The sequence below is a fragment of the Maritimibacter fusiformis genome (genome assembly GCF_008086115.1).
Taxonomy (GTDB): Bacteria; Pseudomonadota; Alphaproteobacteria; order Rhodobacterales; family Rhodobacteraceae; genus Muriiphilus; species Muriiphilus fusiformis.
The window spans coordinates 57,672-98,457 of sequence record NZ_VSIY01000017.1; the positions used below are offsets into that span (position 1 = coordinate 57,672).

The 40,786-nt window shown below is 60.2% G+C and carries 35 protein-coding genes and 3 pseudogenes (1 of these 38 running past the window's edge); 20 read left to right on the forward strand and 18 right to left on the reverse strand.

Features of this window, described 5'->3' with window-relative positions; genetic code table 11:
* From FVF75_RS17265 to FVF75_RS17280, 4 genes are all read left to right on the forward strand, one after another.
* Window positions 1-646: the 3' end of a type IV secretory system conjugative DNA transfer family protein gene (locus tag FVF75_RS17265; RefSeq protein ID WP_148380035.1), read on the forward strand. The gene continues 1,301 nt to the left of window position 1, outside the view; only the last 646 of its 1,947 coding nucleotides appear in the window; the start codon falls outside the window, past its left edge; the stop codon is at window positions 644-646.
* A 211-nt stretch (window positions 647-857) separates the two neighbouring features.
* On the forward strand, window positions 858-1,337 hold the full coding sequence (locus FVF75_RS17270) for a DUF6932 family protein (RefSeq protein WP_148380036.1): 480 nt from the start codon (window positions 858-860) through the stop codon (window positions 1,335-1,337).
* Window positions 1,334-2,611: an XRE family transcriptional regulator gene (locus tag FVF75_RS17275; protein WP_148380037.1), complete on the forward strand. Its 1,278-nt coding sequence runs from the start codon at window positions 1,334-1,336 to the stop codon at window positions 2,609-2,611. The genes FVF75_RS17270 and FVF75_RS17275 overlap by 4 nt, the downstream gene beginning before the upstream one ends.
* Window positions 2,598-3,683 (forward strand): beta family protein, encoded by a 1,086-nt coding sequence (locus tag FVF75_RS17280; RefSeq protein ID WP_148380038.1) that lies wholly within the window; start codon window positions 2,598-2,600, stop codon window positions 3,681-3,683. Before FVF75_RS17275 ends, FVF75_RS17280 begins: the two co-directional genes overlap by 14 nt.
* Here the strand turns inward: FVF75_RS17280 and FVF75_RS17285 are convergent.
* The 15 genes from FVF75_RS17285 to FVF75_RS17355 all read right to left on the reverse strand — a co-directional run bounded on the left by FVF75_RS17285 (window position 3,637) and on the right by FVF75_RS17355 (window position 15,785).
* Window positions 3,637-4,281, reverse strand: a complete 645-nt coding sequence (locus tag FVF75_RS17285) for a sce7726 family protein (RefSeq protein ID WP_222861240.1) — start codon at window positions 4,279-4,281, stop codon at window positions 3,637-3,639. The genes FVF75_RS17280 and FVF75_RS17285 overlap by 47 nt on opposite strands.
* A 244-nt stretch (window positions 4,282-4,525) precedes the next feature.
* Window positions 4,526-5,539, reverse strand: a complete 1,014-nt coding sequence (locus FVF75_RS17290; RefSeq protein ID WP_148380039.1) for a TrbL/VirB6 family protein — start codon at window positions 5,537-5,539, stop codon at window positions 4,526-4,528.
* Complete coding sequence (locus tag FVF75_RS17295; protein ID WP_148380040.1) at window positions 5,539-5,958, reverse strand: hypothetical protein; 420 nt, start codon at window positions 5,956-5,958, stop codon at window positions 5,539-5,541. Before FVF75_RS17295 ends, FVF75_RS17290 begins: the two co-directional genes overlap by 1 nt.
* A 16-nt stretch (window positions 5,959-5,974) precedes the next feature.
* Window positions 5,975-7,009, reverse strand: a complete 1,035-nt coding sequence (locus tag FVF75_RS17300) for an ATPase, T2SS/T4P/T4SS family (RefSeq protein ID WP_148380041.1) — start codon at window positions 7,007-7,009, stop codon at window positions 5,975-5,977.
* 1 nt (window position 7,010) lies between these two features.
* A complete protein-coding gene (locus FVF75_RS17305; RefSeq protein WP_148380042.1) occupies window positions 7,011-8,336 on the reverse strand; it encodes a TraB/TrbI/VirB10 family type IV secretion system protein in 1,326 nt (441 codons plus the stop codon).
* Window positions 8,333-9,034 carry a TrbG/VirB9 family P-type conjugative transfer protein gene (locus tag FVF75_RS17310; RefSeq protein ID WP_187393110.1) on the reverse strand — a complete coding sequence of 234 codons (702 nt, stop codon included), beginning with the start codon at window positions 9,032-9,034 and terminating at the stop codon, window positions 8,333-8,335. The genes FVF75_RS17305 and FVF75_RS17310 overlap by 4 nt, the downstream gene beginning before the upstream one ends.
* Complete coding sequence (locus FVF75_RS17315; RefSeq protein WP_148380044.1) at window positions 9,031-9,678, reverse strand: VirB8 family type IV secretion system protein; 648 nt, start codon at window positions 9,676-9,678, stop codon at window positions 9,031-9,033. The genes FVF75_RS17310 and FVF75_RS17315 overlap by 4 nt, the downstream gene beginning before the upstream one ends.
* Before the next feature lie 14 nt (window positions 9,679-9,692).
* On the reverse strand, window positions 9,693-10,490 hold the full coding sequence (locus FVF75_RS17320; protein WP_148380045.1) for a type IV secretion system protein: 798 nt from the start codon (window positions 10,488-10,490) through the stop codon (window positions 9,693-9,695).
* Entirely contained in the window at window positions 10,487-11,653 is a 1,167-nt protein-coding gene (locus FVF75_RS17325) for a lytic transglycosylase domain-containing protein (RefSeq protein ID WP_148380046.1), read from the reverse strand. Before FVF75_RS17325 ends, FVF75_RS17320 begins: the two co-directional genes overlap by 4 nt.
* Window positions 11,654-11,657: 4 nt before the next feature.
* A complete protein-coding gene (locus FVF75_RS17330) occupies window positions 11,658-11,873 on the reverse strand; it encodes a hypothetical protein (protein ID WP_058249012.1) in 216 nt (71 codons plus the stop codon).
* The gene (locus tag FVF75_RS17335; RefSeq protein ID WP_148380047.1) at window positions 11,870-14,254 is read right to left on the reverse strand and encodes a VirB4 family type IV secretion/conjugal transfer ATPase; all 2,385 of its coding nucleotides are present in this window, start codon (window positions 14,252-14,254) and stop codon (window positions 11,870-11,872) included. The genes FVF75_RS17330 and FVF75_RS17335 overlap by 4 nt, the downstream gene beginning before the upstream one ends.
* A complete protein-coding gene (locus FVF75_RS17340) occupies window positions 14,244-14,522 on the reverse strand; it encodes a VirB3 family type IV secretion system protein (protein WP_009574151.1) in 279 nt (92 codons plus the stop codon). Before FVF75_RS17340 ends, FVF75_RS17335 begins: the two co-directional genes overlap by 11 nt.
* Window positions 14,523-14,531: 9 nt before the next feature.
* Complete coding sequence (locus FVF75_RS17345) at window positions 14,532-14,822, reverse strand: TrbC/VirB2 family protein (RefSeq protein ID WP_148380048.1); 291 nt, start codon at window positions 14,820-14,822, stop codon at window positions 14,532-14,534.
* Entirely contained in the window at window positions 14,819-15,502 is a 684-nt protein-coding gene (locus FVF75_RS17350; protein WP_148380063.1) for a lytic transglycosylase domain-containing protein, read from the reverse strand. Before FVF75_RS17350 ends, FVF75_RS17345 begins: the two co-directional genes overlap by 4 nt.
* Entirely contained in the window at window positions 15,459-15,785 is a 327-nt protein-coding gene (locus FVF75_RS17355; RefSeq protein WP_010138156.1) for a hypothetical protein, read from the reverse strand. Before FVF75_RS17355 ends, FVF75_RS17350 begins: the two co-directional genes overlap by 44 nt.
* A gap of 218 nt (window positions 15,786-16,003) precedes the next feature.
* Here FVF75_RS17355 and FVF75_RS17360 point away from each other — a divergent pair, with 218 nt between their 5' ends.
* Window positions 16,004-16,258, forward strand: a complete 255-nt coding sequence (locus FVF75_RS17360; RefSeq protein ID WP_425463239.1) for a hypothetical protein — start codon at window positions 16,004-16,006, stop codon at window positions 16,256-16,258.
* Window positions 16,259-16,312: 54 nt separating this feature from the next.
* Here the strand turns inward: FVF75_RS17360 and FVF75_RS17365 are convergent, their stop codons facing one another.
* Complete coding sequence (locus FVF75_RS17365; RefSeq protein WP_246138133.1) at window positions 16,313-17,566, reverse strand: Fic family protein; 1,254 nt, start codon at window positions 17,564-17,566, stop codon at window positions 16,313-16,315.
* 209 nt (window positions 17,567-17,775) lie between these two features.
* Here FVF75_RS17365 and FVF75_RS17370 point away from each other — a divergent pair, with 209 nt between their 5' ends.
* The 13 genes and pseudogenes from FVF75_RS17370 to tnpC all read left to right on the forward strand — a co-directional run.
* Window positions 17,776-18,429: a hypothetical protein gene (locus FVF75_RS17370; RefSeq protein WP_072704105.1), complete on the forward strand. Its 654-nt coding sequence runs from the start codon at window positions 17,776-17,778 to the stop codon at window positions 18,427-18,429.
* 237 nt (window positions 18,430-18,666) lie between these two features.
* Window positions 18,667-19,509, forward strand: a complete 843-nt coding sequence (locus FVF75_RS17375) for a hypothetical protein (RefSeq protein ID WP_148380049.1) — start codon at window positions 18,667-18,669, stop codon at window positions 19,507-19,509.
* Between the two features lie 339 nt (window positions 19,510-19,848).
* Window positions 19,849-21,852, forward strand: coding sequence for an AAA family ATPase (locus FVF75_RS17380; RefSeq protein ID WP_148380050.1), 2,004 nt, complete (start codon window positions 19,849-19,851; stop codon window positions 21,850-21,852).
* Between the two features lie 49 nt (window positions 21,853-21,901).
* Window positions 21,902-22,888, forward strand: coding sequence for a helix-turn-helix transcriptional regulator (locus tag FVF75_RS17385; RefSeq protein WP_148380051.1), 987 nt, complete (start codon window positions 21,902-21,904; stop codon window positions 22,886-22,888).
* A gap of 33 nt (window positions 22,889-22,921) precedes the next feature.
* Window positions 22,922-24,490, forward strand: a complete 1,569-nt coding sequence (locus tag FVF75_RS17390; protein WP_148380052.1) for an ADP-ribosylglycohydrolase family protein — start codon at window positions 22,922-22,924, stop codon at window positions 24,488-24,490.
* A gap of 126 nt (window positions 24,491-24,616) precedes the next feature.
* On the forward strand, window positions 24,617-27,163 hold the full coding sequence (locus tag FVF75_RS17395) for a PD-(D/E)XK nuclease family protein (RefSeq protein ID WP_148380053.1): 2,547 nt from the start codon (window positions 24,617-24,619) through the stop codon (window positions 27,161-27,163).
* Window positions 27,164-27,165: 2 nt separating this feature from the next.
* Window positions 27,166-30,366, forward strand: a complete 3,201-nt coding sequence (locus tag FVF75_RS17400) for a UvrD-helicase domain-containing protein (protein WP_246138134.1) — start codon at window positions 27,166-27,168, stop codon at window positions 30,364-30,366.
* A complete protein-coding gene (locus FVF75_RS17405; protein WP_245890307.1) occupies window positions 30,366-31,577 on the forward strand; it encodes a hypothetical protein in 1,212 nt (403 codons plus the stop codon). Before FVF75_RS17400 ends, FVF75_RS17405 begins: the two co-directional genes overlap by 1 nt.
* On the forward strand, window positions 31,574-33,373 hold the full coding sequence (locus FVF75_RS17410) for a phospholipase D-like domain-containing protein (RefSeq protein ID WP_187393111.1): 1,800 nt from the start codon (window positions 31,574-31,576) through the stop codon (window positions 33,371-33,373). The genes FVF75_RS17405 and FVF75_RS17410 overlap by 4 nt, the downstream gene beginning before the upstream one ends.
* Window position 33,374: 1 nt before the next feature.
* Window positions 33,375-35,921 carry a DEAD/DEAH box helicase family protein gene (locus tag FVF75_RS17415; RefSeq protein ID WP_148380056.1) on the forward strand — a complete coding sequence of 849 codons (2,547 nt, stop codon included), beginning with the start codon at window positions 33,375-33,377 and terminating at the stop codon, window positions 35,919-35,921.
* A gap of 126 nt (window positions 35,922-36,047) precedes the next feature.
* Window positions 36,048-36,461: an IS66-like element accessory protein TnpA gene (tnpA, locus tag FVF75_RS17950; RefSeq protein WP_425463240.1), complete on the forward strand. Its 414-nt coding sequence runs from the start codon at window positions 36,048-36,050 to the stop codon at window positions 36,459-36,461.
* Window positions 36,461-36,811: an IS66 family insertion sequence element accessory protein TnpB gene (gene tnpB / locus FVF75_RS17425; protein ID WP_217353192.1), complete on the forward strand. Its 351-nt coding sequence runs from the start codon at window positions 36,461-36,463 to the stop codon at window positions 36,809-36,811. The genes tnpA and tnpB overlap by 1 nt, the downstream gene beginning before the upstream one ends.
* 54 nt (window positions 36,812-36,865) lie before the next feature.
* Window positions 36,866-37,999, forward strand: a pseudogene (gene tnpC, locus FVF75_RS17430) (IS66 family transposase); the annotation flags it as partial.
* 36 nt (window positions 38,000-38,035) lie between these two features.
* On the opposite strand, the gene FVF75_RS17435 reads toward tnpC, so the two are convergent.
* Window positions 38,036-39,259 (reverse strand): IS256 family transposase, encoded by a 1,224-nt coding sequence (locus tag FVF75_RS17435; RefSeq protein WP_148380058.1) that lies wholly within the window; start codon window positions 39,257-39,259, stop codon window positions 38,036-38,038.
* A gap of 57 nt (window positions 39,260-39,316) precedes the next feature.
* Between FVF75_RS17435 and FVF75_RS17440 the strand changes: the two are divergent.
* Window positions 39,317-39,742 (forward strand): annotated as a pseudogene (locus FVF75_RS17440) (IS66 family transposase); the annotation flags it as partial.
* Between the two features lie 56 nt (window positions 39,743-39,798).
* On the forward strand, window positions 39,799-40,245 hold the full coding sequence (locus FVF75_RS17445) for an HD domain-containing protein (RefSeq protein WP_148380059.1): 447 nt from the start codon (window positions 39,799-39,801) through the stop codon (window positions 40,243-40,245).
* Between the two features lie 116 nt (window positions 40,246-40,361).
* Here FVF75_RS17445 and FVF75_RS17450 read toward each other — a convergent pair.
* A pseudogene (locus FVF75_RS17450) lies at window positions 40,362-40,786 on the reverse strand (ISKra4 family transposase); the annotation flags it as partial.

Below are 40,786 nucleotides of genomic sequence, written 5' to 3' on the forward strand. Positions count from 1 at the left end.
CCGCCGGTCGCTGCAGGGTGGCGCCGGGGTGAAGCTCTACCTCACTCCGTCCGAGCAGAAGACCATCGAAGAGTTGAGCCAGGCCGTGGGCAAGACAACCAAGCGCGTGGTGACCCGCTCCCGCGCTGTTGGACGCAATCCGTTTGAGGGGCGCAGCGTTTCGGAGAGGACAGAAGATACCCCGCTTCTGACAGAGGATGAGGCCCGGCGCATGGACCTCGACGAGGTCATCCTTGTGATCGACGCGCAGATGCCCATCCGCGCAAGAAGGGTGAAGTATTTCGAGGATCCGGTGTTAAAGGTTCTGCACGCCGGTCAATCGGGAAGCTTCCCATATCCGGACGAGGACGGCCTTCGGCGGGACCGACAGATGTCCGAGACTCGCGAGACAGTGGAGAAGCTGAAGCAGGAGCTGCAGGAGGTGCGTGCGGCAAATGTCGCGCGGGACGAAGGCTCGAATGCGCCGAAGACTAATCCTGTCAGTTTAGCGAAGGCTCGCGGTCGCGCAGCCCGCGCAGCTGCGAGTGGCGGTGGCCAAGGTCAGTTGTCGCTTGATATCGAGGGATTGGGGATCAGGGATGCAAACCGGACGGCACTGGAAACCGCCGTTCAGACGACTAGAGCGATTCTTGCGGAGCATGTGTGATTACTGCGTAATGGGTACTCGGTTGAATTCTAGGGTCGTCCAGGAGCGAGCTTTCGTCGATGTCTGCTTCGGGTGAGGCACTGAGTGATCCGCAGATGGCGGTATTTAGGGTGTTTGTTTCGTTACCTGAGCAAGGCCCGCGTTTCCGCTTCTCTCAGATCAATGCAGAACAAGCTTGCAAATTTTATATTACAACAATATTGTTGTAAGTATGATCCCAAAACTTATACCATTGCCCGGTTCGCCTTGGCCTGTGCTGCCTCCGGGAATTCATATGGCCGATCTTAGCGATGTGTCGGCGGCGTTCGCGACGAATCCTTGGCGGCGCGAACTGCACGATGGACTTGTCGATGCGTGCGGCAGGTTGCGGCGGGCAGGGTGTCCGACCGTCTATCTCGATGGTAGTTTTATTTCAGGAAAGCCAAAGCCGGGTGATTTCGACGCCTGCTGGGATCCTAATGGCGTCGATCCAGCGAAGCTTGATGGCGTATTTCTGAGATTTGAGAACGGTCGTGCCGCTCAGAAAGCCGCATTCAAAGGTGAGTTCTTTCCGTCTTCGATGTTGTGTTCTGATGTCGGAGCCACGTTTGTCGAATTTTTTCAGCAGGACCGTTTTACGGGGAAACAAAAGGGGATCATCGCAATTTCGCTTACGGCCGATCCACTTCTTTCTGGAAAGGTGCAGCCATGATCTACAGTGATAAACAGTACAACGTAGCGAGCGCACAACTGGATAAATTGAAAGGCGCTTTGGCTGCCGCGAAGGCGCGCGAGACCGACCAAGCATGGCTTAAGCAGGCGGAGATCGCCGCTATAAACAGTCAGATCGCCGAAATCGGGGCAGAGCTTGCCGAATACGACCTTCTTAAATCCGGTCAAGTCTCGTTCTCGAAAACATACGCACTTGAAGAATTGCCGCGCGTACTTGTGCAGGCGCGCATCGCTTCCGGCATGAACCAGACTGACCTTGCCGAGAAGCTTGGCATGAAGCCTCAACAGGTTCAGCGTTACGAAGCAACCGACTACATGGGGGCTAGCCTTGGGCGGCTGATCGAGATTTCGAAGGCGCTCGGCGTTAAGGCGTCAGGTAGTTTCGAGGGGCCGAAGCAGGCTGGCGGTTCGGTGTTCGTATGGGCCGATGCCGACGATATCGTTTGGGGCCAGCTTCCTTACAAGGAGATGATCAAGCGCAAGTGGTTTGACCTGCCGCGCGGTGCAAACCCCGTCGAGCGGGTAAAAGAGTATTTTCTGCAGTCGGCTGGCCCACAATTTGCCACAGCTCTTCACCGCAAGAAGATGCACAGTGGCAATGCGCCCAACGAGTACGCTCTACTTGCTTGGCAGGCGCGCGTTCTGGAGAGAGCACGCAGAAAGATCGAAGCGCAAGAGATCGGCCACTTCGAAGTCGATGATCGGTGGATGCCGCAACTGGTGGACCTCACCAAGCGCAAGGACGGACCGAAGCGCGCTCGTGATTTGTTGGCCAGCAAGGGAATCGTTTTGATTGTTGAGCGGCACCTTCCGGGGTCATATCTCGACGGCGCTGCCATGCTAGCAGACGGTGACACGCCGGTCGTTGCACTCACCCTTCGGCATGATCGCCTCGACAACTTCTGGTTCGTACTACTGCACGAACTCGGTCACGTCTTCTTGCATCTTTTCGACGGCCTGCGCTTTGACTTCTTCGACGAAGAGGGTGGTAGCGACGGCGATGCGATCGAGGCGGAGGCCGACAAATTTGCACTCGATACTCTGATACCTGGTGATCTGTGGGATCAGTGTCTTTCGCGTTTCGCTTTGTCCGACGAGGCCGTGGAAATTGATGCGGAGACCATCGGTATAGATCCGAGCATCATCGCGGGGCGGATCAGGAAGGAGCGCGGCAACTACACGATTCTGAACGATCTGATTGGTCTAGGTCAGGTACGCTCGCAGCTTGAGGAGGCTGGCGATGATCTTGACTGAAGATATGTATGTACCGGCGCTGCGTTGGCGGCAAGGCGAGTATCAGGCGCTTACTCGTCTTGCCACCGCAGCCAAGGATCGTGTCGTGCCTTACATCACCATTCCCGAAGTAGAGTACGATTTTGAAGCAAGGCAGCCGAAGAAGTCGGTCCACCAGCATGTGCATCCTTTCGCCGCCCGCTTCAATGCCAAGTGGGGCCGGAGGCCTGCTTGGGTGAGCCTCCATCCCGGCATCGCAAATGAGCGGATGGATGATGGGCGAGATATTCCCGCCTACGTGTTTGAGGCTCTTCGTACGACCCAAGCGAATGCGATACCGTCCGTTCCACTTGATGCGACGGCAGCCATCATCACGTCTGTTCGGACAATAGCTGCGACAGACGGCCTTGGGTCTGCGATCTCTGTCCGACTGGAGGACTTGATGAAGCCTAATGTGCGCGCACGCACTGAGGCGTTGGCAGCGTCTCTCTGTCAATCTCTCGACGAAATTGACCTCGTCATTGACCTGGGATCGCCGAACTACGAGCCCTATGCTGCTTTCGCAGGTGCGTTGATTGCGGCCATGCGCAGACTGGGCGACCTAGACGCCTTCCGGAACTTCATGATGATCGGCACGGCAATTCCTGAGACTTTCAAGGACGTTGCCAAGGGGGCAGACCAATTGCCCCGCCATGATTGGCTCTTCTATCAGGCACTGCTTGGGAAGATCCCTGCGGGAATGCGTCGGCCCAACTACGGTGACTACACGATTGTTCATCCTGATTTCAAAGCCTTGGATATGCGAATGATCAAGGCGGCGGGCAAACTCGTTTACACGACAGCGGGAGATTGGGAAGTTCGCAAGGGAGGAGCATTTAATGATAATCGCTCCCAGATGCATGATCATTGTGCGTCGATCGTGGCGTGTGGCAAGTTCGCCGGTGCCGGCTACTCAATTGGCGACGACTACATTGCGAAGTGTGCGGCACATCTGGAGGGCCCAAGCAATCAGACTCGCTGGAAGGAGGTGGCGATCAATCACCACATCACGCGTGTTCTGGACGACCTCTCCAGCTTTCTCGCCGCGCCATGAATGAGCGAATTGAAGCAGTGATCTCTCGAACGGTCATCGCTTCGCACAGCATCTCGTAGAGTTGCTTTCTCGGCCGCCGGAGTTCCTTAGGGACGTATCCGGCCTTGTTTAGCAGTTCTATGACCTCATCTCGCCAGAGGAGATGCGCCATCATGACGGGATCGATCTCGGGGTTGGTGGCCGCATTTCGGAACACCTGAAAATTGATACCGCCTCTTGGTCCCTGCTCTGCGGCGATAACACCGCACCAATCGGGTGCGTCGGCGACGATGTTTTCAATATGCTTGGGTGCGGCAACAATCGTGAGCTTTTGTAGCGTTTGGCGGTAGATTTCGATCTGTGAACCGAGCCGGTCGAGATTATCCTTGGCGCTCTTGATCTCGTAGCCATGAATGCAGCCGTTGATGACTGCCACGTCCACTCGGCTTTTCGCATGTGCGAGGCCCAGTTCATCTATCACCAATGTATCTGGGTGTGCTTTGTACTTCCGCAGCCGTTTCGCGTGCAGCGCCTGCCGAATATCTGAATCTTTGGTCAAGGCTGCTGGCATCTCTCGCTTCGTCCTCCCTTCCGCTCTTCTGCCGAAATTCGTGTCCATGGCCAAGCAAAATTCGCGCCTTCTGCGGATTCCACGACGCATTTGTTCGTTAGAATGTGATTTTCATCAAAAATATCAATGCAGTAATCGTTGAGACTTAACTGGTCGTTCAGTGGCCCCATGGTCGGCCATGGGGCGATAGACGATCCTCCTAGATCGTCTTGGAGCCCTTGGTTAAGCACTCGAAGAGCCATAGAAATTTTGACAGATTGGCTGAAAGGTTACGAGTTCTTGTCCCCACACGCTAGCCGACTAAGCGTTTCGCGCGTTCCGCCATTCTGACGACCTGTGTAGCGGCTGCCCGCACGGCCGCTGGACTCTGCACAACACCTCGCCCAATCACTTCTCCAGTATTTAGTGCCCCGATCCGTGACCTCCCTTTGACGCCAGCTGTGTTGAAGAGCCCGCGCATGACCCCGGTTGTTCCAGCGACAACGGCGGGCGCCGCCGCCACCATGAGGTTCCCCGAGATACCACGCACGATCAGGGGCGTTGCTGCCACAAATCCCTTCGCCAGGAAAATCATGACGAAGAACGGCACCAGTGATCCGATGTTGGTTGCCGAGTTCGGATCACCGAGTTGGGCGAGCAGAGAATTCGCCATGCCGACGACGGTCGAGAACATAGCTGCGATGACGATGGGGTAGAAGGCATAGCTGACCGTCGTCGAGACCCACCTATGGAAGAAGTCCTTGGTCGCGTCGAAGAGCGACAGTGCGATCATGATCGGAGCAAGACCAAGCATGAGTGTCAGCATCATCTTGGCGAATATGAGGACGATGCCGGTCATGAAGCCAAGGAGGCTCAAAAGAATAAGCCCGATGCCGCCTAGGATCGCGCCCGTCATCCAGTTCAGGTTGCTGCCGATGGCATTCAGGTACTGGCTGAATTTTTCGATCAGGATGTCGAATTCGCCGGCAAAGTGTGTGGCTCCGGCTCCGCCGCCGCCAACCGAAGACACCAGTGCGCCAGCGACGTAGTCCAAGCCTCCAATGACTGCGTTTGCTACTGCATTGAAGTTTGCCCAATTGAAGGCGAACAGACCGATAAGGGTCAGCTTGATCAGGTACCAGAAGAAGTTGGCCCCATCCATGCTGCGGAACTGGAATGCCATGTTGATGCAGACGCCGATTAGCGAAAGCGTGACCATCAGCAGGACGATCGTGCCGGTATTGCTTGCCACGGCCCCGAACTGGGACTCAGCGGCATCGACAAGGAACGCGTCTGCCGTTCCGACCATCCAGCTGACGACGCCCATTACCAGTTGCCTTGAGCTTCGCAGATTGTACGCACGCTCGGCTCGAGTTGCTTCCTTACTTCAATCCAGTCGCGGCGAAACGCTGAATGCTCGGCTTGGCTAAGGCCTGCATACCTTTCATGATATTCGCCATCGGAGCTATCCCAAGCGGGAAAGCGGGTTTCACAGCTGCAGTCGCCAGATTCAGCGATCTCCTCCCAGGCTCGAATTTCGTACAACTCCATCAAAGCTGCTGCCTTGTAAGCTTCCCGCGGATTGATTTCGTCCATCCAGGTCGGGCGCGCCGGACGATCGTTGCAGATCCGGTATTGTTGAGGCGACATATCGACCGTGAGATCGTTTGAGATCGGAGGCGAAGTCTGCGCCGCAAGGGGGCCCGCCAAGGCGGCAAGCATGAGTGCGAGAATTGGTTTTCGCATCTGGGGGGTTCCTTTCTTACTCAGCGGCAACGGAGGGGCTCTTGTTGCCTCTGCCGTCGACCGTGTCGAGGTTCAAATCTGTGGTTTGGCCCGGGAGAAAGAACTCGGTGATCCCGCGCGTGCCTTCATGGCGGCCTGCCTGAATGATCACGTCGATCGAGCCCTCAATATAATCGATCATGTCGGCGTAGGTCATTGGCACATCGGTTTTCAGGGCGGCGATGGCGAGGCGGCGAACAGCAAGTTGTGGAGTCTCGGCATGGAGCGTAGTCAGCGATCCACCGTGGCCGGTATTGATTGCCTCGAGAAACGTCATCGCCTCGCGCCCGCGGACTTCGCCCAGGACGATCCGGTCGGGTCGCATGCGAAGCGTTGAGGCCAAGAGCACATCTGCACTGCGGGCATCCGTGTCCCGGTCCACGATCAACGTCACGGCATTGGGCTGCTCGGGGCGCAGCTCGGCCGCCTCCTCGATGGTGATGATCCGCTCTTCGGGCGGGATGAGCGAAAGGATCTTGCGCGCCGCGACCGTCTTGCCGGTCGATGTACCGCCCGAAACGATCATGTTGAGCTTGTTCTCGACGCAGAAGCGCAGCGCGGCGTCGATGTCGCCGGAGGCAACCACATCGCGCAGCGCGGCGTTTCGTTCGCGCCGCAGACCTTCGAGGCTGCGCTCCTTTCCATAGAGGAAGCCGAGCCGGATTGCCTCCAGCGGCAGGGAGGAGAAGAAGCGCAACGATATTGAAAACCCGCCCTCGACTGCCGGTGGCTGGATCACCTGCGCGCGGATCGGGCGATCTCGATATAGGATCGAGACCGAGACAATGGGCTTCTTCGTGCTGAGCGTCGTCGAGGCGGCCGAGGCGATCTGGTTGCCGAGGTCCTTGATCTCGGTCTGGCTCAGCGGGCTGCCGAGACCTCGCATGAAGTGATCGCCCTGGAATTCGCCCCAGACTTGTCCGTCGGGATTGATGCAGATCTCGATCGTGTCGTCGCGCAGGACCTCGGGGCCGAAACGGTCGAGCGACGCTTCCAGATAACTTGCAGCCATGTCAGAAAATCTCGAGGTCACGATCAACCATGACCGTGATCCGTGTACCCTGATCGACATGTATCACTGGCCGGATCGCCAGATAGTCCTGCATCACGCTTTGCGTGCTATCGCGCAGGTCGGTGCCGACATCACTCGCAACATCGGCCGCCGCCTCGCTGTCGATTTGACCCGCTGCAGCCGCAGGCAAGGCGCCGATCAAGGAGATCAGCGCGGCGGAGCCGAAGCGTTGCGCGAAACGGGTGTCGACAAACCCGGTGGTGCCAGTACGGCCGAGTTCGTCTCCACCGAAGGCGCTGATCTGCACGGTCTGATTATCGGGCAAGATGATCCGATCCCATGCCACCATGACGCGCGATTGGGCAAGTGCGACATCAGAGCGGTAGCGCCCGATCAGCCGCGCGCCGCGCGGGATCAGGATACGCGTTCCATCGAAAGAATGGACGTCTTCCGAGACGATGGCGCGGATCGCGCCGGGCAGTGTGCTGTCGAGGGCCGTCTCTGTCACAGCCTGAATCATGGTGCCCTGAACAACCGTGTTCGATGGGTTCGCGATCACTTCGGCACGTGTCACCTGTGCTGGTTGCGCGCCCGAACGAACAAAGGCTTCATCTGCATTCAGACGCGCGGCTTCCAGCGTATTCTCCCTATCCGCACCCGCGCCCATCCCGGAGAACGCGATCATAGGAGACGCGATGCGCTCTGCGCGGGCCTCAGCTTCGGCTGCGCGCCGCCTTTCGAGTTCGGCCAGCCGCAATTCTTCTTCACTTGGTCCCAATGAGGTCGGCTCTGGTGGTGCAAGCCGTGCAAGTTCCAAGTCCATGCGGAGCTGATCCAATTCGCGATCCCGCTCGGTCAGTTGCCGCTCGAGGGCACGCTGAGCCTCGGCGGATGCTTCCTGTAAGGTGGCAATTTGCGCCGTCAGGTCGGCAATAGCCTGCTCCGCCCCGCTATCCGCGGCCTCGGCCGGTCTTGCGCGTAGTTCCTCGAGTTCCGCTCTCAATGTCGCAAGACTTTCCATCAGCGCGAGTTCCGACTCGCTCGGACCTGTGTCCGTAGGCGGGGCTTGGCTGGGCTCTGGGGCAGAAATCGGCGCCAGATCTCCGAATCCGGGGCCGCTGCTCTGGAACTCTTCCGGCGCGGCGGTCGCCATTGGTGTTTCTGCCGACGGCTGCAGGGCGGCCCACGCCAGACCACCTGCTGCGGCGATGCCGACGACTCCAAGGATCGCGGCAAGCGGCGCAGGCCGCTTGTTGGCCTTCGCTTTGCCCGTCGAACCTTCGAGAGCCGCGAGGCGCGCGGCGAGGTCTTCCGTACCTTCGGTCATGATGTGGCCTGTCCTGCGTCCTGGACGCAAATCACCTCTTCGCCAAGGCGAAGGACCCATTGTCGGTTGACGCCGGACACGCGGATGACGCCGTCACTCAAGGCCTGGCTGTTCACCGCGCGTTCCCTGCCGTTCGAATATCGGAAGATGGCGGGCACCGGCGCATTCCGTGCGAACCGGAAATACGTGAAGGTACCATCATCCCAGATGGCCGTCGGCGTGAACTCTTCTCGGGCGCTGACCGCATAGTTCGCGTTCGGCGCATCGGCCGCAACCGCCCTGGTGGGTTGCACGCGGCTTTCAGGATAGCGGAACTGCACGACATAATGCGGCGTCTCCCGGGCTTCGACGACATGGAAGTAGTAGGAGCGGCGGTTGGTGTAGACGGTGATGTTGGTGGCGACGCCAGATGCTGTCGGCTTGATGGCGAAGGCACGGCCACCCGGGACACCGTCGAATTGAAACCCGACCGTATCGCCGGCGATGATCGAGCGGATGGTTTCACCCTCACCGAATTCGACTGTGGTGACGCGGGTCAGAGTCGTGACGACACGGTAAACTTGGCCTTCAGTCCAGGTCGCGACGCGCACGCGATTGTCATGAGAGCCTGGGCGGGGCGTAGTTTCGGCCAAAGCAGTCGTTCCCGCGAACGCGAGAATACTGGCGGCCAGCAGCGCAGAGATTGGAGTGCGAGTCATTCGGAACGGTCCGATCGGATGGCATATTGGGTGACGGTGAAACCGAAAGGGTTTTGCCAGACATCGTCGATCGCGCGGGTCCGCTCGGGCCGGAATTCGAACATCAACGTGGCAGTGAACGATCCATCCTGTACCCCCTGCGGGCTTGTCAGGCGCTTTCTGAGCCGCACCTGGGCGCGGTTATCGCCAATAAGGGTGATCGATGCGATCTCAACGGCCATCTCGGCTGCCGCCCCATATCGCGTCGGCGGATAGCTCTCCTGCCCCGATGTCCACATCGCGCGCATGTTGGCCTCGGCCGATCCGGAAGACTGTGCGAGGACACGGCGGACACGAAGATCGTTGTCGAGCTGGTTGTAGGTCTCGCGGTCGAGAATGTAGCGGTAGATTTGCGCTTCGATCACGGCAGGACGTTCGGCAAGCGACACGGTTTCAACCGTGGCATTGGGGAGCGCCATCCCGGTCGCGGGATCGTAGGGGACAACCACGGGAGGCGGCGTCTCGACCATCAGCGCGACAGCCGCAGCTGTCAAACAGCCGAATACACCAAAGCCTGCTCCAGAAAGGCCGATCATCCGCCAAAGCTGTTCCCGGCGCAGGGCACCGTAGACAAGTTCCTCTTCCACGAGTTCGCGCGCAGTCATCACTCCTGCCCTACTCATGGCTCAAGGTCCGGCAAGGTGAAGTCCATGTAGCGGCGTTCTTCGGCAACGGTGGCGGCGTCAACCACGCCTGCATTGCCAGCGCCTAGGGTTTGGATCGCTTCCAGCTCCCACATCCGGGTCATGGCGATGGCGAGTTCCGCCGTGACGCGTGTGTTATGATCCATCGAGGCTTTGAGATCTTCCATGTCCGGGATCATCTCGACCAGACGTTCCACCCGTTCGAGCGACTGTTCCGCCTCTGCGTGGCTGTTCTGCGCCGCCGCCGACATCACAGCACCTGTGGTTGCCCGCGTAGCCACGCCTTCGGCGCCCGGATTGCCGCTGGTGGCGATCTCACGGAGTGAATCCTCGTCGAACCCGGCGCTTGCCAGCGCCTGTTCCATCTGCGTGCGCATGGGCCCGGCATTAGGCCCGATGAGAGCGCTCCAATCACCCGCCTGGATGCCTCGGATCAGGCCGGGGATGTCTTCGAAGTTGGCCTCAAGCAAGGTGTCGAGGTTCCCGCCCATGGCAAGCCCGAGGATGCTGCGCGGCCCGGTGAGCGAGGCATACATCTCGTTCAGCTGATCGAGCTGGCTTTGCAGCATGTCCAGTTGCTCCAACGCATTGTCCAGAAGATCGGTCTGGATCCCGAAATCCTGCAGCATCTGCTGAAGCTGGCGGATTTCCTGGGCGATGTTCTGGGTATCGACCGTGGGCACGCCCTGTGCGGTGACAGGCCCCGCGAGGGCGGTGGTCAGCGCGAGGGTCGCGGCGGTGGTGGTGAGGGAACGGTACAAGCGCCGGATCATCGCAATGTCTCCTGGGTGAAATCCATGAACTGCCGCTCGGCGGCCTGGGCCGCCGCCATGGCGAGTTGTTCCTCGCTCAGCGGCTGTGTGTGGGCGGCCTTGATCCGGGTCCGGATCGCGACCAGTCGCGCAAGCTCGGCGCGCGCATAGGTGTTGAGCGCGATGGCCTCGTGCAGGTCTTCGGTCTCATTGATGCGGGTGATGATGTCTTGCACGCGCAAAGCGGCCGCACGGACCGAGACCAGCGAATAATCCCCGTAGACCCCCGCCCCATGGGCCGAGAGGCTGAAGCTCGCATTCGCCAGAAGGACCGGATCGATTGTGCCGAGCGCATCGATGCCGCCGACGGCGGCGAGGTAGCTGTTGTACCGCTGCGGGATCACGACGACGTAATGCTGGGTCTCCGCGAAGGGCGGGACACCACCGTAGTTCTGCACGTTGCCCGGACCTGCGTTGTAAGCGGCAAGCGCGTGGATGATGTTGCCATCGAACATGTTCAGCATCTGCGCGAGGTACCGCGCGCCGCCGGTGACCTGCAGCCAGGGGTCATCGTAATAGGCCGGGTAGATCCCGAGATCGCCCGCCGTGCCGGGCATGATCTGTGTAAGGCCAAAGGCCCCTACGGGAGAGCGCGCCCCGATCTGGAAGCGGCTTTCCTGCCAGATCAGCGCCTGCAGAAGGCAGCGCCATTGCACGAGCGAGAGGCCCGCACGGCCGACCCCTGACAGACTATGGGTGTCGCGTGCTGCGCGGATGATCAGCTCTTCGATCCCCTCCCGGGCGTCGCCGAACATCCGCGCTGCCGCTGGATTGCTGTCCTCGGGCGCATAAAGACTGGCGGCTGCGCTTTCGACATCGTCTACCGCCCCCTGCCCCGCCTCGAGCCCCGCCACGGTGCTGGCCACATCTCCAGCGCCAAGCGACATGGCATCCATCAGCCCTTCGAGGGAGGCGAGTTGCTGGCGCTCGATTTCGGCCAGTTCCTCCTCGCGGCTTAGCCGGTCCTGCTGCAATGCCAGGTCCCGATCGGTCTGCTCAAGGATGGCCTGCCGCTCTGCGAAGAGGCGCAGGTCGAAGGTCGGCACGCCCTGGGCGACCGCTGGCCCCGCCGTGGGACCTGCCAGCGCAAAACCGATCATCGAGAGAGGAAGCCAGGTCCGCATTGGTTCAGCCGCCCGCCCCCAAGAGGACGAAATCGCAGGCCGTGTCGCGGCGCGTGACCTCCGCCCCCATGGTCGAGATCGTGGCGGTGGCGGTTCCTGCCTGCGCAGGAGCCTCGCGAAAATTGAAGCAGTTGGCTTGCGGGGGGTTATGCTGCGCACAGGCTGTCAGGGTCAGGCCGAGCCCGAGCAGCACGACGCTGCGAATGATGATACGGGTCATGTCACTCTCCAGAAATCAGGACGTTCGCGATAATCAGCGCCGACAAGCGCTTCGCCCTTCTCCATTCCGCCAAGGATGGTCACGAGCGGGCCGAGCGCGCTGAGATCGGTATCGATCACGACGGAACCACGGTCGTCGCGTACAAGCGCGAGCCGCGAGGCCGAGCCGACGCCCAGAAGCACGTCGAGCTCTTTCTCGGTCAGGCCGAGCATCGCGTAGTCAGCGGCGGAAGCACGAATGTTGGGCAAGAGCACCTGCGTCGGCACCGCTTCCACGATGGTCTTGCCGGTGCGCGTGCGCTCGAGCTGGCTGGCATATTGCGTCATCATCACGACGACGGCGTTCTGCTTGCGGGCGGTCACCAGCCAGTTGCTGAGGCGCTCCGCAAAGTAGGCGTTGTCGAGGGCTTTCCATGCCTCGTCGATGACGATGATGGTGGGCTTGCGGTCCTCGATCACCCGCTCGACCCGGCGGAAGAGGTAGGACAGGACCGCCATGCGTTCCCGCTCGCTCTCGGAATCGAGGATGCCGGTGAGGTCAAAGCCCGCGACGTCACCGTCGATGCTGAAACTGTCCTCGGCATTGGCCCCGAAGATCCAGCCGTAGCGACCCTCGGCCGTCCATTCCTGCATACGCTCGAAGAGATCGCCCTCGTCATCGGTCGAGACCAGCAGCGAGGCGAAATCCGACCAGTTCCGCAGGCCCGCATGTCCTGCGCTCGCGTTCTGGCGCACGACTTCCTGCAATCGGTTGGTCTGAACCGGGGTTAGCGGTCGATCGCGCCGCTCCAAAAGGCTCGCGAGCCAATCAGCAAGCCATGCCTGGCCCCGCATGTCGATCTCGGTCTGGAGCGGATTGAGGCCCGTGGGGCGCCCCGCCCGCACGGTCGAATAGCTGCCGCCGAGCGCGCGGACGGCCATCTCCATGCCCGCGCGATAGTCGAATACGAAGACCCGCGCACCTGCCCGCCGTGCCATGGTCATCAGGAAAGCCGCCAGGACGGATTTGCCGGAGCCGGGACGGCCGAGGATCAGCGTGTGGCCACCCGTGGGTTCGCGATCCGGCGCGCCCTGTTCGTGGAAGTTGAAGCGAAAACCGCTGCGCTCTGGCGTCGGAAAGAGCGTGATCGGCACGCCCCAAGGGACTTCCCGCCCGGTCTTTCCGAGCGGTGTGCGGTGGAAGGTCGCGAGATCGGCGAAGTTGTGGTTCGTGATCGCGGCCTTGCGGCTGCGCGCGCCGGTGTTCCCGGGATGCTGCGCCATGAAATGCGCCCGTGCCCCGAAGGCTTCCGAGATCAGGTTGATGCCGGAGGTGGCGGAGATGTTGCGGATTTCGGCCGCGATATCGTCAAGCGCCGTCTGGGTGCGGGCATAGACGGCCACGGTCATGTGGTGCTCGCCGAAGATCAGGCGTTTGGATTCCAGATCGTCCTGCGCGAGTTCCAGTTCCTGGGCGAGACTGACGGCTCCGTCATTGGCGGCCTGCATTAGCCGCAGCTGCCGCTTGATCCGGCCCGCCATGATGTTGGCGTTGATCGGCACAAAAGAGTGCGTGACCACCATGTCGACGGGCAAGTTCAACTCGTCGAGCATCAGGCTATCGGTCTTGGCAGGGTAGTTCTTCACCGCAAAGATCGCCCCGAGCTTTTCGCCGACGGCACCGTCCGAGAGTGCGATGGTCGTGCCGCGGAAGGTGACGCGGGTATTTGCTACGTCCTCGGCGATCACACCGAGGCGCGACCGGGGGAAGAGCGGGTGCTCCTCGCCCGTGTTGAGTGAACCGAGGAAGCCCAGAAGCTCGCCGGTGCTTGCGGCCAGCAGGCGGGGCTTCAGCTCATCGAAGGAGGACAGCAGAAAGCCCACAACCTCGTCGAGCTTGCGCAAGCGGCGGGTGGTGTCGGCCGCATGTCGCGAGCGAGACGCCCCAAGTCCGAACGGCAAGCGGCTGCCGGTCTCAGGTCGCTTCAGCACGGTCAGGGTCAGCGTCTTGTCGCGCAAGCCCGCGCGGCCGAGATGCGCGTGCCATCGTTTGTCGACGGCGGCAGCAAACCCCTCGCCCGGAATGGGCGGCAGGGTCACATCGACCGCTTTCGAGACCTTGTGCAGGTAGAAGGAGAACTCCGTCCCCACCTGCGCGACGATGCCAGCCAGCAACCCTCCGATCCGGTCGAGATGCCCGTCCTCGCTCGTGCTGCTGTTCACCCCTTCGAGGCGGATGCACTGCATCAGTTCGTTGCCGCGTGTCCGGATCGTTCGGTCGTTCACGAGGCTCACATAAGGCAGCATCATTGAGAGCCGCTTCTCGCCCTTGACCCATGCGGGTAGCGCGGTCAGCGGATCGATGGCGTTCTCAACCTCATCGGCAATTCCATCACGGGGCATAGCTGTCGCCTCCGTGCAGCTTGCGGTTCGTCGTGGGCGGGGTTTCCTGCAGGGTGATCACCAGGACATCAAGGAAGTTCGGATCCCAGTCTGCGGCCTTCCAGAGCGCCGGCCAGGCCAGCCCCGCGAACACAGCCACCACCCAGCTCTGCACCCAGAGGAACAGAAGCGTCGAGCCGAAGAGCCAGACCATGGCGTACATGATCGGCAAGCCCATCAGCTTGGGTGGCCTGAGAAGACCGATGAACACGCGGGACTGGTCAGCCATGGATGGAGCTCAGGTGGTCCAGATGGCGGCGACGATGGTGGGTGCTGCGGCGATGCCCGCGATTGCAACCACGACCCAAAGCGCTTGACGAAAGTCGAGGATGCCAAAGAGCCAAGAAAGGAACACCCCGATCAGTGCGAGCGTGCCAATCACGATCCCCAAGGGCCCGGTGATCGCATCGACAATGCCTTGAAGCAGGGTCTGTACCGGCGAGAGGTCGATGCTCTGTGCAAGCGCTGGACCCGCCAGCACGATAAGGGCCATCGCGCCGAGCGCGATGATCGAAGGTCTCGATGTCATGAAAGATCTCCTCTGAGCCGCTCAAACACGGCAGTCACACGGGCCACATGCCCTTGGGTTTCTCGAAAAGGGGGGATGCCGCCGTGGCGTGTGACCGCCTCAGGGCCAGCGTTGTACGCCGCAAGGGCCAGAGAGCCCTCGCCGAACTGCTCGAGCATCATCAGCAAGTAGCGGGCTGATCCGTCGAGGTTCTGCGCAATGTCATGTGGGTCCACGCCGAGATCGCGGGCGGTATCCGGCATAAGCTGGCCAAGGCCTATGGCACCGACAGGGCTACGTGCAGCCGGATTGTATGCGCTCTCGACTTCGATATTGGCCCGGTAAAGGAGCGCCCAATCAGTGACTGAAAGCCCTGCGCGACGCAGCGCACCATGCCCGGCATACCGCAGAGCCGTGGTCTCGATCGCATGGAGGATTTCTGGGGTGGCGCGGGCGGCGGATCGAGCCGGGATCGCTGTCTCGCTCGTTGCGTCAGGAACGCGAGGTTCTGCGAAGAGAAAAAGGCGCCCGTTTGCCTCTTGAGAAGAGGAAATCAATTGGCCGTCTGGGCCAACCGAAAAGATGAAACCGTCGGCCAGGGCCGGGGGCGCGGAACAAACGCCTGTACCCAAAGCAACGACGAGCGCAGTCGCGCGGTCAGCTGCCTTTGACCGGAGGCGCGGCGTGGCGCTCGCGGCCACCTTCTTCAAGTGGGATGCTAGCGGTCGTACAGCCCATGTCGGCCAGGAAACTGACAAGGCCAACGATGGTTTTGAAGTCGCGGAGCTTGAGGACGCTTCGGCTGGTGACGAGCATCTTATCGTCACGCCCATCAGTGGCGACGGCGCGGATGACCCACGAGCCGTACCAGCTGTTATGGCGCTTCTCTGCTCTCTCCTTGCAGACCACCTCAATGAGGTAGCCCTCGGCGAGCAAGCCGCGCAGTCCGTCTTCTGTAACCACATTCGGGGCTTCTTCTATCATGGCCTTCCCTTGGGTCCTTGTTCTGCCTGGGTGCAGTATCAGGCCCACGGGGTCGCAACACCGTGAGCGATACAAAACAACATTAATGATAGCAAGACAATAATAACGTGTTGACGAAGTTCGCCTTGCTCCGATAACGGTGATAGCCGACAGAATGATAATCTTAAAGGCGGCAAAGGAGTTTTGCCCTGCGGTTGTTTATTGCGCGCAACGCACCGTTGCTGTTCGCGTTCCTGCTTGGAAGCATGCCGATAGCCGCGGCGGCAGATTGCGTGCCTCCCGAACGACCGTTCTTGCCTCAGTCGCAAGAAGACATGCGTGCCTACGCCGATCTGATCAGAAGCGATTTCGAGACTTACATTGCCGATGTGCAGGACTACTTCCGTTGTCTCGACACCGAGCGAGCCCGCGCCTTTGTTGAGGCGAGGGAGGTCAGTGAGGACTACGCCAGGTTCCTGAATGCTGTCGAATAGAGGAGCTCGGCCATTTCCTTGAGACCATCAAGCATCACCGCTTTGTGCCAAACTTCATGTGTCTTTTTCAGGAAACAGCCCGGGCATCCACCGACCTGCATACTTGGCAGGAAACGCCAGCTTGAGCGGCGCGCGGGTCGAGGTCGATGACAAAGCCCCCGCTTCAAGTAGCGCAGACGTCACCCGTCGTGCGGTGCGATCGCTCGTGCCAAGTATGGACTCGACCTCTCCACGTTCGATCTGCCCCTGATAGAGGACGGCTTTCAACACGGTATCGGATTTTGGAGGCAACGCTCCGGCGCGGATTTCTTCTTCGGCCCAGATCAGGATGCGGTCACGCAGACGATCAGGTCGCATCAGACTTTCCATGAATTCCACCTGGTCGATACATGTGCGCAAGAAGAAGTCTGCGAAGGAGGCAAGCGCGGCTTCGCTCAACGTGCCGCGGCCGTCACGATCTCCGCGACGAGGACCGTCGCAGGAGGCCAGGTGCTCCTTGTAGGCCGCCTCTTGTCGTGCAAGCCCGCGCGCCACAGACCAGAGCCCGTGTGTATCGAGCGTTTTGCGCAGCATGGCGTAAGACATCAGGCGGGCAACACGCCCGTTCCCGTCGAGGAAAGGGTGTACCCACAGAAGCCGGTGATGCGCGCAAGCCGCAGCAAGGATTGGTTCGATCCTGCCGGGGAGGCTGTAAGCCTTGTGCATACGTTCGAGAAATCGCGGCACCGCGCCAGGGCTGATGGCAACGTGCCGCCCGACTTCAACGTAGCGCGTCCGCAACTCGCCGGGCACAACAGGTATTTTTTCGCCCGTCTTCGGGTTTTCGACGAAGAGAAGCTCAGGCGGCAGCAGCTCGCAGAAGCGGCGATGCAGCTCGATAATGGACGTGGGCGCGGTTGGCTGTTCCGCCATGCCGTCCTCGTCGATCCATTTCTGGACCGCGACATGCGCTTTGGCTTCGAGCTGAAGGTTCCGCTTCTTGGGGTCGGCGCTATAGTCGCCCTGCATCGCGCGTTCGATGTCGATGGGATGGGTGTCGTGCCCTTCGATGAGGTTACTGTAGTAGCAGTTCATCGCCCGCACGAGATCTGCCAACGCCTCCGAGACGGAGGAAGGCAACCCGCTCCGGAACGCGGCAGATTTTTCTGCCAGCTCGAGCGCGAGATCGTTTAGACCCGCGCGCGCTGGTGCACCTTCAGAAACCATGAGTGGCTCGAACAGTCCTACCGTTTCTCCATCATCCGGGATTGTCACTTGTCCTGCTTTCTGGCCGCTTTGATGGCCATAAATCACCTCTTCTAAAACCACAGACTATCATGAGGTTGCCGACTCATAAAGTGGCATCCCGTCCGCCAATTTGGCCGGTTCTTTGGCCGCAACTCCTCTGCGGCCCGCTGCCAGGCTCGAGAACTTGATGAGCGACAAAGGCAAGACTTGCGCGCAACCATCAATCAAATCTCCTTGCCATCATTAATGTTGTTTCGTATCGCTGCACCATTATAGATGGAGTCGGCATCATGAAGCACGTGATCCACAGCGTGGCAACAGCCACGGCACTAAGCATATCCGGACTAATGGCCTCGTCAGGTCCGGCTCAGGCCTATCAGGTCGACTGTGCGATCCTCCTCTGCCTTGCGGGCGGCTGGCCTGCCTCCGCGCCCTGCGCGCATGCCAGAGCGGTCTTCATTCGGCGGATCACGCCATGGCCGATCGAGCCGCCCTTGCAAATCTGGCGGTGTCCGATGGGTGTGTCGTTCAACGATCCCAATCCGATGTCACCCATGGAACGTCTTTATGACATCACGTTCCGCGATCCGCCCGAACCGCAGGAATCGACTCCGATCCCCCTTGTCCGCGTCCAGGCGGATGAACAAGCAGACATCGACATCTCGGGCGACGCCTTTGACTTCGTTCGAAGCATTCGCGTGTATCACATCCAGTACCGCCAGCACGAAAACCGAGATGGCGACTGCAATCGCAGCGACTCGACGCGATTGGGGTCCTACGGCGTGCAGGGCGACTACCGATGGACAAGATCCACCGTGGGCCAGGTGCCAGCCGCATCCGGCCTGAGCATCCCGAATGGATGTGGCAGCTACTTCTACCGTTCTGTCTTCGTCGACTGGCGCGATCACGCCGGGAACTATGGCTCTGAAGAAGTTCGCTACTGACAAAATCTGCGCGCGGCTTTTACCGCGCGCGTCCTGACAACCCCGCACGGAAGGCTGTGCAAAACCCCCGAAAAGGAGACGACGCCAGACCGTGAAGCCTGACGCCGTGCTAGAAAACTCCGTGAACAAGAGTTTCCTAGCGCACCGCTAAAACACCTGCAACCAGCAAAGTTGTTTTGCTGGCAAGAATGTTGTTGTCTCACGACATGGCGTCGGATCTCCAAGGAGACCTCGACCATGGAACCTACGACCGGCCTGATCCTGAGACGGATCACGCAGACAAATCTCTCTGTTGCTGCGCACAAGCTTGCCACCCTCATCCTCGACGCCATCGCCTGGAAGGATGGCTACAACGGTTTGTCGCGCGGAACGGCAGCCTTCACCCTCTCGGCTCTGGCGGAGAAGATGGGTGTCTCACGGCAGTATCTTACGGTTCTTCTGAACGAACTTGAGGCTTCGGAGTTGCAGCTCGAGCGGGCGAAGCCGAATGGCAAGTTCGCGCCCTGGATCTTTCGGTTTTCCGCCTTCGACGAGGAGAGTGAAACCCATGATCTCGTGTCAGGTGAAGGCGACACATCACTATCTAGAGATAATAATAACAAAACTATCTTCTCAGGACTGATCGAAATCACCGCGAGTTCGAACGTTTTCCAGACCAGTTGGGCAGAGCTCATCAAATCAGCGAAGGCCACGTTGCCTTGCTGGAACATCGACACCCAGGTCATCTGGGATCGCTTCCTCGCCTTCAACCGGTCCCGAGGCAACGGAAAGGTGCCGGCCGGCTTCCTGCTTGGCTTCATGCGACGATGGCGAAATTCTTCGGGAACTCCAACTCGTCCCGCGGTCAAGCCGCCCGCGAGACCAATAACGGACCCCAAAGAGGGCGAATTGCTGAGACAGATGCAAGCCGCACCAGCTGCGAACCGCCAGTTCCACGCGTCCGACTTGTGTCGCTTGATCGGACACGCTGCCTACGAAGCGCGGGTGCTCGATGTTATCCGCAAGTTTGGGTGCCAGAGGTTTTCAGCAACCTTGGCAGTGCATGGACGAGCGGTGCTGACAGGCGAGATTCAGCGGTGACTTGAATGAGATTGGGGCTGCGACTTCAAAACAGACAGAGATCTGAAGAGACTAGACGGGTTCTCGGATAGCACTCCCGCATGCCGCTTCAGATCGGAAACGTCACGCAACCATGGCAATACACAACGCTGGTTGCAGCACCAGGCCGCGACCGCCTAAACTCAAACAGAAACCGAACCAGCGCCTCCGCTACAAGACAGCCCGAGAAGTCCGAAAAATCCTGACGACGGACAGAGCCTGACGACCGAAATCGGTGGACCGTACTCTACATGATCGAAGCCATCTGTCCAAATTTGACGTATGGCCGTGACATCTCTGTTGAAACGACGGAGATGAACAATGACGCACGAACAACACCTCGCCCTTGATCTGATCGTCCGATTGGCCAACCGTTTCGGTCCCGCCAGCCGTATCGCAAAGGAACTGCCCGGCTGGCTGGAGTACCTGACCGAAGTCGAATGTCCCGAACGGCCCCGTAGCCGACCAAGCTCGCAATGGTGGAACAAGATCAGGACCATCGCGCACGACCTTGCGCCGAGCGCCGGGGGCGGTGAGGGCGAGATCGTTCAGCTCAATGCAACCCGTCTTGGCGAGCATTTCGGGCTATCCCCTGCCGAAACATCCATGCTGACCTTCGTCGCGTTCTACAAGTTGTTCGATGGCTTCGAGCATGTCGTCGATGGCGCGCTGGAAACCAGAGAAGTCACGGTACCGCTGCTGTTGTCGTGGTTCTGCGCGGCGCCCGAGCCTGAAATCCGCACAGCCATGCGGGCATCCGGTCGCCTCACTTGCTCGGGATTGGTGCAGCGCAACAGCGGCGGGCGTCACCGCCGGATGCCGTTCGATCTGTCTGATCGCCTGACCCTCGCGCTACTTGCCGAAGTGGATAGCATTTCCGACCTGATCGCCCTGATGTTCCCGCGTGCGGCTGCGCCGCAGGCTCAATGGCAAGACTTCGAAGGTCTAAGCCGAGATGCGGACCTGATGCGTGAACTACTGTCCAAGGCGCTGGCAAAGCGCCAACCAGGCGTGCACATACTGCTCTACGGCCCTCCCGGCACAGGCAAGACCGAGTTCGCCAAGGTGCTCGCGCATGAGGTCGGCGCTGAACTGCGCGCGGTCGGCGAAACGGACGATGACGGAGGCGAGCCGTCGCGCCGGGAGCGTTTGGCCGAGCTCACAATGGCATCTCGCATGCTAGGGCAAAGATCGGATACCGTACTGCTGTTCGACGAGATGGAAGACCTGATTGGTGGGCACAGCTTCCGCTTTAGCCATGAGATGCTGTCGAAAGTTCATTTCAATCGAATTCTCGAAACCAATCCGATCCCGGTGATCTGGACTACGAATTCGGTTCACGCCTGTGATCCTGCTTTTCTACGGAGGATCAGCTACTCGGTGATGATGCGCCCGCCATCGGGCCGGGTGCGAGCGCGTATCTGGCAACGCCTCGAAGAGCGACATGGTGCCGGCATACCGGACACCGCCCTGCCGGATATGGCGGAACGGCATGATCAGGCCCCGGCGCTTGTTTCGGACGCGATGGTGGTGGCAAGGCTTTGCGATGGTGGGCAGGCTGTTGTCTCGCAGGTGCTGGATGCTGCAGCCCGTCTGGCAAAGGGCGGAGTCGACAGCGCGCCGCGGCATTATTCAGAGGTGCCTTGGCAAGAAGGTCTGGCCCACGCCGACGTTGATCTAGCCCGGATCGAAGGGCAGCTAACTCGGTCAGGCGCACCCCGCCGGGTCAGTTTCTGTCTTGAGGGACCGGCGGGCACCGGCAAAAGCGCATGGGCACGGCATCTGGCCCGGGTCATCGGCATGCCGGTGATCGAAAAGCGCGCCTCGGACCTCATGTCGAAATGGGTTGGCGAAAGCGAGCAAAACATCGCGCGGGCCTTTTCTGACGCACGCGCCGACGGTGCGATGCTCATCTTCGACGAGGCTGACAGTCTGCTGGCTGACCGTCGTGGCGCTGAACGCAGCTGGGAGGTGAGCCAGGTCAATGAGATGCTGACCTGGATGGAAAGCCACCCGTTGCCCTTCGTCTGCACTACCAACTTCGCCAAAAAGCTCGACCCTGCAACGCAGCGCCGGTTTACCTTCCGCATCCGGTTCGATTTTCTCTCAGTCGATCAACTGCCTCTGGCTTGGGCTGCGCATTTCTCATGTTCGCCCCCGAAGGAACTGGCTACGCTTGATCGACTTACTCCGGGAGATTTCGCGAACGTGGCCCGCAGAATGCAGGCACTGGGTGTTGCGGACCCAGAGGAAATTCTGCGCGCTCTGACCCTTGAGGATGCGGCAAAGATAGGAACAACGCGACCGATTGGCTTTGGCCGTTGACGCCAAAGTGCTCCACCACAATGGTTGCTCTGTATTGCTAGGAGGAGTTATGCGCTACGCTCGCCAGGAAGATTTGCAACGTCTCGCTCTGATAATGCAGGGGTCAGCCGAGGGGATTTCGCTTTCTGACATAGAGCGAGAATTCAGCGTATCCCGTCGCACGGCAGAACGCATGCGTGATGCCGTACGCAACGCCTACCCTCAAATTGAGGAAATCTCCGGCGAAAGTGGTCGAAAATATTGGCGCTTTCCGCCGGGATCATTGGGCCGAATGGCTGAACCCACGCTGGATGAACTGACCGCCGGCCACCGCGCCGCCGCTATTGCGCGGCGTGAGGGCGATGAGCTAACAGCGGAAACATTGGAGCGCCTTTTGGTGAAGGTGCAGGCAATGTTCCGCGAGGATCGCCGCCGTTTAATTGCTGCTGACCTTGAAGCACAATTATTGGCTGACGGCGTTGCATTCCGGCCCGGACCACGAGAAAAAATTTCGCCCGAGACTCTATCTACAATTCGCGAAGCAATCCTTGCAGGGGTTATGATCTCTGCTGATCATCGCGCCCGTGCTTCGGCAAAGCTTTCACGCAATACCCGGCTCGGCCCAATTGCCATGTTATTTGGTCAAGGGCGCCAATACCTTTTGGCTTGGAGCGAATATCAGGACGATCTTCGACTGTTTGCGCTTTGTGGTTTTGAACGGGTTTCGTTGGAACCTGAGGTCTATGAGCGCCCCAAAGGGTTCGATCTGCAGGAATGGCTATCAGAGAGCTTTGGTGTGTGGCGGGAAGAACCGCTTGATGTCGTCTGGCGGTTTCTGCCTGACGTTGCCGATGAAGCTGCGGGATATCTGTTTCATCCCAAACAGCAGACCAGGCGGATGGAGGATGGGTCACTGATCGTCCGTTTCCGCGCGGGAGGACGGCAGGAGATGGACTGGTATCTGGCAAGATGGGGAGATCAGGTTGAAGCGCAATTCTTGGAGATTTCGGGCAACTCTTCGTCTGATACGACCGAAAGTGACGTGTGCGGACAGTAGTCTCAAGTAGGATCAACAAAGAAAGAATCGCGCTTGCTTCGGAACAGCACATCTCACCCCCTTCGCATCGACAGCTTGCCTGTTGGCAACGGTCATCTCGGCCTGACCCTGTGTCCCGGTAAAAAAGGCGACAGTGTCTTTGGCGCGGGATGGGACCGCGATCTGGACATTGATCTCGATGCAATCAAGGCTTGGGGCGCGCAAGCCGTTGTGACCCTAGTCGAGGACTCGGAGTTAGAGCTGCTTTCTGTCACGGGTCTTGGCGATGCGACCAGGGCACGAGGCATGGACTGGCACCACTTCCCGATCCCCGATCTGGATGTACCAACGCCAAAGGCCAAGGCGCGCTGGCGCCAATTGGCGCCCCGCCTTCATAGCATTCTGGAAACTGGCGGCCGTGTGCTGGTCCATTGCCGAGGGGGACTGGGGCGTGCGGGAACCGTTGCAGCCCTTTTGCTGGTTGATCGCGGGCATCCAGCAGGCGAGGCCATGGCCCTCGTCCGTGCCGCGCGGTCAGGAGCCATTGAAACGCCGATACAGGAACGCTTTGTTCGCGACTACGCCCGACATGACGGGCTGTCGCTTATCCGACTGCACGCCAGCCTTCTGGGTGGGGCGATCGGCGACAGTTTGGGTGCCGATATCGAATTCCTTTCTCTAACCGAAATTAGCCGTCGTTTTCCGACCGGCATTTCGGAGTTGCCAAGACACATGGGGCTGCACGGCGCTATCACAGACGACACCCAGATGACCCTGTTTACCGTCGAGGGGATCATCCGCGCGCAGATCCGCGGCATTCTCAAGGGTATATGCCACCCGCCGTCCGTGATCCATCACGCGCTGCTGCGTTGGCTCAAAACCCAAGGTGGCAAACCGCAGGTTCAGACTGATGATGTGGGACTGGTCAACGACCCGCGCCTTCGGGTCTGCCGCGCGCCTGGCAATACCTGCCTGTCATCCTTGGCAGCGAGCGCGCATTTTGGGGACCCTGCGCGAAACAACAGCAAAGGATGCGGCACCATTATGCGTGTGGCCCCGATCGGCTTGATGTTCCCCCGCGAACAGGTCCGTGCGATGGCTATCGAGACATCTGCTCTGACGCATGGCCACCCAACCGGCCAGCTTGCAGCTGCAGCCTGGGCGGAAATGCTTGCCGATGTCACGGCAGGTGCCGACCTTGAGGAGAGTGCGACCCGGACTGCAGAAGCCTATGCGCGACTGACCGGGGGCGAAGAGACTGCGCGGGCAATCCAGGCTGCGCTCCGCGCGCCGCGGGACGGTTCGGGAGAAACCGTTGAATCTCTCGGTGGCGGCTGGATCGCCGAGGAAGCGCTGTCCATCGCGCTTTATGCCTGCCTTGCTGGAGGCGCTTTCGAAGAGGCTCTACTGATTGCGGCTACCCATGGTGGAGACAGCGATTCAACAGCGGCGGTTGCTGGGAATATGCTGGGTCTGCTTGATCCTGCAGCTGTGCTTCAACACCGTTGGGCCGAAATCGTTGAAGGGGCAGACATCATCTCGCAGCTGGTACGGGATTACAGGGAGCTTTCATCTGACAGTGGTGCGGCAGAGGATCTCTTCGAGTTTTATCCGGGCGGTTAGATACATGGGGAAATATCCGAAATGCATCGATTGAGAGTTCGAAAGAGAATGACAATAGCCGCACAAGCCATTGATTCAAAATAATTTCCCATTACAGTATCAATTTGCACAGTGAGCCCGAAATCCATGTTCTACCCTTTTCTCGTCGCCGATCCCCGCTCCGGCCTACATTACCGTCTGACCGATACCGGTCTTGCAGAGCTATCACTTGCCCCCAAAGCCCAAGAATGGGTGCCGGGGCGAGTGGTAGCGGAAGAGCCTCACCCGGTGTGGCAAGAGAGCTTGGCCAATGCACCGGTCGAGACAATGTCGGCCGTTAGCGCGGCGTTGGAAGGTCTGGTGCTGGCCACTGCCGATCTGCGCGTTCCATCAGCGGGCGCGATGGGCGACAGCCGTGCAGGGCGACATCTGGATGCTCTGATCGCACTTTGGCGCAAGCTGGGTGACGCATTGCCCGAGGGGCTGGCTGCGGTCCGCCATGTTCTGGACCTGCCGCATGGGCGGTTCCTTGACCCATTGCCGGTTGTTGAAGGGTCCCTTGACCCGCATGCACCAGCCGCGATGAAGGCGCTTTATGGAAGACTTAAGGATGAATTCGGGGCTGTGGCTGCGCCCGCCAAGGCGCGCGCGGCGCGTGAAGGATCGCGGCTGCACGCTTTGCAGGGTGGGGTAGCCGAGGCAGCAATCGAGGCCGGGCCAAAGGATGGCAGTCTCGCCTTTTATGGTCTGCGCGATGTGGCTGCCTGCGCTGATTTCGCCGCCGCTCGCGCGGGTGCCCTGATCGAAAGCGGTATCGCGGCGCGGGAGATTGCTGTGCTGGCCTCCGGTGACCCACGCCAGATCGCGCGTGCATTTGCCGAGCAGGGCGTGCCGATTTCCGGACTTCCCGCCAGCCTGCCAGAGCGCGACATCGTTGGTGAAACAGCACTTCAACTGGCGTTAGCCAAGCGCACACCCACACCTGCGATGGTCCTTGCAAGTCTCGCATTGTCACCGCTGATGCCATGGTCAGCCCAAACCGGGCGCGACCTTGCCGAAAGCATTATGAATGGTGACTTTCGCGGCGATGTCCTGTCGCCCACCCAAGCGCACAAAGACCTCTGGACGGACATGCGCGCCTCAGCCGGCAGCCTTGCGCAACTGCGTTTCCTGATCGACCGTATCTGTGAGCGCATTGCGCAAGGGAACGAGGTTCGAGCCCGTCTGTCGATCCCGCCCGGCGAGGGTAGCCCAGACTGGGAAGCTATTCTGCGCGGTATCCAGATTGCATCCCCGTCAAGTCCCGATCCAGAGCGCAACCTTGAAGGTGTAAGCCTCTGGTCTGCGCACGAAACTCCGTGGCGGCAATGCCGACATCTGATCATCACGGATTTCACCGACGGTCGGTATCCGACCCGGCCTCGCGCCAACCCGCTGTTTCTGGACAGCGAAATCACTGCAATTCGAACCACCACCGGTTTGCAGCTTCGCGGGAGGGCAGAGGGTTTGGCTGAAAGCCTCTTCCTCTTTGACCAGCAGCTTCAGGCGGTTGCGGAATCTGTGACATTTCTGGTCCCGTGGCGCGATCTGTCGGGCGTGCGGCAGCAACCTTCAGCTGGGCTATCACTGGTCGCACGCGCAATATCGGATGTAGAAGAAGCTCATGATCTGATCCTCGACCTGTCGCGCCTGCCGCCTGGCGACTGGCCTGTGGCACATCACCGTCTGCCACCCTTGCCGGAACCGGACGACCTCCCCGAGGCTCTCTCGTTCCCCGGCCTCGACCTGTTGGCGCTCCGTCGCAAAGATGACGGAACAAGCAAACCTCAGTCGCCCTCACGGCTTGAAACACTTTTGGTCAGCCCGCTGGCATGGCTTCTGGACGAGGTTGGCGCGGGCGACATGTCTTGGTCCGCTGAGGAACTCGATGTGATGGCCAAAGGCAACATTGCCCATGACGTGTTTGAACATGTGTTCCTGAAGGACCAACCCCTGCCAGAACCTGCGGCACTGACCGCTGCAGTTGCCGAGGCCTATGATCGAGCGCTGACCCGCCATGCTGGGTTTCTGCGTAGCGCATCATGGGAAATGGAGCGCAGCGGGCTCGAGCGTGAGATCCTTCAGGCGGCGCTGCGCTGGCGCGAACATCTGCTGGCGCTTGGCGCAAAAATCATCGGCAACGAGATCTGGCTGGCGGGTGAGGCGCATGGCATCAACCTGCACGGTAAGGCTGATGCGATCCTTGAGTTGCCAGACGGTACGCTGCTTGTCGTCGATCACAAGAAAAGCGGCACATCGGCCCGGCGCAGGCGAATGGAGGCCGGGTGGGATCTGCAAGCAGGGCTATACCGAGACATGCTCGCCCGTCCTATCCGGCGCGACGGCGACGGGATGGACCCGCTGATTGGCCGACAGGTCGGTATTGCCTATCACCTTATGAATGATGGTGGGCTCTTAACCTCCGGGCATGTGCCTGCAGAAGGATCTCCCGCCCGCGACATGGGCGACGCCGTCAACGATGCGGCCGTTGCAATGCTTGCTGAACGGCTGGCGCAGCTAGGGGCCGGCCGGGTGGTGCTTAATACCTCAGCCGATGAGGGCTTTTTCAAGAAAGAAGCAGGATTCACGCCCTATGCGCTGACCGATGGCTCGACCCTGGTTACCGCGTTCATCCGCCAGATCGAGGAGGTATGACCATGGACGGAGCAGATTCAGACCGAGGGTTGGTCATCGTTCCCGCCGGCGCGGGCGCGGGAAAAACCCATCGTATCAAGACCCAGCTTTCTGACTGGGTGAAGCGCAAGATCGTACGACCCGAACGCATCCTTGCGGTGACCTTTACCGAAGCCGCTGCGGGCGAATTGCGCGAACGTATCCGGGCGGGTCTTCTGGCGGACGGGCTGGTCACCGAGGCTATGGCCGTGGAGCGCGCATATGTCTCTACCATCCATGGCTTAGGCCTGCGTTTATTGACGGAACATGCGTTGGCAGCAGGTGCATCTCTGCAACCCCGTCACCTTGGCGATGCTGAACGCGAGCTGCTGGTCCGGCAGGCGCTGGCCCATGCAAAGTCGCTTGATCCGATCAAGGCTGAACCCGAGCGGTTCGGATATCAGCCCAACTGGCAAAAAGGCGAAACGGTCGAAGATTCATTACGGAGCCGGGTTCTGTCGATGATCGACCTGTTGCGGGGGCTCGGCGACAAAGGCCGTGATCCCGGGCTGATCGCACCCGCACTAACGCGACTCGATGAAATCTATGGCAAGGTGATCGCAGACCCCACAGCCGCCCGTGATGCGTTGGCGACGGCAGTTGCCACCATCCTCACGGTTTTTCCTGACGGTGGCATGGACGGCGTGACAGCCAAGGGCCCCCGCGAGACACTGGAAAACAATCTGGCCCTGTTTCGCCGTGTCGAACGCGACCCGGCGATGCTGGATCGGGACTGGAGCCTTTGGCAGTCACTACGCAACCTCTTTATCTCGAACCGGAATTCAAAAACGCCTGAGGGCTATGACGATCTTGCGCTTGCGATCATGCAGGCTGCCGAGGTGCTGCCGTCACATCCCGGCCCCTTGGCCGATGCGAAGCTGCACTTTCAATGCCTGATCGCCTGTGCGCAGGAAGTGATGGAGGCTTACGAGGCGCGCAAAAAGGCGCTTGGGCTGATTGACTATGCCGACATGATTGCAGGCGCCGAGCGGCTATTGCGCACTGATTCGGCAGTTCGACAGGCAGTGCTGGATGAGATCGACTGCGTCATCATCGACGAATTTCAGGACACCAACCCGGTGCAGTTCGCGTTGCTCTGGCAATTAGGTGCCCGTGCGCCACGAACCCTGCTGGTGGGGGATGTAAAGCAGTCGATCATGGGGTTTCAGGGCGCCGATCCCCGCCTGTCTCAGGCGCTGGCGGCGGCCAACCCCGATGCGACGCAGCCCCTTGACCGCAACTGGCGGTCTACACCGGCGGTGATGGACTTCGTCAATGCTATGGGTGCAGGGCTGTTTGGCGCAGGCTATAACCCTCTAGCCCCGACGCGTGATCCGGTGTCCGGTCCTGCGCTCGAGGTCTTGAATATCGTCAAAGGTCGCGGGGTTCGAAAGTACTCGAAGCCGCAAGAGCATGTTGCAGAACGCATCGCTCAGATCTTGCAGGCGGGCGAAACGATCACTGATCGACACAGCAAGGCCCCAAGGGGTGTGCGCCCCTCTGACGTCGCTCTGCTGGTCTGCCGGCACGCGACCGCAGCCCGCTATGCCGAGGAATTGCGCGCGCGCGGCGTACCTGTCCGCATTGCCGAGGAAGGCTGGGCGACAAGCCCGGTTGTTCAGACGGCTCGCGCGGCGCTCAGCTATGCCGCGAACCCTGCCGATACGAATGCCGCGCTTGTCCTGCGCACCCTCGGCCCCGATCCGCTCAGCCTCCAAGCCGCCATGCAAGCGCAGATCCAAGGTCGGTTGGCGGATGATGCGGTCCTGATGCAGCTAGCGGCGTTGTCGGACCGCCTTACTCGCTTGCCGATTTCCAATGCAGTGGACCTGGTGATCAATGCTGCAGGGCTTCGGGTCTGGGCTGACCGTCAGCCCGACCCGGCACAGGCGCGTGCTGACCTTCTGCGGCTTGAAGCCGAAGCAAGCGACTTCGAATCCGCGCACCGTGATCTCAAGGCCGCAGCCGGTTTCCATGGCGAAAGCGCCAAGGTGTTTCTTGGCTGGCTGGATGCTCGCGCGAGCGAGCGCGATTTCGACCGCCGTCCCGACCCCGCCGCCAACAGCGCCGAGGCGGTCGAGATCGTCACATGGCACGCCAGCAAGGGGCGTGAATGGCCGATCACCGTGGTTGCGGAATTCGACCACGGGATCGAAGACTGGCCGGGCACCACCGCGACCCGGTTCACCGCGCTTGACAAGATCGACGATATGGACGCCGTGCTGGCCTCAGCCGCACTAATCCACACGCCGGGATTTGCCGCCCCAGAGGCAGAGCGACGGTTCATCGAGGATCGGCGCGCAGATTTCGAGGCAAATGCGAAGAACCTTCTATACGTCGCCCTGACCCGGGCACGCGACCGGCTGGTTCTAGAGTGGCCAAGCTTCCTGAAGGAGCGTGACGAGGAAGCTCCGGAAGCCAAGTGCCTGTTCCATGTGTTCATGGATGCCTGCGCGCCACAGATAGGTGGTGATACACTGCGCATCGGCGGGGTTGATTGCCCGGCCATCATTAGGCAGTTGCCCGAACACGCGGGCTTCACCACGTATTCGGAGGCAGAGATCGCTGATACACCACTGCTCGGCAGCGCTACCCCCTTGCCTGCTGTGGAATTGACGCCCTGGAGGTTGCAGCCATCGCAATCGACAACCGCGCTGTCAGCCCCCAAAAGCCAGGGTATCGCCTTGGGCGAACCATGGCCCCACACCGTCAGTGACGCGGCGCGTGGGACAGCCATCCATCTTGCCCTGCGAACTTGCCTTACGCGATATGATCTAACTGAAGCCCTGCCCAAGGCAACCGGATTGGACGACGCAACCCTGGCACTGGTCGCAGAGCGAGCGGCGGCGCTGAAAGCCTGGCTTGCGGCCGATGGATATACCGATCTGCTATGTGAAATTCCTCTTCTAGGACGTACTAAAGAGGGTGCTGAAATTCCCGGTATGATCGACCTGTTGGCATCGGGGCCTAAGGGTTGCCTTTTGATCGACCACAAGACCGGTGGTGCGGGTGAGGGTTTTGGCCTCTACTGGCCGCAGCTTTCTGCCTATGCCGACTTGGTCCGAGACATATTCCCGACGTACAAATTGAATGGTGTGGCAGTATTTTGGGTTGATCATGGGCGGCTGGGTTTTCTGAACCTGGCCTCTATTCCTGCCCGCGGGCATCAAGAAAGTACTTCTTGATGCCCTGGGGAATACTCGCGCCTGACACCATCATTTCGCAGCGCAGGCAGCAGAACCTGGGCCTTGCTAGCGCCGTGCGGCACTTCAACGATCGTTCAGTACCAGGCTTGGGTGGCATGTGGTTTCCGATGCCGATTCTCTGGTCGGTTTTGGCGGTGTCCATTGCCGAGGAGCTAGGTGTTTCGGCCTTGCCAGTCGGCAACGCCGTCGAGGCTTTGATGATGCGAAAAGCCACCGAACAGGGCTTGGCGGACCGTCGCGTGCGCGGTCTACGCAAGATGCAAGGGCTGAAAGACTGGAGTTTCAAGAATCTCAAGCGACGCGGCACCTATGTGGTTCAACCCATCCGCATGGCCATGGTGCAACCACTGGTTGCGCTTGGTTTCGTGCGGGGCAGTCGCTTTGGTGCTTTCACCATCCACACCGCAGGCGCGCAGATGCTAAACCTGCCGGTGATGGCAAACTACCGTCGTGTTCTGGGCGCATGGGCACATGGGGGATCCCCTCATGGTTTGAATAAAGTAATTGAAGACCTGTCGCCAAATGCTGCCGTCCCACCCGACGTTCGCAAGCTGATCTTGGCCCGGCTTGTCGGAGGTGACGATCCGTCAACGTCGCGTCGGCGTGCTCTTGTAGCACTCAAGACCGGGCCCAGTGCAGGTCAGCTCAATGCTGTCGAACCGCTCAGCGGGATAACTGCCGACCATTGGACGGACCTGCGCGCGGGGGCGGCTTTCATGGATTTACGCAGTGCCGCACTGGCGGTGTTGTATCGCTTGGAAGAACGTCTGCTTCAGCTTCGCGATGCCAATGAGGATGCTTGGCTGCCCTTCGACGAGGCCAATAAAACCGTGGGCGAGCCCCTCGCAAAGCTTCGCCGATACGCCCTCCAGCTGGGCGCCAGAATTGACGCAGCAGATGAGTCAAGCAGCCGGAAATTCCTTTCAGAGGTCCGGGATTTGCCCGACCAACAGCTTCTTCAAAAGCTGGCCGAGCGCGATGGAACGGTGATCAGGTGGCGGGAGGATCGTATCGTTCTGGGACCAGCGGCCGGCGAGATGCCAAGCATCGATGCAGACGAACCCGTCAATGATGCCGAGTTCGCACCTCAGTTATTCCGACTTTTCAATCTTCATTGCCTTGCGGCCGAACTGAACGGCGATGTGAACCCGGGATGTCGGGACTCAGCAGGTGAAGAACCGGCATTATGAACACAACGCTTATCACCCTCTTCATGCCGCCCAAGGATTGTTTCGGGGATTTCGGTTTCTTCTGCGGATTTACGGCAACGCCCAATGTGATGGGGCAGATCCGGCGCAGCTTCACTGGAGAAATGGCGCGCCCCGTATTAGCCGCGTTCATTCACCCGACAATGAACGCAATTTCGGACATATCGGGCCTAGCCTGGATGTGGATGCGACTGCAGGATCGAGGTTACAACCTCTTGCACGCCAAGGTTGCTTTGCTGGGATTTCGCAAACGCGATGAAGATGGATATATCATCAGGCTCGCGGTCAGCACGGGAAACTGGACGCAAGACCCTTTGACGGACAGTATCGACCTGTTCTGGTCAATTGATCTTCAGACCGATGATCCGAAAGATCAGGATATTGCAGATATTCGGGCGGCCTGGAACATGTTTGAATGGCTGCGTGAACGCGGGGATTGCGCGCTGATCGAACGGGAATATGACGGCGCGCTGCCCTATGCGCGCCTTAAGGAACAGATCGGTCACCTTCCGGCCTCTACCTTGCCGCCGCGCTTCATCGACAGCCGGTCTCAGGCTTTGCTCCCACAGGTTGTCGATCGACTTGGACTGGGAAAAAAGGCAGAACGCCTAATCCTTGGGTCCGGTTATTTTGAAGCAGAAGGCGATGGTGGCGCGGGGCTGCCTGAGAGGTTTCGCGAGAAGCTGGTCGAAGAAAAGCTCTTGAAGAAATCTGCGACTTTGGACCTGTTTTTGAACCCGCTGTCCTGTCAAGGTCTGGCCATGCGTGGCCCGGCCCTGACCGCGGCTGGTTGGAATCTCAGGCGCCCGATTTCCGCTATGCATGGCGAGGAAGGGCAACTTCACGCTAAGTTTGTATTGCTCGGCGCAGGGCACGACGAGGCCGTTGGGCGCGTCTATCTAGGGTCGGGAAATCTCAGCCGGAACGGATTTGAAAAGGCCGCCAGCGCGGGTGGCAATCTTGAAGCGGGCGTTGTCGTCGATCTTCCCAAAGGATTGAAATGGCGCAGCCGAAAGAACAGCAAGCATGGTTTTGCGACCCTGTTGCCAATCCAGTTCAACGAGACCGTCGAACCTTCGAAGCTACACTCTGGCAGCGGGTTTGTGCCCCCCGAGGAGCCTGAAACCCTGCCGCCAGTGTCTTGGTTGATCTGGAAGGATGGTACGATTTGTGCGCCAGGCGGGATTGTTCTGGATGTCATAGGTCCGGACGGTGCATCGTGCCCCACGCCCTGCATCTGGCCTGCACCTGCTCCAGCCGTTGTCACGCTGACACACGGTGGCTGGCGCGTTCCCATTATCGCGGAGGGCGTGCTTGTTGTGCCACGGCCATCCGAATTGACGGTGGAAGACGTCTTGGCTGGCCTGCAGGCGTTCCCAGAACCCTTGGACGCAGATCAGCCCGATGACGGACCCGAAGGCGGCGAGCCAACGGTGGAAGCCTCGGACACCACGGATTTGCCACCCGCAACCTATGCTATTCGCCGGATGATGAGCCTTCTGGTGCGGCTTGGCGAGACCCAGGCAAGACTTGACCCGCGAGATTGGCAGCGTTGGTGTCGAGAACTGCGTCAGACTTTGCGCGCGATCTGCAAGCAGGAGCAGCCGATGATTGGCTTTTTTCGCGATGCTAAGGCAAATCCCTTGCCGGCATTAATGGACCCGCGGATGTGCCCTGACGATATCAACCTGACCTTGCTGGAACAATCGTTGAAGGCTGTGGCTCGGGAATGGAAGATCGATGACCTTCCGTCGCTTTGGGCTGACGAGGGCATGTGACATGGATTGGATGAAGGCCGCTGATTATCTTGAGCAGTTCGCGTCGCAACAGACGGATGAACCGCTTGATGCTGGACAGCGCGCATCTGTTGCGCAACTCGCCGCGCGGATCAGATCCGGTCAGCGGGCCGCTTTGCTGGCCGACGAAGTCGGGATGGGCAAAACCCGAATAGCGGTTGCGCTCATTTCAGCAGTTCGCAACGCGGGCGGCAGAGCTGCGATTGTGCTTCCGGCTGGGTTGGGCGTGCAGTGGCAGAAGGAACTGAGGCTATTTCACCCTGATGACCAGACCCTGCTGCCATTGCGCAGCTATGACGGATTTATCGCGGGTTTCCTCACCGAGGAAGATGCCGAAGGAAGCCAAAAACGTAAAATCAAACACGCGGACTGGCTTAAGGATCGCAGACAGCAGCGGGAATTGCCGAAAAATGGCTGGGCCGATGAAGAAGTCCTGATGATCTCGCACACATTTGCAGCCATGCGCTTTCCGAACACAGGCAACGGTCCGGCGGGGGGATGGCGGCGTGAATTGCTTCCGAATGTTGTGCGCTTATTAGCAGGGCAACGACGCAATTTCATGCGCGACAGCTTTCACCGTGGTGAGATTAGCCAGGTCCATGCCACCCGCCGCGCCGCCCGCATGATTGCCGACACTATCATTGAACACGGTTTGTGTCGGAGCGTGCTTGATGATCTGTCCGGAGACCACCGATGGCTTGCGGCCGATGAATACAAGGGCAAGATCCTGCCGCTCATAGGTTATGGGCTGGGTCAGTTCGACTTGATCGTCGTTGATGAGGCCCACAAGGCCCGTGGGGAGGATTCCAGCCTATCGCGCATTCTCGGACCAGTCAGTTGGGAGGCCGATGATCCATTCCGCCTCGGGATGACTGCCACGCCTGTGGAACTGGATTCCGGGCAATGGAAGGACACGCTAGGCCGGATCAGTGGGCGGGACGATGGTGAAGATATTACTCCGCTTGCCGAACTTACCGAATGGATCAGCGGTTATGTCGATATAGTCAAACGCATCCGGGTCGAAGAACTTGACGAGCCATTGACCGATAGCTTCGAGACCGCTGCAATCAGATTTCAAAAGGCATTGCGCCCCTATGTTCTAAGAAGGGACAAGCGACACGATCCTGAGATCAGCGCATTTCAGGAAGCGCATGGAGATTATCGCGTCGTCGAGGACTTAAAAGTGTCGCCGACAACGAAGGGGTTCACTCGCGACTGGCTGCGGCGGTTTTGTGCAGCTGAAGCGCTTTCGATCCTGCCCCAGGAAGACCATCGCGTGAAGCGTGCAAGACTATCGGTCGCCCAAGGGTACGGTTTTGGTCTCGCACCCGAATCCGAACCTGTTGAACAGCTGCCGCAGGACGATGAGTTAGAAGGCCCGCAGTCATTCTGGTTCGATGCCTTCCGTGGCCAGCCTGCGGATATCTACACCCATCCTGCGATACTAGCCGCAGTTCGACTGATCGAGTCTTATGCCGAACGAGACGAAAAGGTTCTCGTTTTCGGGCGTTTCATAACTCCGATGAATGCGCTGACCCGGCTACTGGACGCGCGCGAAATGCTCCGGCGACTCAGAGACGGACGGCACTGGCCAGCCTCGAAAGTACGGGATGAGAGCGAACCCGCCGTTCTTGCCGCCATGAACGACCCTGATCTCTGTGTGACGACAGGCGGTATCACTTCGATCAACCAGATGCTGACCGAACGATATCGGAAATGGTCCAGTGCGCGCCGCACAGAGCTTGCAAGGCTGCATCGTGAACTCGAAGCCTTGGCACCGCAGGATGATACCGCCGCGCTGTTGGTTGGCTATTTGCGCCAAGATGACGATGATGAAGAGCTGCAAGGCGATATCGGGGCACTACTGGAGGCGCTTGACGACAGGCGCGAGAGTGCTGACGTACCGTGGTCCGGCGACGAAATGCTGGCGCTGTTCAAAGGGCTGCTGGATGACCTATCAACCGATGAAGAGCAAGAACACGACAGTGTCTTGCAGTCTAGGCTGGCATCGTATCTTCAGGACTTTTCCGGGCGCGAGGGCAATTTTGCCCGGATGATGTCTGGCGCAACCCCACCTCAAACACGCCGCTTGCTGCAGTCCGCATTCAACCGCGCCTCCAGCTGGCCAATGGTACTTCTCGCTCAATCCCGTGTTGGGCGGGAGGGGTTAAACCTGCATGAAGCCTGCCGCACTGTGGTCATACTGCATGCAGAATGGAACCCGGGTATTGTCGAACAACAGATCGGTCGCGTGGACCGCAAGGGCAGCCGTTGGCTCCAAGACTTGGAAAATTGGTATGGGCACGCCGAGGGCGACCCACCACGTATACGCATTCATCCTGTCGTTGTCAGCGGGACCTATGATGATCACAACTGGCAGGTCCTGAAGGAGCGGTGGATGGAGCTGCGTGCACAATTACACGGGGAAGTTTTGCCGCATCAGGGAACCCACGCAGCAATTTCCCCAGAACTCGAAGCTCTTAGGAACCGTATCATTGTATCCACGCCAAACTTTGCGCCATGGGAGTGATGTGAAGTTCCAAAAATACCAACCGAATGGTCACGATCATATGTAAGCGGTGGCTGAGCCACACGTTGCTCGCCCCGGCGCGGACTGCGAGGTGATACCCATCTTATGATGGGAGTGCGTTTCGCAATGGATGCTCAGACTGCGTTTCTCAGATCGCTCGGGGTTGAGATTTTCGAGAGCGGGCACCGGCGATGGCCAGAGGCGGTAAAGGCGCAGGCCGTCGCGGAGACGCTGGAACCGGGGGCAACAGTCAACGCCGTAGCTGGGCGTTACGGAGTGAAGCCGAACCAGCTTTCTGCGTGGCGATGCCTGGCCAAGCAGGGCAAGCTGGTCCTGCCCGCCGCCGAGACGGCGACTGAACCGACGACCTTCGCGCCGCTGGTGTTGTGCGATCCGGAACCGCCGCAGGCACCGGAGCCTTCCCCGCTACCAGATGACAAGCTGCGGCTGATCTTCGGTGACGTGGCGATCGAACTCGCCGCCGATACCACGGCGGTGCGGATTGCCGAGATCGTGCATGCGCTCGGGGCGTCATCCTGATGATGCCGTCCCACACCGTCCGTATCCTGGTGGCGACCCAGCCGGTGGACTTCAGGAAGGGCCACGACGGGCTCGCCGCGCTGGTGCAATCGGTCCTGAAGGAGGATCCGTTCACGGGCACCCTGTTTTTGTTCCGGGCAAAGCGCGCCGACCGGCTGAAGATCCTGTTCTGGGACGGCAGCGGGCTGGTGATGGCCTACAAGCGGCTGGAGGAGACGACCTTCACGTGGCCGGCGGTTCGGGACGGTGTGATGACGTTGAACCGAGCGCAGTTCGAGGCGTTGTTTGCTGGGTTGGACTGGCGCAAGGTGAGGGCGCTGGAGACCCGCCGCCCGGCTGCGGCAGAATGAATCAGGCTTGGGAAAGGACGCGCATCCGACGCCGGTTGGGGCTATCTTGCCGCCATGCCCGCCGCCGCGACCATTGACCTGTCCGCCATCCCCGAGGCGCAGCGTGAAGCTGTCGCGGCGGTGCTGCGCGAGCGGGATGTGCTGAAGGAAGCCAACAAGCGTCTCGAGCATCTGGTCGCCGAGCTCAACCACGCGGTTCACGGCAAACGCTCCGAGAAGCTCAGCGAGGATGACCGGCAGCTGACCTTCGAGGACCTTGAGGTCGCGATCGCCGAGACCGAGGAGAAGCAGGACGCGCAGGCACCTTCCGAACGCCGACGCCGGCGTGCGGCCCGGCGCAACCGGGGCAACCTGCCCGAGGACCTGCCGCGCATCGAGCGCGTGATCGAGCCGGAAAGCCTGCTGTGTCCCTGTGGCTGCGGGCAGATGCACAAGATCGGTGAGGATCGCACCGAGCGGCTGGACATCGTGCCCGCTCAGCTGCGGGTCATCGTCACGGTTCGCCCCAAGTATGCCTGTCGCGCCTGCACCGATGGCGTGACCCAGGCGCCGGCGCCGGCGCATCTCATCGCGGGCGGCCTGCCGACCGAGGGTGCCATCGCGCATGTGCTGGTCAGCAAATACGCCGACCACCTTCCCTTATATCGGCAGAGCCAAATCCTTGCCCGCTCCGGGATGGACATCCATCGCGGGACACTGGCCGACTGGGTCGGCACCGCCGCGTTCCATCTCGGCCCCGTGGTCGACCGGCTGGCCGAGCATCTGAAGGCGTCCACCAAGCTCTTCATGGACGAGACCACCGCCCCGGTGCTGGATCCGGGGCGCGGCAGGACCAAGACTGGATATCTTTGGGCACTGGCTCGTGATGACCGGGGCTGGGGCGGGGATGACCCTCCGGGCGTGGTCTTCTTCTACGCTCCCGGCCGTGCCGGGGAAAACGCGGAGAATATCCTGCGCGGCTTTGACGGGATCCTGCAACTCGACGGCTACCAGGGCTACAACCGCCTGACGCGTTCCACCCGAAAGGGCGGCGATCCGATCCGCGTGGCGCATTGCTGGGCCCATGCGCGGCGCAAGCTGAAGGAGGTGTTCGACCGCGACGGGTCGGAGATCGCCGCCGAAGGGCTGCGCCGGATCGCCGAGATCTACAAGATCGAGGCCGACATCCGCGGCGCGGCTCCGCGACAGGAGACTGTGCGTAATTTTGTGCCCTGGCGCATTTTGTTACGCCATTGGGAAGCGGTCTTCGAACATGATGGCGAGCTGGCTTTTCACCGCGTGCCATTCGCGCACCGAACGCTTCCACTCGGTTGAGGTAGCATTGAGCGTGAGATAAATCAATTTCGCGGCCGCCTCATCACTTGGGAAGTGGCCGCGGGTTCGAACTGCGCGCCGGATTTTCGAGTTCAGCGCCTCGATGGCATTGGTCGTGTAGATCAGTCGACGCACCGCAGGAGGATAGTCGAGGAACGGGACCACCTCGTCCCAGGCCCGGCGCCAGCTCGGTGCGATGGCCGGATAGCGGGCGGCCAGGTCGCTGCCCTCGAACTCGGCCAGCGCGGCCTCTGCCGCCTTGGCGTCCACGGCGGTGTAGACCGCCTTCAGGGCCGTCGCCACGGCCTTGCGGTCCTTGTAGCTGGCGAAGCTCATGGAATGGCGCAGGAGGTGGACGATGCACGTCTGGACCTGGGTTTGCGGGAAGGCCGCCTCGATGGCCTGGGGAAAGCCCTTGAGGCCGTCGACCACGGCGATGAGGATGTCCTGGACGCCCCTGTTGCGCAAATCGTTCAGCACCTTGGCCCAGAACTTGGCCCCCTCATTGGCCTGAAACCAAAGGCCCAGAACGTCACGGGTGCCGTCTGGAAGTATCGCCAGCGCGACGAAGACCGCCTTGTTGCTGACCGCGCCATCGCTGCGGATATTGACCCGGATCGCGTCCATGAACACTACCGGATAGCAGGGCTCCAGCGGGCGGTTCTGCCAGGCGGTGACCTCGTCCATGACGGCCTCGGTGATCGCCGAGATCAGGCTGGGAGAGGCCTCGAAGCCGTAGATCTCCTCGATATGCCCCTGGATTTCCCGGGTCGTCATACCGCGGGCATACATGCTGATGATCTTGCGTTCGAACTCCGGAAAGCGCCGCTGATACTTGGCGATCAGCAGCGGATCGAAGGTGCCGTTGCGATCACGCGGAATGTCCAGGACGACCTTGCCGGTGTCGGTCGTTACCGTTTTGCGGCTGCTGCCATTGCGCCGGTTGGGTGGCCGGTTCTGGCCCTCAGGCGCTTCTTCGGCACGTTCTTCGCCAAGATGTTCCTCCATCTCGGTCGTCAGCGCGCGTTCCGCCAGCGCCTTCGTCAGTTCGGACAGAATACCTTCTTTGCCGAAAAGGTCGCCAGCCGACCGGCCTTCCATCAAACGGTCCAACAGGTCTTTGTCGATGCTCATACGTGGGTCTCCTTTCAGAGCAATTATCACGCCAGAGCACAAAATTCAGGATAGTCCCCGCGACAGCGGCTCTCGGCCCGCCAAGCGCGCACCGCACCACTCGTCGCGGCGTTCGGGGAATGGCTGCAGGCGCAGCGCCTACGCATCTCCGCCAGGTCGCGCCTCGGCGAAAAGCTGGCCTATATCCATCGCCATTGGGAGGGATTGCAAACCTTCCTGCAGGACGGGCGGGTCGAAATCGACTCGAATAGCATCGAGAACCTGATCAGGCCGATCGCTCTGAACAGGAAGAACGCATTGTTCGCCGGACATGACGAAGGCGGGCGGGCCTGGGGCCGCATCGCATCGCTCATCGAAACCGCGAAGATCAATAACGTCGAGCCCTTCACCTACCTCAAGACGACCCTTGAGGCCATCGCCGCCGGCCATCCTCAAAGCCGCATCGACGATCTCCTGCCGTGGAACTTCACGCCGTCAAGCTGATCCCGAGTGGGCCGCAGACGACGCTTACGATCATATTCATACACTAGGAGAAGCTATTGAACCTTCATCGCGCCATTGAAATCGCTGCGGAAGCCCATCGGGGACAAACCGACAAGGCCGGCGCGCCGTATCTGCTACATCCGCTCCGGGTGATGATGTCATTAGAGACCGACGACGAACGGATCGTTGGCGTCCTGCATGACGTGGTCGAAGACGGCCCTGGCTGGACATTCAAGCGCCTTGAGGAAGAAGGGTTCTCGCCGACTGTGCTCGACGCTTTACGCCTTGTCACGAAGAGGCCCGAGGATGAAGGCGACAGCGAGGCCGTCTACGTGGCCTTCGTCCGACGCGCCAAGGGCAACAAGATCGCGCGCCGGGTCAAAACGGCAGACATCCTCGACAATCTGAACGCGTCGCGACTGTCGGCACTGACCGAAAAGGACATGCGCCGCATGAACCGCTATCTGGCTGCTCTGCGAGAGCTGCGGGACGCGGAAACCTGAAGGGAAAAAATCCGGAGATCACTGGCGCGCGCCCAGCACATCGAAGAAATCTTCAGCCAGCAGCTCATCATGCCTTTCGGGCATCGAATTTGCCGGGAGTGGGCAAAACTTGGTGGTTAAGCGGCCCGCTTTGAGACGCCTAGCCTTCTGTCAAGGACAGCGGCCCGAGTGACGGCAACCCGTTGCGCGCCCCGCGGTGACCATCTCATGCGCCGCCGCTTGCCCATGCGGGTGTTGCCGATGTCATCAACACAGCCTTCTGCCCGGGACGACGAAACTGCGAGGCCATTCCGGTGTCGATGGCCGTAGTCTACGAGCGCGTCGAAGTTGTTCGCAAGGTAGGAATAGAGGTCCTGGCACCGGGCTTTGACCCGCTTGGCCGCTTCTCGTAATTCTCGGGTTTCGGCGTGCAGACGATCGCAATCGATCTGAAGAACCTTGAGGATTGTCGCGGCGGTCATCACTTTGCCGTGCCAAAGGTGCCAACGCAGTGTATCAGCAGGTCGCTCGAAGAGTAGCGGCAACCCTGAAAAGCCCTTCG

What these genes read in the sequence shown, in the direction of transcription:
- FVF75_RS17270 (WP_148380036.1), top strand. Translation starts at nt 858, where the DNA reads ATGATCCCAAAACTTATACCATTGCCCGGTTCGCCTTGGCCTGTGCTG.
- FVF75_RS17275 (WP_148380037.1), top strand. Translation starts at nt 1,334, where the DNA reads ATGATCTACAGTGATAAACAGTACAACGTAGCGAGCGCACAACTGGAT.
- FVF75_RS17280 (WP_148380038.1), top strand. Translation starts at nt 2,598, where the DNA reads ATGATCTTGACTGAAGATATGTATGTACCGGCGCTGCGTTGGCGGCAA.
- FVF75_RS17285 (WP_222861240.1), bottom strand. Translation starts at nt 4,281, where the DNA reads ATGGACACGAATTTCGGCAGAAGAGCGGAAGGGAGGACGAAGCGAGAG.
- FVF75_RS17290 (WP_148380039.1), bottom strand. Translation starts at nt 5,539, where the DNA reads ATGGGCGTCGTCAGCTGGATGGTCGGAACGGCAGACGCGTTCCTTGTC.
- FVF75_RS17295 (WP_148380040.1), bottom strand. Translation starts at nt 5,958, where the DNA reads ATGCGAAAACCAATTCTCGCACTCATGCTTGCCGCCTTGGCGGGCCCC.
- FVF75_RS17300 (WP_148380041.1), bottom strand. Translation starts at nt 7,009, where the DNA reads ATGGCTGCAAGTTATCTGGAAGCGTCGCTCGACCGTTTCGGCCCCGAG.
- FVF75_RS17305 (WP_148380042.1), bottom strand. Translation starts at nt 8,336, where the DNA reads ATGACCGAAGGTACGGAAGACCTCGCCGCGCGCCTCGCGGCTCTCGAA.
- FVF75_RS17310 (WP_187393110.1), bottom strand. Translation starts at nt 9,034, where the DNA reads ATGACTCGCACTCCAATCTCTGCGCTGCTGGCCGCCAGTATTCTCGCG.
- FVF75_RS17315 (WP_148380044.1), bottom strand. Translation starts at nt 9,678, where the DNA reads ATGACTGCGCGCGAACTCGTGGAAGAGGAACTTGTCTACGGTGCCCTG.
- FVF75_RS17320 (WP_148380045.1), bottom strand. Translation starts at nt 10,490, where the DNA reads ATGATCCGGCGCTTGTACCGTTCCCTCACCACCACCGCCGCGACCCTC.
- FVF75_RS17325 (WP_148380046.1), bottom strand. Translation starts at nt 11,653, where the DNA reads ATGCGGACCTGGCTTCCTCTCTCGATGATCGGTTTTGCGCTGGCAGGT.
- FVF75_RS17330 (WP_058249012.1), bottom strand. Translation starts at nt 11,873, where the DNA reads ATGACCCGTATCATCATTCGCAGCGTCGTGCTGCTCGGGCTCGGCCTG.
- FVF75_RS17335 (WP_148380047.1), bottom strand. Translation starts at nt 14,254, where the DNA reads ATGCCCCGTGATGGAATTGCCGATGAGGTTGAGAACGCCATCGATCCG.
- FVF75_RS17340 (WP_009574151.1), bottom strand. Translation starts at nt 14,522, where the DNA reads ATGGCTGACCAGTCCCGCGTGTTCATCGGTCTTCTCAGGCCACCCAAG.
- FVF75_RS17345 (WP_148380048.1), bottom strand. Translation starts at nt 14,822, where the DNA reads ATGACATCGAGACCTTCGATCATCGCGCTCGGCGCGATGGCCCTTATC.
- FVF75_RS17355 (WP_010138156.1), bottom strand. Translation starts at nt 15,785, where the DNA reads ATGATAGAAGAAGCCCCGAATGTGGTTACAGAAGACGGACTGCGCGGC.
- FVF75_RS17370 (WP_072704105.1), top strand. Translation starts at nt 17,776, where the DNA reads ATGAAGCACGTGATCCACAGCGTGGCAACAGCCACGGCACTAAGCATA.
- FVF75_RS17375 (WP_148380049.1), top strand. Translation starts at nt 18,667, where the DNA reads ATGGAACCTACGACCGGCCTGATCCTGAGACGGATCACGCAGACAAAT.
- FVF75_RS17380 (WP_148380050.1), top strand. Translation starts at nt 19,849, where the DNA reads ATGACGCACGAACAACACCTCGCCCTTGATCTGATCGTCCGATTGGCC.
- FVF75_RS17385 (WP_148380051.1), top strand. Translation starts at nt 21,902, where the DNA reads ATGCGCTACGCTCGCCAGGAAGATTTGCAACGTCTCGCTCTGATAATG.
- FVF75_RS17395 (WP_148380053.1), top strand. Translation starts at nt 24,617, where the DNA reads ATGTTCTACCCTTTTCTCGTCGCCGATCCCCGCTCCGGCCTACATTAC.
- FVF75_RS17400 (WP_246138134.1), top strand. Translation starts at nt 27,166, where the DNA reads ATGGACGGAGCAGATTCAGACCGAGGGTTGGTCATCGTTCCCGCCGGC.
- FVF75_RS17405 (WP_245890307.1), top strand. Translation starts at nt 30,366, where the DNA reads ATGCCCTGGGGAATACTCGCGCCTGACACCATCATTTCGCAGCGCAGG.
- FVF75_RS17410 (WP_187393111.1), top strand. Translation starts at nt 31,574, where the DNA reads ATGAACACAACGCTTATCACCCTCTTCATGCCGCCCAAGGATTGTTTC.
- FVF75_RS17415 (WP_148380056.1), top strand. Translation starts at nt 33,375, where the DNA reads ATGGATTGGATGAAGGCCGCTGATTATCTTGAGCAGTTCGCGTCGCAA.
- tnpA (WP_425463240.1), top strand. Translation starts at nt 36,048, where the DNA reads ATGGATGCTCAGACTGCGTTTCTCAGATCGCTCGGGGTTGAGATTTTC.
- tnpB (WP_217353192.1), top strand. Translation starts at nt 36,461, where the DNA reads ATGATGCCGTCCCACACCGTCCGTATCCTGGTGGCGACCCAGCCGGTG.
- FVF75_RS17435 (WP_148380058.1), bottom strand. Translation starts at nt 39,259, where the DNA reads ATGAGCATCGACAAAGACCTGTTGGACCGTTTGATGGAAGGCCGGTCG.